This is a genomic window from Klebsiella sp. DY2415, from assembly GCF_026314315.1.
In the GTDB taxonomy this organism is placed as follows: Bacteria; Pseudomonadota; Gammaproteobacteria; order Enterobacterales; family Enterobacteriaceae; genus Klebsiella; species Klebsiella ornithinolytica.
Genome location: NZ_CP111115.1, coordinates 288,358 through 344,524, shown reverse-complemented (window position 1 = coordinate 344,524; position 56,167 = coordinate 288,358). Strand labels below are relative to the sequence as shown.

Genomic DNA, 56,167 nt, shown 5'->3' with positions numbered 1-56,167 from the left:
CAACGGCCGAAGCCGCGATGGTGCTGCTGCTGTTTATGGTTGGCGAGCGCCTTGAAGGCTGGGCGGCCAGCCGTGCCCGCCAGGGGGTAAGCGCGCTGATGGCGTTAAAACCCGATACCGCCACTCGCCTGCGTGACGGCGTGCGGGAAACCGTCGCCCAGCGCGATCTCCGCCCTGGAGACGTAATTGAAGTCGCAGCAGGTGGTCGCCTGCCCGCCGATGGTCAGCTGCGCACGCCGTTCGCCAGCTTCGATGAAAGTGCCTTAACCGGTGAGTCGGTGCCGATCGAGCGCCGCTCCGGAGAACGCGTGGCGGCAGGCGCCACCAGCGTCGACCGCCTGGTGCAACTGACGGTGATTTCTGAGCCGGGCGACAGCGCCATTGACCGCATTCTGAAGCTGATTGAAGAAGCGGAGGAACGTCGGGCGCCGATTGAACGCTTTATCGATCGTTTCAGCCGGATTTACACACCGGCCATTATGGTCGTCGCCCTGCTGGTCGCCATCGTACCGCCGCTGTTCTTTGCCGCCGCCTGGCTACCGTGGATCTACAAAGGTCTGACGCTGCTGCTGATCGGCTGTCCTTGTGCGCTGGTCATTTCCACTCCGGCGGCCATTACTTCCGGGCTGGCGGTGGCGTCGCGTCGCGGTGCCCTGATTAAAGGCGGCGCAGCGCTTGAGCAACTGGGTCGCATACGTCAGGTGGCTTTTGATAAGACCGGGACGCTAACCGTCGGCCAACCGCGCGTCACCGCCGCCATCGCCCTGAATGACGTGGATGAAAATGACCTGCTGGCGCTGGCGGCGGCAGTGGAACAAGGCTCCAGCCACCCGCTGGCGCAGGCCATCGTGCGCGAAGCCCAGCAGCGCCAGCTGACGATTCCGTCTGCCCGCGGTCAGCGCGCACTGGCGGGTTCGGGCATTGAAGCCGAAGTCGACGGTCATCAGATACTGATTTGCGCGGCAGGCAACGACGCCGCCGCAGAGCATGAGGCGCAGATTCAGCAGCTGGAGAGCGCGGGTCAGACGGTTGTGCTGGTACTGCGCGAACAGTCTCTGCTCGGCATTCTGGCGCTGCAGGATACGCTGCGAGACGACGCCCGTCAGGCGGTCGACGATCTGCATCGTCTGGGGGTGCAGGGCGTAATTCTGACCGGTGATAACCCGCGGGCGGCTGCCGCCATTGCCGGGGAACTGGGGCTGGAATTCCGTGCCGGGCTGCTGCCGGCCGATAAAGTGGAGGCGGTCACGGCGCTCAATGCCGCTGCGCCGCTGGCGATGGTCGGTGACGGGATTAATGACGCGCCGGCAATGAAGGCCGCCACCATTGGTATCGCCATGGGCAGCGGAACCGACGTGGCGCTGGAAACCGCCGATGCCGCCCTGACGCATAACCGCTTAACCGGTCTGGCACAGATGATTTCCCTGGCCCGCGCCACCCACGCCAATATTCGGCAGAACATTGCGATTGCGCTTGGCTTAAAGGGAATTTTTCTTATCACTACGCTGCTCGGACTGACCGGGCTGTGGCTGGCGGTGCTGGCCGATACGGGGGCTACGGTGCTGGTGACCGCTAACGCCCTGCGACTGTTACGTAAGAAGTAAGCGGAAAGACCCCGGTGGCGCGTTGCTTACCGGGGCGACGGGAGCGTGCGATATTTGGATTTGGTAGCTCCACTTCCGGGAAGACGGCCTGCAGCAATCGCACCGTTTACCCCCGGTGGCGCGCTGCTTACCGGGGCTACGGAAGCGTGCGGTTTTTGGACTTTATAGCCCCGCCTCCGGGAAGACGGCCTGCGGCAATCGCACCGTTTACCCCCGGTGGCGCGCTGCTTACCGGGGCTACGGGAGCGTGCGGTCTTTGGATTTTGTAGCCCGGACAGGGGCATTGCCCCGCCTCCGGGAGAGGCACGCAAACCCGTGCTTAATGGCTTTTACGAATCAGATAGCGATAGGGCAGCGCCGCGGTTTCTTGCGCCAGCAGCTCATGCTCCATAAAGCGGCAAAAACCCGGAATATCACGGGTTGTCGCCGGATCGTCGGCGATAATCAGCAGCGTTTCGCCCACCGGCATAGTACGTACGGTCTTACGCACCATCATTACCGGCTCCGGGCAACGCAGGCCCTGAGCATCCAGAGTGTGGTCAGGGCTGGAGAAAAGTTCGGTCATTTTCATCTCACATCAACAAAACGGCCCTAGTTTACCCCCACTTTTCCGCTACGCAAGTCAGGTTAACGTTTGCGCGAAAAACAACCATTGCAATACCCGCTCAACGCAGTATCATTCTGCCGCTTCAAACTGGTACTCGTGGGTTGGCAAAACACGGCACGAGTATTGATTTATTGGGTTCCCTCACCCCAATCACTAAAAAGGTCACAATATGAGTCCATTTACAACGTCACAGCGTCAAAAAGCGCTGGTCTGGCTTTCTCTTTTTCATTTGCTGGTTATCACCTCCAGCAACTATCTGGTGCAGCTCCCGATCTCCATTTTTGGTTTTCATACCACCTGGGGCGCGTTCAGCTTTCCGTTTATCTTCCTCGCCACCGATCTGACGGTGCGGATTTTCGGCGCGCCGCTGGCACGACGCATTATCCTGGCGGTGATGGTCCCGGCGCTGCTGATCTCCTATGGCATCTCGTCCCTGTTTTATATGGGCGAATGGCAAGGCTTTGCCGCGCTGACCCACTTTAACCTGTTCGTCGCCCGTATCGCCGCCGCCAGTTTCATGGCCTACGCGCTGGGCCAGATCCTCGATGTCCACGTCTTTAACCGCCTGCGTCAAAACCGCCGCTGGTGGCTGGCGCCGACCGCCTCGACCCTGTTCGGCAACGTCAGCGATACCCTGGCCTTTTTCTTCATCGCTTTCTGGCGTAGTCCGGACCCGTTTATGGCGGCGAACTGGGGAGAAATCGCGATTGTCGACTACAGCTTCAAGGTACTGATTAGCATTGTTTTCTTCCTGCCGATGTATGGCATGTTGTTGAATATGCTGCTGAAAAAACTGGCAGATAAATCTGATTTATCCGCATTGCAGCCAGGTTAAGAGTACTCGCAGGTTGATGTGATAAGATAAGCGAATGAGCCGTTAATGGCCGTTTATCGAAAGGAAGATGTCAATGCGCAATTTGGTTAAATATGTCGGTATTGGCCTGCTGGTTATGGGGCTTGCGGCCTGTGATAACAGCGACACAAAAACGCCGACTGCCGGGGCTGCTGCGGAAAGCAATGCCAGCGGACAAAATATCAGCCTGCTGGATGGCAAGCTGAGTTTTTCCCTGCCAGCAGGAATGACCGATCAGAGCGGCAAGCTGGGTACCCAGGCCAATAACATGCACGTCTATTCTGACGCCACCGGACAGAAAGCGGTGATCGTGATTGTTGGTGACAGCACCAATGAAGAATTGAGCGTGCTGGCTCAACGCCTGGAAGATCAGCAGCGCAGCCGCGATCCACAGCTGCAGGTTGTCACCAATAAATCGATTGATATCAAAGGCCACACGCTGCAGCAGCTGGACAGCATCATCTCCGCCAAAGGCCAGACCGCCTGGTCTTCCGTCATTCTCGGCAAGGTTGACGATAAGCTGCTGACCCTGCAGATCACGCTGCCGGCAGACAATCAGCAGCAGGCGCAAAGCGCAGCTGAAAACATCATCAATACCCTCGTCATCCAGTAACTACTGGCCTGACGTAGCGGCCTCCGGTGACACCGCCGGGGGCCGTTTTTTTAACCGCCAGCTCAGCAACAGCGCCACCGCCACCAGCCCCGCCGCCGCCAGATAAATGGTGGAAATCCCGGCCCATGCCATCAGCAGCCCGGCCAGCGGCCCGGTAATGCCTAAAGACAGATCCATAAATACCGTATAGGTCGCCAGCGCCGAGCCCTGATTCTGCTGCGGCACCGCCTTCACCGCCACCACCCCCAGCGCAGGGAAGACCAGTGAAAAACCGGCGCCAGCAAAGAAGGTCCCGACTTTGGCGATCGTTGAAGTCTCAGCCAACCCCACCAGCAGAAGTCCGACAATCTCAACGCTAAAGCACAGCATCGCGACGTTCAGCCCCCCCAGACGATTAATGCCATTGGGGAACAGCAGACGCGTGCCAACAAACGCGCAGCTAAATAGCGTCAGCGCAAACGCCGCGCCGTCCCAGCCTTTGGCGTCGTAAAACAGGGTAATAAACGTCGCGATCGTGCCAAACCCGGCGGAAGCCAATGCCAGCGCCATCCCATACGGCCAGACCCGGCCCAGCACGGCGCGAAACGTCATCGCTTTGCCCTTCGTCGCTCTGACCGCCGCCCTCGGCAGCGCGCACAGAATAGCGACCAGCGCCACGGCCATAATCGCCCACGCCAGCCCCGGCAGCCCGACAAGGGAGTAACAGAGCACGCCGAGCGGCGCCCCCATCGCCATCGCCCCGTAAGTCACGATTCCGTTCCACGAAATCACCCGCCCGATATGCAGCGAGCCCACCACCCCCACTCCCCATAGCGTTGAACCAGTACCGGCAAAGCTTTGCCCGATACCGAGAATCACCCGGCCGAGGCACAGCAGAGTCAGGCTAAGGATCGGCCAGCCGCTGCCGACGGCCGCCAGCAGATAGCTCAAACCGCTGAGAAAACAGCCGCACAGCCCGAAGATCACGATCTTTTTCGGCCCAAGGAGATCGGCGTAGCGTCCGGCATGAGGGCGGCTGAGGAGAGTGGCAAAATATTGCAGGCTAATGACCAGGCCGGCCCAGAACGCGCTAAATCCCATCACATCATGGACATAGCCCGGCAGAACGGCCAACGGCAGGCCAATTGTCAGGTAGCTGGCAAAATTAAACATCACCACGGAGACAATCCGCAGATTAAGGCGCACTCCATTGAGCGCCGGTTCGTCAACGGGTTCGGGCATTGGGTCCACCTGACTTTTACAACAATGTTTCACTATTACCACGTCGTCTGCTCAAAAGCAGCCCGCGGCGCAGAAATTCGCGCTCGACGGGCCGCACGGTCAATCTCAGCATCGAGTACAGCGTCTGCCAGCAAGTGCTGCCAGAGGATAACTGACGGTCATTTTCGCTCCGCCACGGGATGAATGTTTTTGTCGCTAGCCGGAACAGGCCGGCAAAAGAGCCCCATTCGTCAGGAGCAAATGTGAATAGCCGAAGGCGGCGTCGGGTGAGGAGCAAGACTCGCCCGGGAACACCGATAGCCCGGTCAGCGGAGTGAACGGACGTCGCCAACACACATGCCACTGGCAATCTACGACATATTTATTTAAATACCGTCAGCGATATACCTGAATATCCCCCGCGAATTAACGGTCTGGCGAATAATAATGTCAAGGGTATAAGCTTCGGGAATTCCCGCCATGCCGTTAAAATTCAACCTCATCAAACCATTCATTATCACTCATAACTGCTGGTGGCCTCGCTCGCTATCCTTTATGATGAAAACCGTCTCATCTTAAGACAACACGGAAATCCATACCGGATATTTATCCGGAACTATATGGCGACTGACATTCATTTTTAACGTCAGCCATTTCATTGTATTACCGGTAATTTGACAGGGAGTGTTCATGAAAAAGTATGTGCAGTGGTTCGCCGCTATTGCGGTTGCAGGCGCGTTGGCCGGCTGTGCGCGCACCGCGCCGGTGGAGCAAATCCAGACCGCCGTGAGCGCCGGTCATACAGAGGATCAGGTGAAACAGGCCATTCTGCGGGCCGGCGTGCAGCGCCAGTGGATCATGTCGCAAACCGCGCCTGGCGCGATCGCCGCGCGTCAGCAGGCGCGCGACCATGTCGTTGAGGTCCGTATTAATTACTCCGCCAGCGGTTATTCTATTCACTACGTCAGCAGCAGCAATATGATGGCCTCCGGTGGGAAAATCCATAAAAACTATAACCGCTGGGTCCACAATCTGGATAAAGATATTCAGGTAAATTTAGCCGCTGGTTCGAGCCTGTGATTGTCCACGTCATCTCAGCCCATCATTGATTCAGGAGTCAGCGCGCAAATGCTGACTCCTGAAGAGGAACAGGATCAGAGACTATTCTGATGCGAAACCGGTTTCGGCATTATCCTATGTATTCGTTTGCCACCCGGTAGAATATGTGGCGGAAATGTCAGAGTCAGGTCACAGACCTGTTGATGGAATAACAGAATATCTCTCTCAGGCGCGAATAGTTACCATAATAAATTGCGCTGGCATGTGAAAATATCGAAAATACGCCCTGACTTCGCCGCATAAATTGCCATACGGTGAATACGCTTGCCGATATGCCCTCAGTCTCATTCTGAGGCCGGATATCCGGTCGGCCAAAAGCGGAACGGTAAACAATCCAGGCCGGTAATACATCGTTGGTCCAGGCGTTAGCCATACTGTATACGCGTGCCACAACAAAAATAAAAAGTGCCGTTAAAAATGGCACTAAGATCACCGATTTATCGCGGATACGCGTTGATGAAATTTGCACTAAACATAGTTGACTGGCAGGGCAGAGCCCCGGGAATGAGCGAAGCGACACAGTGGCAGCAATGGTCACGGCATCCGCACGCCTTCGATCCCTCAGCCCCGCAGGCAAAATTAACCGAATTACCGATGATGACCGCCAGACGTCTTAGCTCCGGCAGTAAACTCGCCGTTGAGTGCGGGCTGGCAATGCTGCGCCGTCATCAAATCGACGCCATACTGTACACCAGTCGCCACGGCGAACTTGAACGCAATTATCGTATTCTCCACGCCCTGGCGACGCAGCAGGCCATCTCCCCGACCGACTTTGCCCTCTCCGTCCATAATTCGGCGGTGGGCAATCTGACGATTGCCGCACAGCGGCCGATCGTTTCCTCCTCTCTGTCGGCCGGGCGGGATACCTTCCAGCAAGGGCTATGCGAAGTCATGTGCCTGCTGCAGGCAGGTTATCAGCGGGTATTAATGGTGGATTTCGACGGCTACCTGCCCGAGTTTTATCATCCGCAGCTATCGCCAGAAATGCCGACCTGGCCCTATGCGCTGGCGCTGGTGATTGAAGCCGGGACGGCGCTGCGCTGTGTCACCCGTCGCGGCGAAACGTCCGCAGAGACCGCGCTACCGCAAAGCCTGTTATTTTTACAACACTATTTGCAGGACAGCCCCGCCTTTACCCTGCCCGGCGAGCGCGTGCAGTGGCAATGGAGCCGCGCATGAACCCTATCCTGGCACGACTGAACCGGGTCTGGCGGGGAGCCATGACCGGCGTCTGTTTCGCCTTGTTCGGTCTTGGTGGACTGCTGCTGTCCCTCATCTGGTTCAACCTGCTGCTGATCGTTATCAGGAACAAACCCCGTCGCCGTCGCCTGGCGCGGCGCAGCATTGCCGCCAGTTTCCGCCTCTTTTTGGCGGTGGTCAGAGCCGTCGGCGTGCTGGATTACCGCATTGAAGGCGGTGATATTCTACGCCAGGAGCGAGGCTGTCTGGTGGTGGCCAACCATCCCAGCCTGATCGACTACGTGATGCTGGCTTCGATCATGCCGGAAACCGACTGCATGGTAAAAAGCAGCCTGCTGAAGAACCCGTTCGTCAGCGGCGTGATTCGCGCAGCGGATTATCTGCTTAATGACCAGGCGGATTCGCTGCTGCCCGCCAGTCTGAGCCGCCTTCAGCAGGGGGATACCATTTTGATTTTCCCCGAAGGCACGCGGACGCGCCCCGGTGAACAGATGACGTTACAGCGCGGCGCGGCCAATATTGCCGTGCGCTGCGCCAGCGATTTACGGGTCGTGACAATCCGCTGCAGCGAGCACATGCTTGGCAAGCAGTGCAAATGGTACGATGCGCCGCCCACCAAACCTCTGTTTACGATTGAGGTGCGGGAGCGGATACGTATCAACCAGTTTTTCGATGCCAGCTCACAGACGCCATCGCTGGCGGCACGGCAGCTAAATCGGCATCTTTTGCTTCAATTACAATCAGGTACTACGCCTACTTCAGGAATTAATGATGCAAGCGCTCTATCTTGAAATTAAAAATCTCATAATTACTACGTTGAATCTGGAAGAACTGTCGGCTGACGACATTGACACCGATGCGGCACTCTTTGGCGATGGCCTGGGTCTGGATTCCATCGACGCCCTGGAGCTGGGGCTGGCGGTAAAAAACCGCTACGGCGTGGTGCTCTCCGCCGAAAGCGACGAGATGCGCCAGCATTTCTTCTCCGTTGCCACCCTGGCCGCGTTTATCGACGCTCAACGTACCTGAGGCTCGCCCCATGACTGAATCACATGATATTTATGCCGACGTCTCGGCACTGCTGGTTAAGCTGTTCGAGATCGATCCTGAAGACATCAAACCGGAAGCGCGGCTGTACGAAGACCTGGAGCTGGATAGCATCGACGCGGTCGATATGATCGTCCACCTGCAGAAGAAAACCAGCAAGAAAATCAAAGCAGAAGAATTTAAAGCCGTGCGTACCGTGCAGGATGTGGTTGATGCCCTCGAACGCCTGTCCCGGGAAGCCTGATCCGCATGTCGGGGGCACTTCCACGCAAGGGTATTCTGCTGCTGACAAGCCTGCTCCTGCTGGCCTGGCCTGGCGTCATCTGGCTGGGCCTCGCGCATAACAGCCTGCGCTGGCTGCTCCCTTTAATGGCGCTGCTGCTCTATTTACGCCTGCGCCAGACCCGGCGGCAGGCGGGTCCGCTGCGCATCGTCACCCAGGTGGTCGCGCTGGCGGGGATCGCCCTCTGCGTGGCCAGCACACTGCTGAAAACGCACCAGCTGCTGCTGTTTTACCCGCTGGTGGTCAACGCCGTGATGCTGGCTGCGTTCGGCGGTTCGCTGTGGACAACCATGCCGCTGGTGGAACGCCTGGCCCGCATACGAGAGCCTCACCTCCCCGCCGCCGCCGTGCGCTATACCCGTCGGGTCACGCAGATCTGGTGCCTGTTTTTTATCGTCAATGGCAGTATCGCCCTCTTGACGGCGCTGTACGGTGATATGGCGCTCTGGACCGCGTGGAACGGCATGATCGCCTATCTGCTGATCGGCGCCCTGATGGCCGGAGAGTGGCTGGTACGCCGTCGGGTGATGAAGCGAGAATCCTTATGATGCCGCCTCTTTCTGTGGTCCGCTGGCTGAGTGCCCCGCGTTCGGCCGACACCCTCGTGGCCTGGCGGGGAGACCAGTTCTGGACATTGGGTCATCTGCGCAATGACGTTGCGCGCTGCGTGGAGCGGCTGCAGCAGCACCAGGGTCAACGCTGGGCGCTCTGTTTTGACGACAGCTATCTGTTTCTGGTCGCGCTGCTGGCCACGCTGCATGCCCACAAAACGCCGGTGATCCCGGGGCACAGCCGCCTCTCTCAGCTGGAAGAGCAACGCGCGCTGTTCGATGGCGTGCTCAGTGAAAAGCCCCTTGGCTGGAGCGGCCCGACATGGGTCATCAGCCGTTCCCGACGCTCTCCCACGCAGACGGTCACCTTTCACCCGCTGGCTGATGACGCCGCCATTGAGCTGTTCACCTCAGGTTCGACGGGGCAACCGAAGCGAATTATCAAATCGCTGGCCGTTCTCGACCGCGAGGCTGAACTGCTGGCCACGCACTTTGCCGACCGGCTGGCCGGCTGTCGTATTGTCGCGTCGGTAGCACCCCAGCATCTTTACGGCTTGACCTTTCGCATTTTCCTGCCCATGGCGCTCGGCCTGCCGCTAGACGCGGCAATGCTGAATTATGCCGAGCAACTCAGCGCGCTGGATCCCCGGCATCGCTATGCGTTTATCAGCAGTCCGGCCTTTTTGAAGCGCCTTGACCCCAGACTGAATCCGCCGCCGGTGGCGATCCTGTTCTCTGCCGGCGGAGTACTGCCCTGGGAGCAGGTGACCGGGGCGAGCGACTGGCTTAAATGCAGGCCGGATGAGATTTACGGCAGTACCGAAACCGGCATCCTTGCCTGGCGCTGCCGCGAGCAGGAGCAAGACGACTGGCGGCCTTTCCCCGGGGTCAGCTTTCTCCCCGAAGGCGAAGCGTTTCGCGTATTTTCGCCGCTGATTGCCCATCAAGATGGCCTGCTACTCGACGATACCCTGCAATTCACCGATGACGGACAGTTTCGTCTGGCCGGACGCCGGGGACGGGTGGTTAAAATTGAAGAAAAGCGGATTTCACTCAGCGAAATTGAACAGCGCCTGCTGGAACTGGAGGGAATTCAGGACGCGGTGGCTTTACCCGTCAGCCGCGGTGGCCGCCAGGCCATCGGTGTCCTGCTGGTGCTCAATGACCATACCCGTCAGAAGTGGCAATCCGCCAATAAACCCCTTGAGCAGGCGTGGCGACGAGCGCTTCGGCCAAGGCTTGAGTCGGTCGCCATTCCCCGCTACTGGCGCATTATCGAAGAGATCCCGGTGAACAGCATGAACAAGCGCGTATATGCGCAATTACAGGAGTTATTTCATGAAACCCCATGAAATTGAAGGGAATCAGGCGCATCAGCAGCAGGTTGAGATTGTCTTGTACCTCGATCCTGGCCTTTTCTGGTTTAGCGGCCATTTTGCCGTACAGCCGCTGCTGCCCGGCGTTGCCCAGCTGGACTGGGTCATGCATTACGCCACCACGCTGCTGGCGCCAGGCTGGCGGTTCCACAGCATTCAGAACGTCAAATTCCAGGCGCCGCTCCTGCCGGATGCGACCGTCACGCTCACCCTGCACTGGCAGGAAGCGCGCCAGATACTCACCTTCAACTATCAGCGCCACGATGGCGAAGCGCGGCATACCGCCAGCAGCGGGAAAATCCGTCTATGTCAGTAACCTTCGCGCCCTGTGTGGTGATCCCTTGCTACAACCACGGCGCGATGATGCCCCGGGTACTGGCCCGTTTACGGCCCTGCAATCTGCCGTGCATTGTGGTCGACGATGGCAGCGACGCGCCGACGCGCCAGGTGCTGGAACAACTGGCGGCGCAGGATCCCGGGTTGACGCTGATTCGCCTGACGGAAAATGCCGGCAAAGGCGCGGCGGTGATCCGCGGTCTGCAGGCCGCAGCCGCGGCGGGTTTCAGCCACGCCGTGCAGGTGGATGCCGACGGGCAGCACGCCATTGAGGATATTCCACAGCTGCTGACCCTCGCGCAAGCACACCCGACCGCGCTGATCTCCGGGCGTCCCGTTTACGACAACACGATCCCCCGCTCACGCCTCTATGGCCGCTGGATTACCCACATCTGGGTGTGGATAGAAACACTCTCGCTCCAGTTGAAAGACAGCATGTGCGGCTTTCGCGTCTACCCGATTGCGCCAACGCTACAGCTGGCACAGCGCGTGGCGCTGGGTAAACGGATGGATTTCGATACCGAAGTTATGGTGCGTCTCTACTGGCAGGGTAATGACAGCCATTTTGTTGCGACCCGCGTGACCTATCCCGCGGACGGGCTGTCTCATTTTGATGCGCTTAAGGACAACTGTCGCATCTCGTGGATGCACACTCGCCTGTTCCTCGGCATGCTGCCGCGTATCCCTTCCCTGCTGTTTCGCCGTCGGACAATCCACTGGGCGCAGCAGCAGGAGGTCAAAGGGCTGTGGGGAATGCGTCTGATGCTGCTGGTCTGGCGACTGCTGGGGCGTAGGGCGTTTTCGTGGCTGCTCTACCCGGTGGTGGCCGTCTATTGGCTGATCGCGCACCGCGCCCGTCAGGCCTCGCAAAACTGGCTGTCGCGCGTGCGCGTGCAGCTTACCGCCCGTCAGCAGCCGCTGCCCGCGCACCTCAACAGCTATCGCCATTTTCTGCGCTTTGGCGAGGCGATGCTCGACAAAATCGCCGGCTGGCGCGGCGAATTACGCTTCGGACGCGATGTGGTTTTCGCTCCCGGAGCGGAAGAAGCGCTCAGCAACAGGACTCCCGGCGGCAAGCTATTGCTGGCCTCCCATCTCGGCGATGTCGAGGCCTGCCGGGCGCTGGCGCAATTGCAGGGCGGTCAGGTCATTAACGCACTGGTGTTTAGCGATAACGCCCGCCGCTTTAAACAGATCATGGAGGAGATGGCGCCGCAGGCCGGGATCAACCTGATGCCGGTGACCGATATCGGCCCGGAGACCGCGATGCTGCTCAAAGAGAAGCTGGAGCGGAACGAATGGGTGGCTATCGTCGGCGACCGCATCGCCGTGACGCCCCAGCGCGGCGGCGAATGGCGCGTCTGCTGGAGTGAGTTCATGGGACAACCCGCGCCTTTCCCGCAGGGGCCGTTTATTCTGGCGTCGATCCTGCGCTGTCCGGTGCAGCTGATTTTTGCGCTGCGCCAGCAGGGCAAACTGCATATTCATTGCGAACCCTTCGCCGACCCGCTGACGCTGCCTCGCGCAGAACGCCAGGCGGCGTTACAGCATGCCATTGACCGCTATGCACAGCGCCTTGAGCACTACGCGCTGCAGTCGCCGCTGGACTGGTTCAATTTTTTCGATTTCTGGCAGCTGCCGGATGCCAAAGAGAAGGAGTAAAGGGTGCTTAACGATCCCCGTTTTACTGCCGAGGTAGAGCTGACCGTACCGTTTCACGACGTCGATATGATGGGCGTGGTGTGGCATGGCAACTACTTTCGCTACTTTGAGATTGCCCGCGAGGCGCTGCTCAATCAGTTCAACTATGGCTACCGCCAGATGAAAGAATCCGGCTATCTGTGGCCGGTGGTGGATACCCGGGTGAAATATCGCGACGTGCTGACCTTTGAACAACGTTTTCGCGTGCGCGCCCGGATAGAAGAGTACGAAAACCGGCTGCGCATCGGCTATGAAATTTTCGCCGCCGACAGCGGAAAACGCACCACCACCGGCTATACCATCCAGGTCGCCGTGGAGGAGAAAAGCCGTGAGATGAGCTTCGTCAGCCCGGACATCCTGTTTGAGCGCATGGGGGTGAAGCCATGAGATGGTGGCCCCTGCTGGCGCTGCTGATTAGCCCGTTGCTCAGCGCCCTGACGCTTGACGATCTGCAGCAGCGCTTTACCGAACAGCCGGTGATCCGCGCCCACTTCGATCAAACCCGTACCATTAAGGATCTGCCGCAGCCGCTGCGATCCCAGGGCCAGATGCTGATCGCCCGCGACCAGGGGCTGCTGTGGGATCAGACCGCCCCGTTCCCGATGCAGCTCCTGCTGGATGATAAACGGATGGTACAGGCGATCGGCGGCCAGCCGCCGCAGACGATCACCGCCGAGAACAACCCGCAGATGTTCCAGTTCAACCATTTGCTGCGCGCGCTGTTTCAGGCCGACCGTCAGGTGCTGGAGCAGAACTTCCGCGTCGAGTTTGCCGATACCGGCGAAGGGCGATGGACCCTGCGCCTGACGCCGAAAACCACACCGCTGGATAAAATCTTCGCCACCATCGACCTGGCGGGCCAGCGCAACCTGGAAAATATTCAACTCAATGATAAACAAGGCGATCGTACCGATATCGTCCTCTCTCAACATCAACTGACGCCCGCGCAACTGACCGATGACGAACGACAACGATTTGCTGCACCGTAACCGCCGGAGCATCGCGCTGCTGTGGGGCTGCGTCTGCCTGCTGATGCTGGGCGTTCTGCTGACGCTACTGCCGCAATCGCGGGTCAACAGCAGCGTACTGGCGATGTTGCCGAAGCAGACCCTTGGCGCTATTCCCCCGGCCCTGAACGATGGCTTTATGCAGCGGCTGGACCGGCAGATAGTCTGGCTGGTGAGCCCCGGCAAGCAGGCCGGTCCTCAGGCGGCAGGCGAATGGCTCACTCTCCTTCAGCAATCGCACGCTCTCGCGGACGTGAAAGGCCCAATGGATGCCGCCAGCCAGCAGGCGTGGGGAGCCTTTTTCTGGCAGCACCGCAACGGGCTTATCGATGATGCCACCCGCGCTCGCCTGCAAAACGGCGGCGCAGCGCAGGCGCAGTGGGTCCTCTCCCAGCTCTACTCCGCCTTTTCCGGCGTCAGCGGCAAAGAGCTGCAAAACGATCCGCTGATGCTGATGCGCGGCTCGCAGCTGGCGATGGCGCAAAACGGCCAGCGTTTGCAGCTCAAAGACGGCTGGCTGGTGGCCCAGGATAAGCAGGGAAATGACTGGTATCTGATCCACGGCGAGCTGGCAGGTTCCTCATTCGATATGCAGCAGACGCACCGCGTCGTGACGACCCTCGCGGAGCTGGAAGAGCAATTAAAAGCGCGCTACCCGCAGGCACAGGTGCTCACCCGCGGGACGGTGTTTTACAGCGACTACGCCAGCCAGCAGGCGAAGCAGGATATCTCCACCCTCGGCATCGCCACGCTGCTTGGGGTGATCCTGCTTATCGTCGTGACCTTCCGTTCGCTTCGGCCGCTGCTGCTGTGCGTGATTTCCGTCGGCATTGGCGGGCTGGCGGGCACCGTCGCCACGCTGCTGCTGTTTGGCGAACTGCATCTGATGACGCTGGTGATGAGCATGAGCATTATCGGTATCTCCGCCGACTATACGCTGTACTATCTCACGGAACGTATGGTCCACGGGCATGATGCCACGCCGTGGCAAAGCCTTGCCAAAGTCCGCCGCACGTTGCTGCTGGCGCTGCTGACGGCCGTGGTGGCCTATCTCATCATGATGCTCGCCCCCTTCCCCGGTATTCGCCAGATGTCGGTGTTCGCCGCCGTCGGACTGAGCGCCTCCTGCCTGACGGTGATTTTCTGGCATCCGCTGCTGTCCCGCGGTCTGCCGGTTCGCCCGGTGCCGGCGATGGGGCTCATGCTTCGCTGGCTGGCGGCATGGCGACGCAACAAAAAACTGTATATTGGCCTGCCGCTGACGCTGGCGCTCTTCTCGCTGGCCGGTATCGCCACCCTGCGGGTCGATGACGATATTTCACAGCTCCAGGCGCTGCCGCAGCATCTTCTGGCCGAAGAAAAAGCGATCGTCGCCCTGACCGGCCAGAGCGTTGATCAGAAATGGTTCGTGGTCTACGGTGCGACGCCGCAGCAGACGCTGGAGCGGCTGGAGGCCTTTGCACCTGCCCTTGCCGAGGCGAAACGTCAGGGGATGCTCAGCGGTTATCGCACGCTTCCGCTCAATTCGCTGGCCCGTCAACGCCAGGATCTGGCGCTGCTCAACGCGGCAGCACCGGCGGTCACCGCCGCGCTGCAAAACGCCGGGCTCAAAACGGTCGATGCGGATCTGTCGGCCATGCCGGTCACGGTCGATGACTGGCTTGCCAGCCCGGCCAGCGAAGGCTGGCGCCTGCTGTGGCTGACGCTGCCAGCGGGCGAGAGCGGCGTGCTGGTTCCGGTTGACGGCGTGAAAACAAGCGCGGCGCTACGGGCCCTGAGTGAAAAGCAGCCCGGCGTCGCGTGGGTAGACAGAAAAAGTGCCTTTGACGAACTGTTTACTCTCTATCGCCATATTTTGACGGGCCTGCTGGTCGTTGCGCTGGCGGTCATCGCCTGTGGCGCCATATTGCGTCTCGGCTGGCGCAAAGGGTCGATCGGCCTGGTGCCCTCCGTGCTGTCGTTAGGCTGCGGGCTGGCAGCCCTCGCCTTCAGCGGCCACCCGGTGAACCTGTTTTCACTGCTGGCGCTGGTGCTGGTGCTGGGGATTGGTATCAACTACACCCTGTTTTTCAGCAACCCGCGCGGAACGCCGCTGACGTCGCTGCTGGCCATCATCCTCGCCATGATGACCACCCTGTTGACCCTCGGCATGCTGGTCTTCAGCGCCACCCAGGCCATCAGCAGTTTTGGCATTGTGCTGGTCAGCGGTATTTTCACCGCTTTCCTGCTCTCCCCGCTGGCGATGCCCGGTAAAAAAGAGAAAAAAAGACGATGATCAAACACAGACTCTGGTGCGCCGCGGCGCTGGCCGCCACCTTCATCCTCGCCGGGTGCAGTCACTCGTCCAGCCCCGGGCAAGGGCGACCGCAGGCATGGCTGGAGCCGGGAACCCGCGTGACGTTACCGGCGCCAGGCATCACCCCGCCGCTGAATGCCCAGCAGCTGCTTACCGGGCGTTTTCACGGCCAGACTCAGTCGCTGCTGGTGATGCTCAACGCGGATGAGCAAAAAGTCACTCTCGCCGGTCTCTCATCGATGGGGATCCGCCTGTTTCTTGTGACCTATGATGAAAAGGGGCTGCACACCGAGCAGTCTATCGCCGCTCCGCAGCTGCCGCCGGCAAGTCAGGTGCTGGCCGATGTGATGCTCAGCCACTGGCCTGTCGCCGCCTGGCAACCGCAGCTGCCGGAGGGCTGGACCCTGATCGACACCGGCGACCGCCGCGAGCTACGCAACGCCCGCGGGCAGCTGGTGACGGCGATCGCCTACCTCAACCGGCAGGGTAAGCGCGAGCCGATCGGCATTGAGCAGCGGGCCTTTAAATACCACATCACCATTCAATATCTGGGTGACTGAGATGATCTACATTTCTGCTGTCGGCATGATCAATGCGCTGGGTGACAACTGCGATGAAATCGCCGCGAATCTGACACGCGGCATTGCCCCCGGTATGCGCCCGCGTGCGGGCTGGCTAGAGGGACAGCCCGCAGCGGTACTCGGCGGCGTGGATGCCGTCCTGCCTGCCATTGCCGATGATTTTGCGGCCCACCGATCGCGTAATAACCAGCTGCTGCTGGCGGCGCTAACCCAGATCCGTCCCCAGGTCGACGAGGCCATCGCGCGCTTCGGAAGCGACCGCGTCGCGGTGGTGCTCGGCACCAGCACCTCCGGCCTCGACGAGGGCGATATTCACGTGGCTGCCACGCTGAACGGCGGGACCAGCGCCGGCTGGCAATATCCGCAGCAGGAGCTGGGCGATCCGTCGCGCTTTCTGAGCCACTGGCTGGCGCTGGACGGCCCGGCGTTCACCCTCTCCACCGCCTGCTCCTCCAGCGCCAGGGCCATTATCAGCGGGCGACGGCTGATTGAAGCCGACCTCGCCGACGTGGCTATTGTCGGCGGCGCCGATACGCTGAGCCGGATGCCGGTGAACGGTTTTCATAGTCTGGAGTCCCTTTCGGTGACGCGATGCCAGCCCTTTGCCCGCGACCGCTGCGGGATCACCATCGGTGAAGGGGCGGCGCTGATGCTGCTGACGCGCGAGCCGCAGCCGATCGCGCTGCTGGGCGTCGGCGAATCAAGCGATGCGCACCATATTTCGGCCCCGCATCCGCAGGGCGAAGGCGCCATCCGCGCCATTACCCAGGCGCTTGACGATGCCGGCATCACCGCCGGGGCGGTGGGCTATATCAACCTGCACGGCACCGCCACGCCGCTTAACGATCGGGTGGAGTCGCAGGTCATGCAGCAGCTGTTTGGCGACACCGTGCCGTGCAGCTCAACCAAACACCTCACCGGACATACTCTCGGCGCCGCCGGGATCACCGAAGCGGCAATCGGTATGCTGATTTTGCAGCGTCATTTGCCACTGCCGGCGCAGGATTTCAGCCTCTCGCCGCGCGACCCGGCGCTGGCGGAGTGCGGTATCATCGCGACGTCGCAGCCTCTGGAACGCCCGCTGATTTTGTCCAACTCATTTGCTTTTGGCGGCAACAACGCCAGCATTTTACTCGGGAGACTTTCATGAGCCATTACCTGGCGCCCGGCGCCTATCTGCCGCACGATGCCCCGATGCTGCTGCTCGAAGAGGTGCTGGAGGTGTCCGAGGAAACGGCCACCTGCCGCGTGACCGTCGCCTCCGGGGGCGTACTGACGCCGTTTCTTGATGCCAACGGCGATCTGCCGGGCTGGTTTGCGCTGGAGCTGATGGCGCAGACCATTGGCGTCTGGTCCGGCTGGCATCGTCATCAGAAAAACCTGGGCAACATCGCCCTCGGTATGGTGCTGGGAGCCAGAGAACTGGTGTGCGCCGCCGGCGTTCTGCCCGCCGGGCAAACGCTGACCATCGCGGTCAGCTTATTAATGCAGGATGAACGTTTCGGTAGCTTCGACTGCACGATCTGCTGCGGGAATGACACGCTGGCAACGGGCCGCATCAACACCTTCCAGCCCACCCAGGAAGAGTTAACGACGCTTTTTAATCAGGGAGAGAAACCATGAGTCGTTCCGTATTAGTGACCGGTGCCAGCAAGGGTATCGGGCGTGCCATCGCCTGCCAGCTGGCGGCCGATGGCTTTATTGTCGGCGTCCATTATCATCGTGACGCAGAGGGTGCGCAGCAGACGCTGAAGAGCATCCGCGCCGCCGGGGGAGCGGGCCGGACATTGAGTTTTGATGTCGCCAACCGTGAGCAGTGCCGCGAGGTGCTGGAGCAGGATATCGCGACTCATGGGCCGTGGTACGGTGTGGTGAGCAATGCCGGCATTACCCGGGATGGCGCCTTCCCGGCGCTCAGCGACAGCGACTGGGATGCGGTGATCCACACCAATCTCGACAGTTTTTATAACGTCATTCAGCCATGCATCATGCCGATGATCGGCGCCCGCCAGGGCGGACGGATTATCACGCTCTCTTCGGTGTCAGGCGTCATGGGCAACCGCGGGCAGGTTAACTACAGTGCCGCCAAAGCGGGCATTATCGGCGCGACCAAAGCGCTGGCCATTGAGCTGGCAAAACGCAAGATCACCGTCAACTGCATTGCCCCAGGGCTGATTGATACCGGGATGATCGCCATGGAAGAGGCCGCCCTCAAAGAGGCGATGTCGCTCGTTCCGATGAAACGCATGGGTCAGGCCGAAGAAGTCGCCGGACTCGCCAGCTATTTGATGTCGGATATTGCAGGCTATGTGACGCGTCAGGTGATTTCCATCAATGGAGGTATGCTATGACTCGTCGCGTCGTCATTACCGGTATGGGCGGCGTCACCGCCTTCGGCGAAAGCTGGCAGGCGGTATCCGCCAGGCTACAGGCCTACGAGAACGCCGTGCGCACAATGCCCGAGTGGCAAATCTATGATGGTCTGCATACGCTACTCGGCGCCCCCATCGACGATTTCACCCTGCCGGAGCACTATACGCGCAAGCGCATTCGCGCCATGGGCCGCGTCTCGCTGATGTCCACCCGCGCCAGCGAGCTGGCGCTGGAGCAGGCCGGACTGACTGGCGAGGCGGTTCTCACCAATGGCGAAACCGGTATTGCCTACGGCTCCTCTACCGGTAGCACCGGTCCGGTCAGCGAATTCGCGACCATGCTGACGGAAAAGCATACCAATAACATCACCGGCACGACCTACGTCCAGATGATGCCGCACACAACCGCAGTGAACACCGGCCTGTTCTTCGGCCTGCGCGGGCGGGTCATTCCCACCTCCAGCGCCTGCACCTCCGGCAGCCAGGCGATTGGCTATGCCTGGGAGGCGATTCGTCACGGCTATCAGACCATCATGGTGGCCGGCGGCGCTGAAGAGCTGTGTCCGTCGGAAGCGGCTATTTTCGATACGTTGTTCGCGACCAGCCAGCGCAACGATGAGCCGAAAACCACACCATCGCCGTTCGATGAAGCCCGTGACGGTCTGGTGATTGGCGAAGGCGCCGGCACCTTTGTGCTGGAAGAGCTGGAACATGCCAAAGCCCGGGGAGCGACGATTTACGGTGAAATCATCGGTTTCGCCACCAACTGCGACGCGGCGCATATTACCCAGCCGCAGCGGGAAACCATGCAAATTTGCATGGAGCAATCGCTCAGAATGGCCGGTTTAAGCGCCCAGGATATTGGCTATATTTCGGCGCACGGCACGGCGACCGATCGCGGTGATATTGCCGAGAGCCAGGCCAGCGCCGCCGTGTTTGGCGACCGCGTTCCGATCTCTTCGCTAAAAAGCTATTTTGGCCATACCCTGGGCGCCTGCGGGGCGCTGGAAGCCTGGATGAGCCTGCAAATGATGCGGGAGGGCTGGTTTGCCCCTACGCTCAACCTGCGCCGGCCGGACCCGCAGTGCGGCGAGCTGGATTACATTATGGGCGAGAGCCGCCGGATTGATTGCGAATTTATCCAGAGTAATAACTTCGCCTTCGGCGGGATCAATACGTCCATCATTATTCAGCGCTGGCCCTGATATGTATCGACTTTTCCTGGGAAAAATCTCGACGTTAAGCACCCGGCCTCTGCCGCATAAGCTCGCGGCTCAGGCGCCGCAGGGCAGTCGTCGCGCAAGCTGGCTGGCGGGCCGGGTCCTGTTGGCGCAGGCGGTGTCGCCGCTGCCTGAGATTATTTACGCTGAACACGGTAAACCGGGGTTCTCCGGCGAGACGGGACTCTGGTTTAACCTCAGCCACAGCGGCGATGATATCGCCCTGCTGCTCAGCGATGAAGGCGAGGTCGGCTGCGATATCGAAGTGATTCGCCCTCGCCCGAACTGGCGCAGGCTGGCTAACGCCATTTTCAGTCCTGGGGAGCATGCGGAAGTAGAAGCGGAGCATCCGGAGCGGCAGCTCGACGCCTTCTGGCGTATCTGGACGCGCAAAGAAGCGATGGTTAAGCAGCGCGGCGGCAGCGCCTGGCAGATTGCCAGCGTCGACAGCACGCGCGGCGCGGCGTTCCCGGTCAGTCAGATCCAGCTTGCCAATCTGAGTCTGGCGGTCTGCACACCAACGCCGTTTGCGTTGAAGGCCGACAGGATCCGCTGACTCAGGTTTTGCGCTTCGCCGGCCAGAAGATTGTCAGCACGCCGGCGATGATAATCAGCACCCCCAGCAGGGAGCGCCAGTGGAAAGGTTCATGCCAGCCGGGCAGCCAGATAGCGGCGGCCCAGACCAGAATATAGCTCAGACTGAGTAGCGCGTAGGCTTTGGCCAGCGGCAGCTGATGCAGCGCAAAGTACCAGCAGACCATCGACAGCAGGTAGCCGCTCAGTCCCAGCCCCAGGCCGATAGTTCCGGCACGCAGATGGAAAAGATGATTGAGAAACGCGAACAGGTCACTCAGCGGCGGCAGCTCAACCATCGCCCCGCGCAGCAGAAGCTGTGCGGCGCTGACCAGCCCGACGCTGAATAACGCCCAGATTAAGCCCATCAGACGCTACTCCCGAGCACCACGATGCCGACCACAATCAGCCCGACGCCGACCCAGTGCCGCCGGGCTACCGGCTCTCGCCAGATCCCCCAGGCCGCTAACGTCACCCAGACAAAATTGAGGCTCAGCATGGGATAGGCCACGCTCACCGGAATGGATTGCAGCACGCTCAGCCACAGCAGCATACCGCCGCCGAGCGCCAGCAGCGCAAGGCCCAGCCAGCCGAGAATATGGCGACCGCGCCGCCGTGATTTAGACGGGCGCGTCGCCTGCTTCTGGCACAGCTGCCCGGCGCAGCTTAACAGGCTCGCCAGCGCCAGGCAGATCCAGGTACTCATTGCGGCAGATACTGGAGAAACACAACCCGCTCCAACACGTAGGTGTTGTCAGGTTTCGGTAGAGGTAAATCGGCCATGTTTTCTCCTTTGTCCATCAGCAGCACCAGCGATACCGGTCCTTCCTGGCGATGCGCTGCCAGCCAGCTGGCAAACTCACTCTGGCTCACAAAGCCATTCTTCGCATCCGGCCAGTCTAAACCGTACTTCAGTTCGCCCTGCTTGTCATACATGATGATATCGTTACGCTTGAGTTCCCACGCCAGACCGGCGGCAATGCCGACGTTGTTGCTCAGCACATAGCGGCTTGGCGCCAGCGATTCACCAATGATATCGACCATGAACTGCGGCTGCTTACTATCAATCACCCGGTCAGGAATGGCAAAGCCAATCAGCAGCGCCAGCCCCAGGGGACAGCAGGCGGCTAATGTCCAGCGACGGCCGTTATCTTTCATCGCCAGCCAGCCCATCAGCGCCCAGACGGCAAACGCAATCGCCGCCAGCAGACATTTATACAGCTCAATCTGCGTCCAGACCGGTTTATGCATCACGCCCCACGGCGACACCACCAGCACGGCAATCAGACCCACCAGGCCAAAGACCAGGTTGATGAGGCCGTTAATACGCAGCGCCTTCGCTCCCGCCTTCGCCGCATCCAGCCCATAGCGAGCCATCAGAATCGACAGCGGCCCGAAGCACGGCAGAATGTAGGTCGGCAGTTTCCCTTTGGCGATACTGAAAAACAGGAACGGCATCGCCACCCAGCCAAGCAGATACAGCGCGCCGCGCACGTCATCGCGCTCGCTCCAGCCGCGCTTCAGCGCCCCGGGCAGCAGCGCCAGCCACGGCAGACTTCCGGCGAACAGGAACGGGATGTAATACCAGAACGGCGCCTTGTGTTGGGCATCTTTCTCGGCAAAGCGTTGAATATGCTCCACCCAGAAGAAATAGCGCCAGAAGTCCGGTTCGCGTTTGGCGATAGCCAGGCCCCAGGGCAGCACCGTCAGGATACAGACCCCCACCGCCAGCCAGCCGTAGGTCAGCACTTCACGCCAGCGCTTCTGGGCAATCACCCACGGCAGAACCCCGACAACCGGCACCGCCAGCGCCAGGAAGCCTTTGGTCATCACCCCCATTCCACAGGCCGCCCCCAGCAGCGCGTAGCCGATGATTTTACCGTTTCGGGTCTGCGCCTGAGCGGCGCCCCAGAAACTGCACATCGCCAGCGCCATCCACAGGGTGATCATCGGGTCCAGCACCGCATAGGTGCCAATACCGTAGACCAGCAGTGCGGTCAGGAAGATCACGGCGGACAGAATCGCCACCCGTTTGTCCTGCCAGATGCGCCATGCCAGCCACGCAATCAGCAGCGCGGTGACGCTAATGGAGAAGACCGAGCCAAAGCGCACGGCAAAGTTATTGTGGCCAAACAACCACTGCCCGATGCTGTTAATCCAGTATCCGGCAATCGGTTTTTCAAAATAGCGCAGCCCGAGAAAATGCGGCACCACCCAGTCACCGGACGCCAGCATCTCGCGGCTGATCTCCGCATAGCGCGTTTCATCAGGCTGCCAGAGCAGTCGGAAATTCAACGGAAGTAGATAATACAGCGCAAATAACACCACTAAAGAGACGCTATAACGAATGCTTTTCATACGTCCTGACTCAATAATTGTTCACGCCCAAGCCAGCCTTCCCGGCCGGCCAATTCACCGCGAACCACTTTACCCAGCGGCAGCTCGCTAAAATCTGCGGGCAGCAGTTGGCTCAGCGGGCAAAACTGGATTTCTTCCTGTGCGGCCATCGTCAGCAGTTCATCAAACTGCTGCGCGAAGGCAATGCCTTCCACTTCAGCATGAATGGTGTAGACCGGCGTACCGCTATCCCGGTGAATACAATCCAGCAGATAGCGATTGAAGCCCCCGGCATCGACGCGACTGCCGACCACTTCATCCCAGGTAGGCAGCGTAACGGGGATCTGCACCGTACCTGTCACCTTATCGCCCAGCAACGGCAGGAAGGGGCGCGAGCCCCGGCAGTCGCTGTTGTAGAGGAAATTGAAGGACTCTTTGGCTTTAATCACCCGCTGATCCGCGCGCCAGCCCGCCACGGCGGAACAGGTGGCCGACCGGCCGATGATCCGCTCCAGCTCGAGCAGGCCGCGTTCGACCTCCAGCGCCAGCCGTTCCTGTGGCCAGACGCCGCTCCATGCCTGCCAGCTGTAATGATCCCAGGCATGCAGACCCACTTCATGCGCCTGCGCCGTCGCACGGATAACCTCTTCATTACCCGCGCCAATCCGTCGCCCAGGCCATGCGGTGCCGGCCAGCAAAATATCCCAGCCGTACAGCGAAGCGGCGTTTGAGCGCAGCATCTTCCACAGAAACTTCGGTTTTATCAGGCGCCATAAATGGCGCCCCATATTGTCCGGCCCAACGCTGAAGAAGAAGCTTGCCTGAACCCCGTGCTGGCCCAACAGGCTCAGCAGACGCGGTACCCCGTCCCGGGTACCGCGAAAGGTATCGACATCTATGCGTAAGCCGACCTGTTTCATGATGTCTTGTCGTCCACCAGCTCAACCGTACGCAGGAAGAAGTCGAGCGTATGCTCCACGGTTTCTTCCATCGGAACCGTCGGCGTCCAGTTCAGACAGCGCTTCGCGTTACGAATGCTCGGCTTACGATGCTCCACGTCCTGATAGCCTTTACCGTAGTAATCGCTGCTCTCGACATCGCGGAAACCGGCGAACGGCGGGAAGTTATTGCGCAGCGGATGACGCTCGAAGCACGCCAGCAGCATCTCCGCCAGCTCTTTAATACTGGCTTCGTTTTCCGGGTTACCGATGTTGATAATCTGCCCGTCGCAGCGGCCGTCTTTGTTCTCGATAATGCGGAACAACGCTTCAATACCATCGCTAATATCGGTGAAGCAGCGTTTTTGTTTACCGCCTTCGATAAGCTTGATCGGCGAACCTTCAACCAGGTTCAGGATCAGCTGAGTAATCGCACGAGAGCTGCCGATACGTGCGGCATTCAGGTTATCCAGACGCGGTCCCATCCAGTTAAACGGACGGAACAGGGTGAAGCGCAGGCCGGACTTGTCGCCATAGGCCCAGATAACGCGGTCGAGCAGCTGCTTCGATACCGAGTAAATCCAGCGCTGTTTGTTGATCGGGCCCACCACCAGGTTTGAGGTGTCTTCGTCGAAGTTTTTGTCGGTGCACATGCCGTACACTTCGGAGGTCGACGGGAAGATAATGCGCTTATCGTATTTCACGCAGTCGCGGATGATCTTCAGGTTCTCTTCGAAGTCCAGCTCGAACACGCGCAGCGGGTTGCGGGTATATTCGATTGGCGTCGCGATGGCCACCAGCGGCAGTACCACGTCGCATTTCTTAATGTGGTATTCGATCCACTCGGAGTGAATGCTGATATCGCCTTCAACGAAGTGGAAGCGCGGGTTGCCCAGGAAACGACCGATCGCGTCCGACCCGATATCCAGACCATAGATTTCATAGTTGTCGTCGGCGAGCAGACGCTCGGTCAGGTGGTTACCGATAAAACCGTTCACGCCAAGGATCAGCACGCGGGTACGGCGTTTAATCGCCACAACCGGCTTGCTGCTCAGTACCGCACCGGATACCAGCCCCAGCGCCTGCGCCAGCTGCGTACCCTGCATGTAAACGCCGCGCTCGGTTTGACCGGTTACGATCTCCAGCGCGCCATCCTGGCAAGCGATCACCAGCGGAGAGGTCGACATCACCGTTCCAGGCTTCGCCGCGGCCAGGTCCTGGCGCACGCGGGATTTCCAGACGATAAATTTATTCGCACCAACATAGCCAAACGCGCCCGGCCACGGATCGGAAACGGCGCGGACCAGGTTATGCAGCGTTAGCGCAGGTTTGTCCCAGTCGAGACGGCCATCTTCCGGCGTACGGCGACCAACGTAGGTGGCCTGGCTTTCATCCTGCGCACGATCCTGGATTTTATCTTCACGAATCGCCGGCAGGGCCTGGTTCAGCAGCTCTGACGCCGCGGCGCACAGCTTGCGATGCAGGGTCAGCGCGACATCATCCGCGCCGATAGCAACCGTCTGCTGCGCCACGATAGCGCCGGCATCCGCACGGCTGACCATGCGATGCAGAGTCACGCCGGTTTCCGTTTCACCGTTAACCAGCACCCAGTTCAGCGGCGCGCGGCCGCGATATTGCGGCAGCAGAGAACCGTGCAGGTTAAAGCCGCCTTTTGGTGCAAGGCTGAGGATATCGTCGCCCAGCATGTTGCGATAGTAGAAAGAGAACAGGACGTCCGGCTTCATGTCGCGAATGCGTTCAATCCACAGCGGGTGGTTAACATCTTCAGGTGCCCACACCGGGATACCTTGTTCAGCAGCAATACGCGCAACCGAGCCAAAGAAATGGTTTTCGCCAGGGTTATCCGGATGGGTGAAAATAGCGGCGATTTCATACCCGGAATCCAGCAGAGACTGAATGCCAGCACAACCCATATCGTGATAAGCGAAGACTACAGCTTTCATGAACGATCTTCCTCTTGAGACGCCGTTTCCGGCTGACGAACAACACGTTGAATAAAGTAGCGGGGACGGGCGCGGACATCGTTATAGATGCGTCCGATATACTCCCCGAGCAGCCCCATGCCGACAAACTGGGCACCGATGAACATGAACAGTACGGCAAACAGCATGAACACCCCTTCCGCCGCCCACTGCGGGCCAAATACCAGCCGCAGGAACACCAGCAGGAAGGCGAAAGCGAAGCCCAGCAGGGCAATCACGCTGCCGAAGACGCTCAGCAGACGCAGCGGCGTGGTGGTCAAACAGGTCACCAGGTCGTACATCAGATTAATCAGGCGCATAAAGCTGTATTTGGAATCGCCAAATTCACGCTCCGCGTGCATCACCGGGATTTCGACCGCCCGGCGCGCGAAGGTATTTGCCAGAATCGGGATAAACGTACTGCGTTCATGGCAATTGAGCATCGCGTCGATAATGTGGCGGCGATAGGCGCGCAGCATGCAGCCGTAGTCCCCCATCGCTTTACCGGTGGTGCGCTGAATCAGGCGGTTGATCATCTTCGACGCGCTTTTACGGAAGAAGGTGTCCTGGCGGTTCTGCCGAACGGTACCGACCACGTCGTAACCTTCGTCCGCCTTCGCCACCAGGCGCGGGATCTCTTCCGGTGGGTTTTGCAAGTCGGCATCAAGGGTAATAATCAGATCGCCGGTCACATGGCTGAATCCCGCCATAATGGCCGAGTGCTGGCCATAGTTGCGGTTAAGCAACACCGCGACCACATGGCTGCCTTCGGCTTCAGCAGCCTCGGTCAGCATGCGGGCAGAATCATCGCTACTGCCATCGTCGACCAGCAGAATCTCATACTGGCGGCCCAGCGTCGCGCAGGCGGCATCCGTACGGCGAATCAGCTCAGGCAGGCTCTCCTGTTCGTTATAAACCGGAATAACGACCGAGACTTTTTTCACGGGTGGGTAAGTAAACATATCAACATCCTGACAGCTGGTGCAGCGCGGAAATGACCCGAGTGACGTCATCGTCGGTCATATCCGGGAACAAAGGGAGTGAACAGATACGCGCGCTGTTCCATTCCGTATTCGGTAAGGAAAGCGTCGGGAAACGCTCGCGGTAATATTTTTGCGTGTGGGCCGCACGGAAGTGCAGGCCGGTGCCGATGCCCATGGCTTTCAGTTTTTCCATCAACGCATCGCGGCTGATTCCGCAGGTCGCTTCATCCACGCGAATAATAAACAGGTGCCAGGCGTGCTGGTGTTCCCATTCCGGTATCGCCAGCGGCTTAAACGGCGTATCCGCCAGCTCGCGCAGATAGCGTTGGGCAATCTCGCTACGACGCTGGTTGGCATGGGCCAGTTTATCCAGCTGTACCAGCGCCAGCGCGGCGTTGATATCGGCCAGATTGTATTTGAAGCCCGGCGAAATCACCTCCGCCTGCGGCGCCCGACCATGCGTCTGACGGTCATAGGCATCGACGCCAAGACCGTGGAATTTCAGGCTACGAATGCGCGATGCCAGCGCATCGTCATCGGTCACGATCAGTCCGCCTTCGGCGCAGGTCATATTTTTAATGGCGTGAAATGAGAAGATCGCGCAGCCGCGACCGCCCACATGTTTGCCCTTGTAATACGTTCCCGCCGCGTGCGCGGCATCTTCAATCACCGGGATACCGTGACGTTCTGCCACGGCGCGAATCGCGTCGATATCCGCAGGCGCGCCCGCGTAGTGCACGGGAATAATCGCTTTGGTGTTGGGGGTAATCGCCGCTTCAACCGCCTCGGCGGTAATCATCAGATTGTCGCGATCGACATCGATCATCACCGGTGTCGCGCCCAGCAGACAGATCATGTTCAGCGTGGAAACCCAGGTCTGGGATGGCGTGATGACTTCATCGCCCGGGCCAATGCCCAACGCCATCAGCGTGACGTGCATGCCACCGGTCGCCGAACTCACCGCCACGGCGTGACGGTTGCCGGTCAGCGTGCAGAATGCCTCTTCCAACGCCTGGTTTTTCGGTCCGGTAGTAATCCAGCCCGATTGCAAAACTTCACGCAGCGCAGCCAGCTCTGCGTCGCCCATCGACGGGCGCGAAAACGGCAAAAATTCGCTCATCATTTTCCTGTTCTGTATATGACCCTTTCAGGGTTGCGGGTCGATAGAAAAAATATCCTGCGCCAGCGGACTTAAACAAAATGAAAATGGAATCTCTTCAATGCCACTTTTCATTCCAGGGTATTTGACGTTATTAAATTTAGACGGGGTTGCTTAGGATAATATTAAGAAATTAATATAATTTGCCGAATAGACAATAATCAATTGTTTTTAAATGGAATTTACAAATGACAACGCGGGGGAAGAGTGGGAAACCGGCTCCCGTTTATGGGCAAAACAGGAGCACGATGTAGTAAAGTAAACAGACATTAAACAGTTAAACAATAAATAGAATTTTATTCTGCAATCTGAATTTCAAAAACACATCTTAGCTCACAAAATCATTTCCGGTAGATGACAAATTTGCAGGAAAGTCAGCCGGTAATTGATTAGCCGGGCAATTAATGACGCTGTTATTATCCGCGCCGCAATCACGTATAAAGGTGATGGTGGCGAACTCGTCAATCACTTCCGTCGGGTAAGCCGGTCCGGCTTCACGGTAAGAAACCATCAGCGGGATATGATCGTTCTGGAAGCAGACGGTTTTTTCCGGATTATTCATCACCCAGCGCGGGAAGAAGATGGTGCCGTGAAACAGTTTGTCGCCGAGGTTTACGATCAGACTCACATCAGTGCCGGTCGGTTCGGTCCAGGAAATTTTGTAGATGCTTTCGCCGACGCGAACGATGTAAGCCTGCTGATCTTTCACCCAACGATTCGCGACGATACCGCTGTGAATGCGGTAATCCAGGGTGTGGGCGTTTTTCACGTAAATTTCGTAATTCCAGCCGTTATCGTAGGTATAAACCAGATGTTTGCCGATAAAACCGCTCAGGTCATGTTGGTCAAATGTGCTCATAATCTGTTCTCCTCTATGTGTTGAGAACAAGCATACTGCTTTAAAAAATGGATGAATAACGCTATGTTTTGATGAAATTCATTCACTTTTTCGATAAATCATGCACAAAACGACGCTGGAACAGTGGGCCTTGCTGGAAAAAGTCATCGAGCTGGGTAGCTTCGCAAAAGCAGCAGAAGAGACTCATCGCAGCCAGTCCTCGGTGAGCTATAACCTCGCCCTGCTGCAGGAAAGACTGGGTGTCGCGCTGCTGCACCCCTCTGGCCGCCGCGCGGTACTCACTCCGGCCGGGGAGCTGCTGCTAAGCCAGGTAAAACCGCTCCTGCAGGCATTTTCATACGTTGAAACCCGCGCGGCGACCCTGCACAACGGCGCACGAACCCGTCTGGACCTGGTTGTGGACAGTATTTTCCCTCGCGAACGGCTGTTCGCCATTCTACGCCAGTTTCAGCAACGCCATCCGCAGACTCAGGTGAGGCTGACCGAAGTCCTCGAAAACATGAAAGATGAGCAGGAGGCCCGCAGCGAAGCCGACGTGATGGTACTCACCCGCCGCCAGGATATTACCGGACGCGGCGAATGGCTGATGAACATTGATTTTGTTGCCGTTGCCCACCGGGACCATCCGCTTGCCAGACTGAGCGGCCCCCTCGACGACAGTGCGCTGGCCTCCTGGCCGCTGGTGCGTATCGCCGATCGCAGCGACGACCCGCAGACAGGGCGCGATGCGTGGACATTTTCCACCATTGATGCCGCTATCGATGCGGTGCTCTATCAGGTTGGCTTCGGCTGGCTCCCGGAAGAGCGCATCCGCTCCCGGTTGGATCAGGGTCTGTTGAAAATATTGCCGCTCAGCCACGGCGCCCGACGCGCCACGCCGCTGCACCTGATCGTCAAACGCGATCTGGCGCCCATTGATGAGCAGCTCGCCACGCTGCTGGCGCTGTTCCGGGCGCCCTGAATCGCCCGCTTGCGCGAGCCTTCGGGCCACGAATCCTTTACGTTGTCTCGACCTGGCTGACCGGCAGACAACCTGACGGACGAAGTGGGTATATGAAATTCTTATACTTTCCGTCCTGAGATTGATCCAGGTTAGGCCTGAAGTATGATGAATTATTAAAATCATCATACTTTCCTTCCTGTTGAGATAAAGACCTTGTCTATTTTCCGCACCACGCTGCTGGCGCTTCTCGCCTGCGCACCTCTGCTGACCGCCGCCGCTTCATACGACATCACCACCGCCTGGCCGGTGAACGTGGGTCCGCTGAATCCGCATCTGTATACCCCCAACCAAATGTTTGCCCAAAGCATGGTCTACGAGCCGCTGGTCAAATACCAGCAGGATGGTTCGGTCAAGCCGTGGCTGGCGAGCAGCTGGAGCCACTCTGCGGACGGGAAAGTGTGGCTCTTTACCCTGCGTAACGATGTGCAGTTTTCTAACGGCGAGCCGTTCAATGCGCAGGCCGCGGTCGCCAACTTCCAGGCGGTGCTGGCTAACCGGCAGCGCCATGCCTGGCTGGAGCTGACCAACCAGATTACCGACGTACGGGCGCTCAGCGATACGCAGCTGCAGATTACGCTCAAAAGCGCCTACTACCCTTTCTTGCAGGAGCTGGCGCTGCCGCGCCCGTTCCGTTTTATCGCCCCTTCGCAATTTGTTGAAGGGGGAACACAGCACGGTATCAAAGCGCCGATCGGCACCGGCCCCTGGGTGCTGAAAACCTCGCAGCTCAACCAGTATGATGTGCTGGTACGTAACGACCGCTACTGGGGTGACAAACCGGCGATCCGCCAGGTGACCGTGAAAGTGATTCCGGACCCGATGACCCGCGCCGTCGCTTTTGAAACCGGCGATATCGATCTGCTTTACGGCAACGAAGGCCTGCTGCCGCTGGATACCTTCGCTCGTTTCAGCCATAACCCGGCCTGGCGTACCCAGCTCTCTCAGCCTGTCGAAACGGTGATGCTGGCCCTGAACTCCGCCAGAGCTCCCACGAACGAACTGGCGGTGCGTGAAGCGCTGAATTACGCGGTGAACAAAAAATCGCTGATCGACAATGCGCTGTACGGTACGCAGCAGGTGGCCGACACGCTTTTCGCCCCTTCCGTGCCGTACGCCAATATTGGCCTGAAACCGCGCCACTACGACCCACAGCAGGCCAACGCCATGCTGGAAAAGGCCGGTTGGGTCAGGCCCGCGGGCAAAGCGATTCGCGAGAAGAATGGCCAGCCGCTGCACATCGAACTGTCGTTTATCGGTACCGATGCCCTGAGTAAGTCGATGGCGGAGATAATCCAGGCGGATATGCGCCAGGTCGGGGTGGATGTGGCGCTGGTTGGCGAAGAGGAGAGCAGCATTTACGCCCGCCAGCGCGACGGCCGCTTTGGCATGATTTTTAACCGTACCTGGGGCGCGCCGTACGACCCGCACGCTTTTATGAGCTCAATGCGCGTCCCCTCGCATGCCGATTACCAGGCGCAGCAAGGGCTAGCGGACAAGCAGCTGATTGATAAAGAGATTGGCCAGGTTCTGACCACCAGCGACGATGCGCAACGTCAGGCGCTGTATCGCGATATTCTCACCCGTCTGCACAACGACGCGGTCTATCTGCCCGTCAGCTATATCTCAATGATGGTGGTGGCGAAACCCGAGCTGGGAGCGATTCCTTACGCAGCGGTTACCGCTGAAATTCCGTTCGAACAGATCCAGCCGGTGAATCCCTGATGCAACGTTATCTGCTGCGACGCATACTGCTGATGGTTCCGATGATTTTTGCCGCCTCGGTGATTATCTTCCTGATGCTTCGCCTCGGCACCGGTGACCCGGCGCTCGACTATCTGCGGCTTTCAAACCTGCCGCCCACGCCGGATATGGTGGCCTCTACGCGGACGATGCTCGGATTGGATCAGCCGCTCGTCGTCCAGTACGGCCGCTGGCTCTGGCGGGCGCTACATCTCGATTTTGGCGTATCATTTGCCACCCAGCGTCCGGTGCTTGACGATGTGCTGCGCTTCCTGCCCGCAACGCTGCAGCTGGCTGGCGCGGCGCTGGTGCTGATCCTGCTGACCTCCGTACCGCTGGGTATCTGGGCCGCGCGTCACCGCGAGCATTTGCCGGATTTCATCGTGCGGCTCATCGCCTTTCTTGGCGTGTCGATGCCTAACTTCTGGCTCGCCTTTTTGCTGGTGCTGTTCTTCTCGGTCTATTTACAGTGGCTGCCAGCTCTGGGCTACGGCAGCTGGCAGCATATCGTCCTGCCGGCCGTGTCGATTGCGTTTATGTCGCTGGCGATTAACGCCCGCCTCCTGCGCGCCAGCATGCTGGAAGTCGCCGGACAGCGCCATGTCACCTGGGCTCGCCTGCGCGGCCTGAATGCCAGGCAAATCGAACGTCGTCACATTCTGCGCAACGCCTCGCTACCGATGATTACCGCCGTAGGAATGCACATTGGCGAACTGATCGGCGGGACGATGATCATCGAAAATATCTTTGCCTGGCCGGGCGTCGGGCGCTATGCCGTTTCGGCCATTTTTAACCGTGATTATCCTGTGATTCAATGCTTTACGCTTATCATGGTGGTGGTATTCGCCCTGTGCAATCTGGCGGTCGATCTGGTCAATGCCGCGCTGGACCCGCGTATTCGTCGTCATGAAGGAGCGCACTCATGAGCTTTTTCTTCTCAGCGCGCGGTTCGGTGCGCGCGGCGCTGGTCATTATCGTTCTGCTGATGCTGGTGGCGCTCACCAGCCAGTGGTGGCTACCGTACGATCCGCAGGCCATTGATTTACCTTCCCGTCTGCTGCCACCTGACGGCCAGCACTGGCTGGGGACCGACCATCTTGGCCGCGATATTTTCTCCCGTCTGCTGGCGGCGACCCGGGTGTCACTGGGGGCGGTGATGGCCTGTTTACTGCTGGTTCTGGCGCTGGGGCTTCTCGTTGGCGGCTGTGCCGGACTCATGGGCGGGCGCGTCGATCAGCTCACCATGCGGGTGGCCGATATGTTTATGACCTTTCCTACCTCTATTCTGTCGTTTTTTATGGTCGGCGTGCTGGGGACCGGGTTGACCAACGTGATTATCGCTATCGCCCTGTCTCACTGGGCCTGGTACGCGCGCATGGTTCGTAGCCTGGTGGTATCCCTGCGCCAGCGCGAGTTTATTCTCGCCGCGCGGCTGAGCGGCGCAAATCGCTGGCGGCTTTTCCTCGATCACCTGGCCGGCGCGGTGGTGCCCTCGCTGCTGGTTCTCGCCACCCTCGATATCGGTCATATGATGCTGCACGTCGCCGGGATGTCGTTCCTCGGTCTTGGCGTCAGCGCCCCCACGGCGGAATGGGGGGTAATGATTAACGATGCGCGGCAGTTTATCTGGACCCAGCCGCTACAGATGCTGTGGCCCGGCCTGGCGCTGTTTATCAGCGTGATGGCCTTTAACCTGGTGGGCGACGCGCTGCGCGATCGTCTCGATCCTCACCTAATCGCGGAGCACAGCCACTGATGCCGCAAAAGATCCAGTTAGAACAATTGACGCTGTGCGCCGGCCGCCCGCTGGTGACGGCGCTGTCGCTGACCCTGCGTCGCGGGCAGGTGCTGGCCCTGCTGGGTAGCAGCGGTTGCGGAAAATCGCTGACCTGCGCCGCAGCGCTTGGCGTTCTGCCTCCCGGTGTCCGGCAAACCGCCGGGCGTCTGCTGCTGGACGGCATTCCGGTGCACGGCGAACAGCTGCGGGGCGGTACCGTCGCCACGATTATGCAGAATCCGCGCAGCGCCTTTAATCCGCTGTATACGATGGCAACTCACGCGCGGGAAACCTGCCGCGCCACCGGCCAGCCCGCGGATGATGCGGCGCTTATTGCCGCCATGACCGCCGTCGGTCTGGAAAACCCGTCTCAGCTCCTGAAACGCTATCCCTTCGAGATGAGCGGCGGGATGTTGCAGCGAATGATGATCGCCCTCGCCCTGCTGAGTAAAGCCCCCTTTATCTTCGCCGATGAACCTACCACCGACCTCGATGCCGTGGCGCAGGGGCGCATTCTGGATCTGCTGGAAGAGATTGTCTCCAACCGCGGCCAGGGCCTGCTGCTGGTCACTCACGACATGGGCGTGGTGGCGCGGCTGGCGCATGAGGTCGCGGTGATGGACCACGGGCGCATCGTCGAGCGTTGCGACGTCAACACCCTGTTTAGCGCTCCCCGACATCCGGTCAGTCAACGGCTGCTGGCGGCACACCTGGCGCTGTACGGAATGGAGTTTGCAGGATGAACCTACTGAACGTGACCGACGTCAGCCACGATTACCCGCACCATCCGGGCGTGCTGCGCGACGTCAGCCTGAGTATCCAGGCGGGTGAAACGGTGGCGCTGCTCGGACGCAGCGGCTGCGGTAAAAGCACCCTGGCGAGGATGCTGGTCGGCCTTGAAACAGCGGATCACGGCGAGATAACCTGGCGCGGAACGCCGATTCAGACGTTAAAAGGCGACGCGCAGCGGGCATTTCGTCGCGATATCCAGCTGGTTTTCCAGGATGCACAAAGCGCGGTGAACCCGCGCAAAACGGTGAATGAGATCATCAGCGAGCCGCTGCGCCATCTGTTCCGCTTCGCGCGCGATGAGCGCCAGGCGCGGGTCGAAACGATGATGCAGGCGGTGGACCTTTCTCCACACCTGCTCGACAAACGCCCGCACCAGCTCAGCGGCGGGCAGCTGCAGCGGGTCTGCCTGGCCCGGGCGCTGGTTGTTCGTCCCCCCTTACTGATCCTCGATGAGGCCGTTTCGAATCTTGATCTCGTTTTACAGGCGGAGATCGTTGCGCTGCTGAAGCGTCTGCAGGTACAGTTTTCTACCGCCTGCCTGTTTATCACCCACGATCTGCGGCTGGTCGAGCGCTTTTGTCAGCGGGTGATGGTGATGGAGAGCGGGCAGATTCTGGAAACCACGGCGGTCAACACACCGCTGCGTCTTCAGTCAATGGCGGGCCGGACACTCCAGCGTGCGGTCCTTCCCGCTTTTCCACCTTCCCTTGCCATAGAGAAACGACCATGCAGCGCGTAACCCTGACTCTTGATGACGATCTTCTGGCGACCCTGGACGCGCTGAGCGCCCAGCGCGGGTACCACAACCGTTCGGAGGCGGTGCGCGATATCTTGCGCAATTCGTTGATGCATGAGCATGCGCAACAGCCCGAACAGCGCGGTTACGCGGTGCTTTCCTATGTCTATGAACATGAAAAACGCGAGCTGGCAAGCCGACTGATCGCCACGCAGCATCACCATCACGATCTGTCCGTTGCGACGCTGCACGTGCATATCAGCCATGATGACTGTCTGGAGATTGCCGTCCTTAAAGGTGAAATGGGCGAGGTGCGGCATTTTGCCGATGAGGTGATTGCCCAGCGCGGCGTACGTCACGGGCATCTGCACTGCTTAACCGCGCAAGACGAGGGTTCGCACGACTGACCCGCCGATAATGGCGGCAATGCCATTCGACGCATCGCCCGGAAAACCGACCAATTTTACGTGGTTTATCAACCGTTGATAAACCACGTAAATTATACGCTTTCACAACTTGTCTACCTTCCTATAATGGCCGCTCATTTAACGATCTCGTTATGGCGAGGCTCCTGCACAAATACAAGTTACCGCCCTGCTGGTATCGAGAGAGACCACTCAGGGAAATACAGGCATCCATCGAATCAAGGTGTTGCCAAGGTAACTTCTGACGGCGTTCATGCCGGACAGATACGTTGTGCAGTGCTAAAACCAGGACGTAGGGATCTGCCTGTGCTCATCCTGTCTTGTTCGCCCCTATGAGTGATTTTTTATAGGGAATTACACCATGTCTTCAATGCAACACTGCGCCGCGCACCTGGCCACTTCCGCCTTCGACGGCGATGCGATCGCCCAGTACATGCGTACCGATTTTATCACTCTGCCCGAGCACCTCAGCGTCTATGAAGCGCGGGAGCTCTTTGTCTCGCAACTCACCAGCGATGATATTCCGGGCCAGGTCTTTGTGGTGGCCGGAAAGAAGCTGCGCGGCAGTTTATCCATTAAAAAGCTGCTTCAGGAGAGCGATACGGCGCAATCCATTCGCTATCTGATGGACAGCTGCCTGTTCCGCGTGAAACCCGATGATGAGCGTCAGGAGGTGGTCGCCGAACTGAGCGAACGCGGACTCGACCTGGTGCCGGTGGTTGAAAAAGGTGAGCTGGTTGGCTGCCTGATGGAGAAAGAGATTGCCCATCTGCTGGAGGACGACGTCACCGAAGATGTGCATCGCCAGGGCGCAACGCTCCCGCTGGAGAAGCCCTATCTGGAGATCAGCCCGTGGACGCTGTGGAAGAAACGTTCGGTGTGGTTATTGCTGCTGTTCGTGGCAGAAGCCTACACCAGCAGCGTCATTCAACATTTTGAAGAGGCGCTGGAATCCGCCATTGCGCTGGCCTTCTTTATTCCGTTGCTGATCGGCACCGGCGGTAACAGCGGTACGCAGATCACCTCCACGCTGGTCCGTTCCATGGCGCTCGGGGAAGTACGCCTGCGCGATATGGGCCGGGTGATTCGTAAAGAGATGACGACGTCGCTGCTGATTGCCCTCACTCTCGGTCTGGCGGGCTGCCTGCGCGCCTGGATGATGGGCATCGGCATGGAGATCACTCTGATTGTCAGCCTGACGCTGGTCTGCATTACGCTGTGGAGCGCGGTGGTCTCGTCAGTGATCCCTCTGACGCTTAAACGCGTGGGCATCGACCCGGCGGTCGTTTCCGCGCCGTTTATCGCCACGCTGATTGATGGCACCGGGCTGATTATCTACTTCAAAATCGCCCAGCACTTTCTTGGTCTGAACTGATAAACCGAGGGCAGCTTCCCGTAGCAGAGAAGCTGCCCCTGTCTTACGCTTCTACCAGCGCCTGGGCGCAGGCCCAGGCAGAAGACCATGCCCACTGGAAGTTGTACCCTCCCAGCCAGCCGGTCACATCCATCACTTCACCGATAAAATAGAGCCCCGGCGCCTTGCGTGCTTCCATGGTCCGCGACGACAGTTCGTGCGTATCTACGCCGCCGAGGGTCACCTCCGCCGTACGGTAGCCTTCGGTGCCGTTGGGCTGCACGCGCCAGGCGGTCAGCGTCTCCACCAGCATTTCCTGCTCGCGCACGTTGAGCTGTTTTAGCGTGACGTCCGGAATTTGCCCCAGCTGCTGCAGGCACTCCACCAGCCGCTTCGGCAGCTGCATAGCGAGGGTGTTTTTCAGGCTTTGATTCGGATGTTCGCTCCGCTGCTCGTTAAGGAAATCATCAAGATGGCAATCAGGCAGCAGGTTGATGGTGACAAACTCGCCCGGCTGCCAGTAGCTGGAAATCTGCAGTACCGCCGGCCCGGAGAGCCCGCGGTGGGTAAACAGCAGATTCTCGCGGAACACCGTGCCGTCCTGTGCGGTAATGGTTGATGGCACCGAAACGCCCGAGAGCACCTGCAGCTGCTCAAGCAGCGGTTTATGCAGAGTAAAGGGCACCAGCCCCGCACGGGTCGGCAGCACCTTGAGACCAAACTGCTCGGCAAGTTTATAGCCGAACGGCGATGCCCCCAGTCCGGGCATCGACAGGCCGCCGGAGGCGACCACCAGTTTTTTCGCCGCCACCTCGTCGCCATTAAGTTGCAGTCTGTAGCCTTCATCGTCGCGTTCTACGCTGATAATTTCGCTACGCAGGCGAATTTGCACGCCGCCCTTGTCACATTCCGCCAGCAGCAGGTTGACGATTTGCTCTGCGGAATCATCACAAAACAGCTGGCCGAGGGTCTTCTCATGCCAGGCAATACCGTGTTTGCCCACCAGTTCGATAAAATCCCACTGGGTATAACGCGCCAGCGCAGATTTGCAAAAATGCGGGTTCAGGCTGAGATAAGCGGCCGGCTCAATATACATATTGGTAAAGTTGCAGCGACCGCCGCCGGACATCAGGATTTTACGGCCTGGCTTTTTGCCATTATCCAGCAACAGCACGCGCAGCCCCGCCTGGCCCGCCTGCGCTGCACAAAACATTCCCGCCGCTCCGGCGCCAATTACAATGGCATCAAACCTTTCCACACAACTTTCCTCATATCCCGATTGTCGGGAATTGTAAATTTTTCACGCTGGTCGCACCAGCACGAAAATCGATGTATTCATGTACATCATTGAAAGATATAGGATTACTCTCAAGCAGGTAAAATCCAGACAGGAAGAAAATCAAAAAAAGTCTATATTTCACTTTGCCCGCGCCGCTAAAGTCACTGATAATGCGCCGCGTTCATGTCCTCAAAATGGCGTAACGTCCTATGCTACATTTATTTGCCGGTCTGGATTTACATACCGGGCTATTACTATTGCTTGCTTTAGCTTTCGTGCTGTTTTACGAAGCGATTAACGGTTTTCATGATACCGCAAACGCTGTTGCTACTGTGATTTACACACGCGCAATGCGGTCACAACTTGCGGTTGCGATGGCGGCCCTCTTCAACTTCTTCGGCGTTCTGTTGGGTGGTCTCAGCGTCGCTTATGCCATCGTGCATATGCTGCCGACCGACCTGCTGCTTAACATGGGTTCCGCACATGGCCTCGCCATGGTGTTCTCTATGCTGCTGGCAGCGATTATCTGGAACCTCGGTACCTGGTATTTTGGCCTTCCGGCCTCCAGCTCGCACACGCTGATCGGCGCTATCATCGGTATTGGTTTAACCAATGCGCTGATGACCGGCACGTCCGTGGTCGACGCGTTGAATATCCCGAAAGTCATCGGTATTTTTGGCTCACTTATCATCTCACCGATTGTTGGTCTGGTGGTCGCTGGCGGCCTGATTTTCATTTTGCGTCGTTACTGGAGCGGTACCAAAAAACGCGCCCGTATTCACCTGACGCCTGCAGAACGTGAAAAGAAAGACGGTAAGAAAAAGCCGCCGTTCTGGACCCGTATTGCCCTGATTCTGTCCGCCATTGGCGTATCGTTCTCGCACGGTGCTAACGACGGCCAGAAAGGCATTGGTCTGGTCATGCTGGTGCTGATCGGCGTGGCGCCGGCTGGTTTCGTGGTTAACATGAATGCCTCCGGCTATGAAATAACCCGGACCCGCGATGCGGTGAACAACGTGGAAACCTTCTTCGAACAGCGCCCTGAGCTGTTGAAAAAGGCCACCGGCGTTGACCAGCTGATTCCGTCTCCGGAGGCCGGGACGGCCGCCAGCGGCGGTGAGTTCCATTGTCATCCGGCGAATACCATCAACGCGCTGAATCGCGTGAAGACGGCGCTGACCGGTATTGAAAGCTACGACTCGCTCTCCATTGATCAGCGTAGTCAGCTGCGTCGCATCATGCTGTGCATTTCCGACACCACCGATAAAGTCGCGAAGTTACCGGAAGTGAATGCTGACGATCAGCGCCTGCTGAAGAAACTGAAAACCGATATGCTGAGCACCATCGAGTACGCGCCAATCTGGATCATTATGGCCGTGGCGCTGGCGCTGGGTATCGGCACGATGATCGGCTGGCGTCGCGTGGCGACCACTATCGGTGAAAAGATCGGTAAGAAAGGTATGACCTACGCACAAGGTATGTCTGCCCAGATGACCGCGGCGGTTTCGATTGGTCTGGCGAGTTACACCGGTATGCCGGTTTCCACCACCCACGTGCTCTCCTCCTCCGTAGCGGGGACGATGCTCGTCGATGGCGGCGGCCTGCAGAGAAAGACCGTCACCAGTATTCTGATGGCGTGGGTGCTTACTCTCCCGGCGGCGATTCTGCTGTCCGGCGGGCTGTACTGGATAGCGCTGAAGATTATCTAAGAAGCTGAAAGCGACAAAAAAGCGGGTCAGGAAACTGACCCGCTTTTTTTATGTCCGTTGTTTTACTTAATCTTTTTCTGGCATGAGGAAAATCTGAACATTTTTTGTTCAAAAAACATGGAGGAAAAAAAATATCATCCCGGCCAGGATAAAATACCTCACAGCGGAGAATGTATGGCTTCTGTCCCCATCCCAGGACCTGGTTCAATCGTTATAGCGGGCAATATGCGTGAAGCACGCCGTCAAGGAGTGTCACGTAATATGGCTACCCCATCAACGTACTACTGGTTTTATCAAAAAGTCAGAAATGGCGGCCCGTGGGATGATAAAAAATTCGACCCATATTTCGCCGCGTTCGGTAATTTCAATTTTGGGGCTACCGGCACCGCCGCAGGTATTCCTGCAAACATCCTTCTTATGGGCGCAGGTTGGGCGCAGGATCGTGCGGGAACCTCAAAACCCGAATGGGGGAAATGGTATGAAAAACCTCCCTATGGAGATGACCCTACGGATCAGCGCAATATCAGAGAAGGGATAGATTATGCCATTCAGAACGGCTATTAGATGGATCCATCGGCTTGTTACGCTGGCACTTCTGGCCCTGATCGTCGGATTTGTGTGGCTCAACCACCATCCCGATCCGCGAAAGAGCGATGAGCTCCAGCGTGTTTATAAATTGTCTGACGGCGTTTGGCTCTATATGACCGTTAACAACCGAGGTGGCGCAACGGTGCCTACAATCTATCGTTACTATCTGTCGCATGAGATAGCAGGGGACAATACAGAAATTATCCAGCAGCTTACGCAGAAGAGCCCGGTGATTGAGGGGACAGGGAGTCTTACGAGTGCCGGCATAGATAAAAACGGGGAAGTGAACCTCTCTTACAGCGGGAAGGTTATCTCACTCCAGGACAATATCTCAGACCTCAGATTCTCAGTTAAGCCCTGACCCCGATGCAAAGAAGGCGAGACTCGCCTCGCCTTTCTTATGCTCAGTGCCAAATCATCAATGCGATCAGACTCACCACCACCAGACCACACAGGGCGCTGGTCAGAATAAACTGCCGCCGTACCCGCTCGCAGCGACGAATAAACTCATCATCGTGATGATCGCGATAACGTTGGGCATAAATGTACCAGACCAGGCGCACCTGTTTGCCCGGCTGCCCATGCGAAGTAAAAAAACCTCCGCCATCAACATATTGATAAAGCAAGGGATCGCAACCACGTAGCACAACCAATAATGCACGCAATGATGAGAAGTAGCGTGCCATATTCACCACACAAACGATACACAGGGCCCAAAACAGCGCAATAGTGCTGATCATACGTCCTCCCCGGCGACCCGCCCTCGGAGACATCTCCGGAGCTAGCGCTTCCCAATACCCAACCCAACATACAATATGAGAGTGCGATTCCGATCACGTTTATTTATCCGATCGGCTCATTAAATAGTGTAGGAGATCAGTCAATTTTTTTACCACAAGGTTAATCGTTATCAATACGTAAGATGAATATATTTGTTTAACTTTTGGTGAACCAGGTGCATTGACGGAGCGCGAGGGGCGCTATAAGGTAGAAATATCTTCTACAATTAAGTCCTTAAAGGGCTGAACCCCCGCGGATTAGCACGCAGGACGCGGGCGAAGCGGCAGCACCAGCTGTCTGGTCCAATGGTCATCGACAACTTATGGAAGGAGTAACACTATGGCTTACAAACATATTCTTATTGCAGTAGACCTCTCCCCGGAAAGCAAGGTTCTGGTAGAGAAAGCCGTTTCTATGGCGCGTCCTTATAATGCCAAAGTCTCTCTGATTCACGTGGATGTTAATTACTCTGACCTGTACACCGGTCTGATCGATGTCAACCTGGGCGACATGCAGAAACGGATTTCCGAAGAGACGCACCACGCGCTGAGCGAGCTGTCTACCAATGCGGGCTATCCGATTACCGAAACCCTGAGCGGCAGCGGCGATCTCGGCCAGGTGCTGGTTGATGCAATTAAAAAATACGATATGGACCTGGTGGTCTGCGGTCACCATCAGGATTTCTGGAGCAAGCTGATGTCTTCCGCACGTCAGCTCATCAACACCGTTCACGTCGATATGCTGATTGTGCCGCTGCGCGATGAAGAAGACGAATAACCGTTCGCGCGGTTAACCATCAGAATGCCAGCGCCCGCCTTTGCGGGCGTTGTCGTTTTTTACGAAGGGCCTATTTGCCTGCGTCCATTGGCCGATGCAAATATAACTAACCCGCCTTTACCGCCAGGATATCAAACCGAATATTTATTAACGATTAGTGTGATCAACCAATTATTAGAAAAATAATCTATATAATAATCTACTCCCAAAGCCAATAGCCGCATCATTGCGCTTCATCATACTTTTTCAGCGCGTTCTGGCATACGCGTTCATACTTTTTTGGGATTGCACTACAAGGCGAAGGAATATGAAAACTACTGCACCTACGGGGCTGTTGCAGCAACCTCGTCCGTTCTTCATGATTTTTTTTGTGGAATTATGGGAGCGATTTGGTTATTACGGCGTCCAGGGGATCCTGGCGGTCTTTTTTGTTAAACAACTTGGATTTTCTCAGGAACAAGCGTTTATTACCTTTGGCGCCTTTGCCGCGCTGGTTTATGGGCTGATCTCCATCGGCGGCTATGTTGGCGACCACCTGCTCGGCACCAAACGCACGCTGGTTCTTGGGGCCGTGGTGCTGGCGCTGGGCTACTTCATGACCGGGCTGTCGCTACTTAAACCCGACCTGATTTTTATCGCCCTCGGGACGATTGCCGTCGGTAACGGGCTATTTAAAGCCAATCCCGCCAGCCTGCTGTCAAAGTGCTATCCACCCAAAGATGCCCGTCTCGACGGCGCATTCACCCTGTTTTATATGTCGATTAATATCGGCTCGCTGCTGTCGCTCTCTCTGGCGCCGGTGATCGCGGAAAAATTTGGCTATGCCGTAACCTATAACCTGTGCGGCGTAGGGCTGATTATCGCCCTGCTGGTCTATTTCGCCTGCCGTGGAATGGTGAAAGATATCGGTTCAGAGCCGGATCATCGGCCGCTTGTTGTGCGCAACCTGCTGTACGTGCTGGTCGGCACGGTGGCAATGGTGTTCCTTTGCGCCTGGCTGATGCATAACGTCAAAATCGCTAACCTGGTGCTGATTGTCCTCTCTGTCATCGTGATTATTTTCTTCTTCCGCGAAGCCTTCAGACTGGATAAAACCGGGCGCAACAAAATGTTTGTCGCCTTTATCCTGATGCTGGAAGCGGTGCTGTTCTACATTCTGTACGCGCAGATGCCGACATCGCTAAACTTCTTCGCCATCAATAACGTTCACCACGAGATCCTCGGCATGACCATTAACCCGGTCAGCTTCCAGGCCCTGAACCCGTTCTGGGTGGTGGTGGCCAGTCCGGTGCTGGCGGCGATTTATACCCGCCTTGGCAACAAAGGCAAAGACCTCACCATGCCGATGAAATTTACCCTCGGCATGTTTTTATGTTCGCTGGGCTTCCTGACCGCCGCCGCCGCGGGAATCTGGTTTGCCGATGCTCAGGGGCTGACGTCGCCGTGGTTTATCGTGCTGGTTTATCTGTTCCAGAGTCTGGGAGAGCTGCTGATCAGCGCGCTGGGGCTGGCAATGGTCGCCGCGCTGGTGCCGCAGCATCTGATGGGCTTTATTCTGGGCATGTGGTTTCTGACTCAGGCAGCCGCCTTCCTGATGGGGGGATACGTCGCCACCTTCACCGCCGTACCGGACAATATCACCGACCCGCTGCAAACCCTGCCGGTTTATACCGGCGTGTTTAGCAAGATTGGTCTGGTGACGCTGGGTGTGACCCTGGTGATGGCGATGCTGGTACCGTGGCTCAACCGGATGATTAATACGCCGTCGAGCGACAAATAATAACCTGCTTAACCTCAGCGGCGGGTGTCGCTGAGGTTACCCTTTCCGCGCGGCAATCCAGTCCCGCACTTCTATGACAAACTCGTCCGGCGCTTTGCGATACATCTTACGCGCCAGGTCCAGAATAGTATGTTGCCCTAGCGCCTCTTCCATCCGCTGCTGCGCCATATCCATCACCGATCGCACGCCGCAGATCCCTTCGCAGGCCCATTCCGGCGGCTGTGCGTCAAACACCGCCAGCCGCTGGCGAATTTCACGACATTCAAAGATACGCTTATCACCATCGATGGCGTTGACCACATCCAGGACCGTTATCTGTTCGGCGGGTTTTGCCAGCTGAAACCCGCCGCCCTTACCCTCAATGCTGCGCACCAGACCGGCTTTAGACAGGCGGGTGAAGATTTTGGCCAGATAGTCGTAGGGCACGCTTTGCAGATCGGCAATTTCCCGCACGCTCATCTCGCGGGCATCACCTTTGCTATCCACCATACACATCAGGCTATGGATGCCGTATTCAACTCCGGAACTGTAAAATGCCATGCTCTAATCTCAGCCAAAAAGAATCTGAGTTATTGTAGCTTTTTCGCCCAAACCGTGCCAGAAGGATAAAATAACAAGTTAAGATGAAAAATTTAAACTTGTTTTTTATCAATACGATGAATGCAAATAAAGGGATAAAACCCAGACCGCAGCACAAATCACATTACAAACCAATACTACGACAAATAAAATCCGAGTAAAGATATCGTCGTTAACAATGAGTGAAACCATCATGCGTAAACAAATTCTGGTTGTCGGTGCCGGCTTTTCGGGAATGTGGGCTGCGCTTAGCGCCGCCCGCCTGGCCGATCAATATCAACATCAGGCCGTGGATATCACCGTCATTGCGCCGCAGCCAGAGCTGCGCGTGCGTCCCCGCTTCTATGAGAAAGCGGTACCAACGCTGGTTGCGCCGCTGCAACCTTTGTTTGATGCTACCGGCGTGCACTTCCTGCGCGGCACCGTTTCACAGCTCCTTCCGGCCAGCAAAGCCGTCGTCTGGACGGATACCAACGGTGAAACACAGCAGAAGCGCTACGACCGGTTAATCCTGGCCAGCGGCAGCCATGTGAACCGTTCGTTAGTGGCCGGCGCCGATGCTTATGCCTTCGATCTCGACCAGCTGGAGAGCGCCAGCGTTCTGGAACAGCACCTGCAATCACTGGCTCACGAAGCCGATAGCGAGCCACGCAATACCGTTGTTGTCTGCGGCGGTGGCTTCACCGGCATTGAGATGGCCATGGAGTTACCCGGCAGGCTGCGCGAGATTCTGGGTGAGAATGCTAAGACCAGAGTAGTCGTAGTTGAACGCGGTCCGCTGCCGGGATCGCGTTACAGCGAAGCGCTACGCGACGTTATCGTCCAGGCCTCCGCAGAGCTCGGTGTTGAATGGCGGGTCAATGCTGAAGTTGAGCGGATTGATGCCGATGGCGTCATGCTTAAAGACGGGCAGAAGATCGCATCCCGCACCGTTATCTGGACAGTTGGCGTGCAGGCAAACGGCCTGACGGCACAAATTGAAGCGCCTCGCGATCGCCTGGGTCGTCTGCATGTGAACACGGCGCTTCAGGTGGTCGGCTATGACGATATCTATGCCACCGGCGACGTGGCCTACGCGGCGACCGATGACAAGGGAAACCATGCGTTAATGACCTGTCAGCACGCTATTTTGCTGGGTAAATTTGCCGGTAACAACGCAGCGGCAAGCCTGCTGGATGTCGCGCCGTTGCCGTATCGCCAGGAAAACTACGTCACCTGCCTCGATCTCGGCGCCTGGGGTGCAGTCTATACCGAAGGGTGGGATCAGCAGGTGAAGCTGACCCGGGAGGAAGCGAAAAAGCTGAAGGTGTCGATCGTCAGCGAGCTTATCTATCCGCCGAAGGCTGAGAAAGCGGTAGCCTTTGAGATTGCTGACCCGCTGGCGCCGTTTGTCTGAACCCAGGAAACGCCCCGGTTGCGCTGCGCTTACCGGAGCGATGAACGATCGCCCGGATATAGGCAGGTATGCCGCCATCCGGGGGAACGATGGTGACTGAAGCGTTACTCGGGCGTCCCGGCGTAAATATCGAAGCGGTGGCCTTTGGTGACCACCGCGTTCGGCGTGGCGACATCCGCCAGCGGCGGGGCGTAATCCGGACGTTTCACCACCACCCGTTTGGTCGCCAGCTGACGCGCTGGCTCCAGCAGTCCGTCAGCATCCAGATCCGGCCCCACCAGCGACTGAAATACGCGCATCTCTTTCTTCACCAGCGCGCTTTTCTGCTTATGCGGGAACATCGGGTCAAGATAGACCACCTGCGGGCGTGGCGTAATGTCCGTCAGCGCCGTCAGGCTGGAGGCGTGAATCAGCTGTAAACGCTCCCGAAGCCACGGGCCGATTTCCGGGTCAGCGTAGCCACGAGCCAGCCCGTCATCAAGCAGGGCCGCCACTACCGGGTTACGTTCCAGCATGCGCACCCGGCAGCCCACCGAGGCCAGCACGAAGGCATCGCGACCCAGTCCTGCCGTCGCATCCACCACATCCGGCAAATAGTCGCCTTTAACGCCCACCGCTTTCGCCACCGCCTCGCCGCGACCGCCGCCAAATTTACGTCGGTGGGCCATCGCCCCGCCGACGAAATCAACGAAGATCCCGCCGAGCTTTGGCTCATCGCGTTTACGCAGCTCCAGATGTTCGCGGGTCATAACCAGCGCCATCAGGTTGTCATCATCCTGCGTCAGGCCCCAGCGAGCGGCAAGAACAGATAAGGCGCCGTCTCCGGCGCCCGTTTCATCAATTAAGCAGATTTTCACGTCCACTTTACCCTAAAGAATGCGCGTTGCATCAAGACAACAAAAGAACGAATCCCTGGCCACGCACAGAGTATGCGGCCAGGGCGAGTGAGTGCCGTTGCCAAAGAGGCAGCCTGAGGAATGACGGGGAAATTAGCCCTTAATCCCGTAATGCTCCAGCATCGCGTCGAGCTGCGGTTCGCGTCCACGGAAGCGTTTGAACAGCACCATCGGCTCTTCGGAACCGCCGCGGCTCAGGATGTTATCGAGGAACGACTGGCCGGTTTCACGGTTGAAAATCCCCTCTTCTTCAAAGCGCGAGAAAGCATCCGCCGCCAGGACATCGGCCCACAGATAGCTGTAATAGCCTGCCGCATAGCCCCCGGCAAAAATATGGCTGAAGGCATGTGGGAAACGACCCCAGGACGGCCCTGGCACCACGGCGACCTGCTTTTTGATTTCCGCCAGCGTTTCGAGGATTTTCGCCCCTTGCTCCGGTTGGTACTCCGCATGCAGACGGAAGTCGAACAGGCCGAACTCCAGCTGACGCAGAATGAACAGCGCGGCCTGATAGTTTTTCGCCGCCAGCATTTTTTCCAGCAGCGCCTGCGGCAGCGGTTCACCGGTTTCATAGTGGCCGGAGATAAATGCCAGCGCTTCCGGCTCCCAGCACCAGTTTTCCATAAACTGGCTCGGCAGCTCGACCGCATCCCACGGCACCCCGCTGATGCCGGAGACGCCGGCGGTATCGATACGGGTCAGCATATGGTGCAGACCGTGACCAAACTCGTGGAACAGCGTGATCACTTCATCGTGAGTAAACAGCGCCGGTTTGCCGTTCACCGGGCGGTTAAAGTTGCAGGTCAGGTAGGCCACCGGCTTTTGCAACGAGCCGTCGAGTTTGCGCATCTGCCCGACGCAGTCATCCATCCACGCCCCGCCGCGTTTGTGCTCGCGAGCATACAGATCGAGATAGAAGCTGCCGCGCAGTTCGTTGTTCTCATCATACAGCTCGAAGAAACGCACTTCCGGGTGCCAGACATCCACATCGGTACGCTCTTTGGCGCTAATCCCGTAAATGCGGTTCACCACTTCAAACAGGCCGTTAACGGCTTTGTTTTCCGGGAAATAGGGGCGCAGCTGCTCATCGCTGATGCTGTAGAGATGCTGCTTCTGTTTTTCACTGTAGTACGCGATATCCCACGGCTGCAGCTCGTCGACGCCGAACTCCGCTTTTGCGAAGGCGCGCAGCTGAGCCAGCTCTTTCTCGCCCTGCGGACGAGCGCGTTTCGCCAGGTCGGTCAGGAAGTCGAGCACCTGCTGCGGGTTCTCCGCCATTTTGGTCGACAGCGATTTGGAGGCATAGCTGTCAAAGCCCAGCAGCTGGGCCAGCTCGTGGCGCAGCGCGAGAATTTCTGCCATCACCGGGCTGTTGTCCCATTTGCCGGCATTCGGCCCCTGGTCCGACGCGCGGGTGGAGTAGGCGCGATACAGCTCTTCACGCAGCCCCTGATTGTCGCAGTAGGTCATCACCGGCAGATAGCTCGGAATATCCAGCGTCAGCAGATAGCCTTCCTGCTCTTTCGCCTGGGCCTGAGCCTGGGCTGCCGCCAGCGCGCTTTCCGGCATCCCGGACAGCTCAGCGACGTCAGTGACCAGCTTGCTCCAGCCCATGGTGGCGTCGAGCACGTTGTTGCTGTACTGGTTGCCGAGCTCAGACAGGCGTGCGGCAATCTCGCCGTAGCGTTTCTGCTGCTCTTTCGCCAGGCCAATCCCCGACAGTTCAAAATCGCGCAGCGCGTTATCCACCGCTTTTTTCTGCGCGGTGTTCAGCGTGGCGTAATGGTCACCGTCGCGCAGATCGCGATAGGCTTGATACAACCCTTCATGTTGACCGACCCAGGTGCTGTATTCCGACAACAGCGGCAGCGTTTGTTCATAGGCTTCGCGCAGCTCGGGGCTGTTCTTGACCGAGTTCAGATGACTGACCGGCGAGAAGATGCGTCCCAGCACATCATCCACTTCAGCCAGCGGCTGGCAGAGCGTTTCCCAGCTGTACGGCGCGCCTTGCGCGACCACGCTTTCTACCGCGGCCCGACAGTCGTCCAGCGCTTTGGTAACCGCAGGGACGACGTGTTCCGGCTTGATCGCAGAAAAAGGCGGCAATGAAAAAGGCGTCAATAATGGATTGGTCATATGCGCAGTCCTGTTGAAAAGGGTGAATGAAGCGCGCGTTCCGGCGCTTTAGCATGAGATCTAGAATGGGGGATCGTGACGGGAATTTCAATGTCACACCGTGCCAGACGCCGGGTATTGCTGCAATAAGTGGGCGTTATTGGCGCAGGCAGTTTGACCCCGCACAGCGCGGAGAAACCGGAGCTTACGCCTGGTACATGAGGATTTGATTCGCTTCGCTCACCCTTCGGGTCACCCTGAGGGGCGTTCAAAGATATATCGTTATGAGCACCGCCCGGCTTCAAACTGACAAGCACAAGAGTGCTGATAAGACAGATCCTCAGTGGTTGCCTGACTGGCGCCGGTTTTCCCCGGCTATGTGGGCCGGGGATATGGTCATCCGACAAACCGGACGGGGTGGATTAATGTGCTTTCAGCGCCATCTGATATGCCGCCGGCAGATTCACCCGCTGCCAGAACTGCTGGTCGGCGGTCTCGCCCGACAGCGGATAGCCCGCCGGAAGCGCGGTTTTCACCATCAGCGCCCGGCGCTGGGCGGCGGACAGATGAGGTAGCGCGGTCTCCAGCAGAACCTCTGCCCCTTCCGGCACCGTCAGCGCTGATTTTGCCCCCTTCTGCTGCGGCAGGTTGTAGGTCATGGTGAACGCGTAAAATGCGTTCATCGCCGGATCGCGGTACGGGTCGTCTTTTCCGGCCGGCTTCGCGCACTCGGCCAGTGAAGTCGCGCACTCTTTTTCCAGCGCCGTTCGCAGCTGATCGCGCGCTTCATTGAACAGCGCACGATACTTCGCGTCGTTGAGGTAATGCGCGACGTTACGCTGCGCCACCATCCGCGACCCCATCACATCCAGCGGGTAATGGACGCCAAGCACAATGCGGGAATAGCCGTAGCGCGCGCCGCGAGTCACCAGCGCATCAAAGCGCTCCGGGATCATTTCAGCCATCAGCAGCGCATCGGTGTAACCGGTGTTGGTGTGTCCGCTGGGGAAGGAACCTCCGTCAGCGGTGTAAGGCTGGTTGTCCTTTATCACCACATCGTCCGGCACCAGATGAATGGTATTGCCCTGAATCAGGAACGGTCGCGGGTTGTTATAATGCTTTTTCGCCGCCCCCGTACTGACTTCACTGGCCTTAATCAGCGCCGCGGCTTTACCCAGCTCGCCTTTGTCGTAGGCCGTGAGGAAGGCTTTGCCGAGCCGCGGGCCCAGCGCATCGCTGAGGAAATAGAGATAGCTAATCCCTTCCGCATCCGCCAGCGCCTGATGGCGGGTAGCCTGCGTTGCATCGCGGTTGATCGCGGTCACCGTCGCCAGGTTATCCTTCACCACCGAATCCGGGAGCTTGCTGAAGGCGGCCAGCAGCGCGATACCCGCCTGCTGATTCGCTTTCTCCTCAAAATCGTAGCCGCTGGCCTTCAGCCAGGCCTTATCCGCCTGGGTTTTACTCTGTTTTGCGTGCGCGAGCTGGCCGCGGCTGAGCGTGGCGGCATCGCCCTTCAGCGCAGCGCGCAGCTGCGTCAGCGCCTGACCTTCGAGACCGTCAAACGCCGGGCTGGCCGCCGCTGGCGTCACGCTACCGGCGATCGCCGCCGCCTGGTTCAGCGGAACCTCTTTCGCCAGAGCCGGCAGCGCCAGGATTAACGCTGAGGTCAGGAGTGTGATTTGCAATTTCATTATTTTTCCTTTTATTCAAACAATTACCTTGCCTTCACGCGACGCTAGCGCTGATATTTGACGTTTTTATGACGCGGTCATGTTTTGCAACGCTTTTGACCTCATTGAAACAGCGCGGTGCTACAGCGGTAATCTGTACGGATCTGCGGTAAACTATCGGTCATCTTGTTTAATTCCCGGAATCTCTGCATCCATGCTCAGTTATCGCCACAGCTTTCACGCAGGCAACCACGCCGACGTCCTTAAACACACCGTTCAGAGTTTGATCATTGAATCGCTGAAAGAGAAAGAAAAACCGTTTCTCTATCTGGACACTCACGCCGGCGCGGGCCGCTATCAGCTGAGCGGCGAGCACGCCGAACGTACGGGTGAATACCTGGAAGGCATTTCCCGTATCTGGCAGCAGGACGACCTGCCGGCCGAGATGGAAGCCTACATTTCCGTCATCCAGCATTTCAACCGTAGCGGCCAACTGCGCTACTACCCGGGTTCTCCGCTGATCGCTCGCCAGCTGCTGCGCGAGCAGGACAGCCTGCACATGACCGAACTGCACCCGAGCGATTTTCCGCTGCTGCGTTCGGAATTTCAAAAAGATGCCCGTGCCCGCGTGGAAAAAGCCGATGGCTACCTGCAGCTGAAAGCGAAGCTGCCGCCGGTATCCCGTCGCGGCCTGATTCTTATCGATCCGCCGTACGAGATTAAAAGCGACTACCAGGCGGTCGTGGCCGGTATCCACGAAGGTTACAAACGCTTTGCCACCGGCACCTATGCGCTGTGGTATCCGGTGGTACTGCGCGCGCAGATTAAGCGCATGATCAGAGATCTGGAAGCGACCGGCATTCGCAAAATCATGCAGATTGAACTTGCCGTGCGTCCGGACAGCGATCAGCGCGGCATGACCGCTTCCGGGATGATCGTCATTAACCCACCGTGGAAGCTGGAACAGCAGATGAACAACGTCCTGCCGTGGCTGCATAAGAAGCTCTCGCCGACCGGCATCGGACATGCCACCGTCGGCTGGATCGTACCGGAGTAATCACAGCCATCGGTGGAACCTTTTACGCCTCGCGCTACAATCGCGGTCATTCAACGATTAAGGGCCTACCAGGATAGGTCTTCTAAGGATACAGGCTATGAGCAAACATTATGATTACATCGCTATCGGCGGCGGCAGCGGCGGCATCGCCTCCATCAACCGTGCGGCAATGTATGGCCAGAAGTGCGCGCTGATTGAAGCTAAAGATCTGGGCGGCACCTGCGTCAACGTCGGCTGCGTACCGAAGAAAATCATGTGGCATGCGGCGCAGATTCGCGAAGCGATTCATCTGTATGGCCCGGACTACGGTTTCGATACCACGATTAATCACTTCGACTGGGACAAACTGGTAGCCAGCCGCAGCGCATATATCGACCGTATCCACACCTCCTATGACAACGTGTTAGGCAAAAATAAGGTGGATGTCATCAAAGGCTTCGCCCGTTTTGTGGATGCCAAAACCGTGGAAGTGAATGGCGAAACGATCACCGCCGATCATATCCTGATCGCCACCGGCGGCCGTCCGAGCCATCCGTCTATTCCGGGCGTTGAGTATGGCATCGACTCTAACGGCTTCTTCGAGCTGCCGGCCCTGCCGAAGCGCGTCGCGGTGGTGGGCGCAGGCTATATTGCCGTTGAGCTGGCTGGCGTCATTAACGGCCTCGGCGCCGAAACGCACCTGTTCGTGCGTAAACATGCGCCGCTGCGCAGCTTCGATCCGCTGATCGTTGATACCCTGGTCGAAGTGATGAACACCGAAGGGCCGCAGCTGCACACTCACGCCATTCCGCAAGCGGTAGTGAAAAACGCGGACGGCAGCCTGACGCTTCAGCTGGAAGATGGCCGGAGTCAGACCGTGGATTGCCTGATCTGGGCCATTGGTCGTGAGCCGGAGACCGATAATTTCAACCTCGCAGCCGCTGGCGTAAAAACCAACGACAAAGGCTATATCGTGGTGGATAAATTCCAGAACACCAACGTGCCGGGGATCTATGCCGTGGGTGATAACACCGGGGCGGTGGAGCTGACGCCGGTCGCGGTAGCCGCGGGCCGTCGCCTGTCCGAACGCCTGTTCAACAACAAGCCGGAAGAGCATCTGGATTACAGCAATATCCCAACCGTGGTCTTCAGCCATCCGCCGATCGGCACCGTCGGTTTAACCGAGCCGCAGGCGCGAGAGCAGTATGGCGATGACGCCGTGAAGGTCTATAAATCGTCCTTTACCGCGATGTATACCGCCGTGACTTCGCACCGCCAGCCGTGTCGCATGAAGCTGGTATGCGTCGGCCCGGAAGAGAAGATTGTCGGCATTCACGGTATCGGCTTCGGCATGGATGAAATGCTGCAGGGATTTGCAGTGGCGCTGAAAATGGGCGCAACCAAGAAGGACTTCGACAATACCGTGGCGATTCACCCGACCGCCGCGGAAGAGTTCGTGACCATGCGTTAATCTCTTCAGCCCCGTGTTCTCACGGGGCTTTTTTTATGCGCTCATCGCCTGCCGTATAGGACGATTTTGCGACCTGATTTTGCAAAATCGCCTGCCCGATGTAGTTACTCCAGTTAAAGCTGTTTTGCAGCACCACCACCGCATTCTGATTAGCCTTATCAAAACCGATATAGCTGGAATAGCCGCCGATATAGCCCACCTGATAGGTGATTCTTTGCCCGCCGAGCGTATCGGTCACCCAGGCGATATTGGCCGCCTCTTTTTCCCGTGGATAGTAATCAACGCTGACGTCGGCAAAAGCCTTATCCAGCGCGGCATGATGGGTCGGAGAAAAATGAGCGCGGGCATATTCAATCAGGTCGCGGGCGTTACTGTACAGACTTGCCGCGCCCACCATGTTGTTGCTGAACTGCCAGTCAGGAGTCAGCGCGCCGCGAGGTTTAAACCTGGGCTGATCGCCCGCATGGCCGAGCGCCCGCCGGGAAAAACCGCGCAGCGTTTGCGGCCGATAGCTGGTACTTTGCATCGCCAGCGGCTGAAAAATCTTTCGCCACGCCAGACTTTCTATCGACTCCCCGGTCTGATAGGTGAGGAGGTAACCCAGAATCGCGTAGCCAAGATTGGAGTATTTCGGCTCGCGGGTGAGCGGCGCGTCAAAGGTGCTCAGGTAGCCCAGCACGTTGTCGCTATCGAGCTCGTGATAGAAGTTTTCACCATCGCTCAGATAGACCAGCAAATGTTCAAGCGACAGCAGGTTCATCGGCTGACGCGGCAGACCCGACGTGTGCGTCACCAGTTGCAGCAGCGTGATTTTCTTTGCATCGTCGCTAAGCGGTGTCCCCGGCGGAAGCAGCGTGAGTAGCGTGTCGTCCCAGTGCAGCCGCCCTTCGTTGACCAGTAACGCGATCGCTTCAGCGGTGGTTCCTTTGCTCAGGGAACCCAGCGCAAAGAGCGTATCCGGGGTGATGGGGTAGCGGTTTTTGGCATCGGTCACACCGTAGCAGTGAAACTCCGCCGGGCCATTACGCTGGATGATCGCCACCACCACGCCGCTGACCTGTTTCTGCTGCATATAACGGCCGACAAGGGTATCGATGGGCAACGCACGGCCATTTTGCCCGACCAGCGCGGTTGCCTCAGAGGGGGCGCTCATTTGCGAGAGCGTTCCGGAGCATCCTACAAGCAGCAGTGACGCCAATAGCACAGGGCTCAACTGCCTGTTCAAACCATACCTTCCTGCCGTACTGAAACCAACGAGGGGAATTAAAGACGCCGGGATCGTAGCGACTGTCAACGATCATTGCAAAGCGAACAGGCTGAAATGATCGGCGCAATGATGCCAGCCTGGCCGTCTTTTCCTGTGTCCTCAGGCGGTACCATTATTGCCATGGCGCATAAACGCCGGTCGCTGATTAAGCGTCATATACCAGCGCTCTACCGCCGGCAGCTCCGGATGGGCAAAAGGCGTCATTTTCCAGCGGTGTACCGACAGACCCAGTACGATGTCCGCCAGCGTAAACTGAGGGCCGGCGATCCATGCGCCGGTGCGCTGCAGCTGTGATTCCACGATCTGCACGCAGCGGGTCCAGGCCGCAATGCTCTCCTTTATCGCCACCGGATCCTGAAAACGCGGGTCTTTACGCACCAGCCCCATAAAGGCATAGCGCCAGGCATTGTTAAACTCCGTGGCCTGCCAGTCCATCCAGCGCTCGACATCCGCTGCGCCCTGAGGCGTAACCGGTAGCAAATCCTCACGCCCGGTTTTGCGCGTCAAATAGCGACAGATGCTGTTTGACTCCCACAGCACAAAATCATCATCAAGCAGCACCGGCACCAGGCCGTTTGGGTTCAGGGCGCGAAATTCGGCGGTATCGACCGGCTGGAAACCGCTGCCGTAATCCTCCTGCTGATAAGTCAGACCGACTTCATCGCAGGTCCATAGCACTTTACGAACGTTAATTGATGAGCGTTTGCCCAGTATTTTTAGCATCGTGACATCCTTAAGCGAAGGAACGTGACTTCCACCCTACTCTATCCGGCGACAAAGAGGCAGCCTGCCGGATAATGTGTATAGTTGATTTCAGCCTTTTTTGCCGACACAGGGAACCCGCCATGCTGACTCCGTTTACTGTTTTCACTCCGGGCAATATTCGTTTTGGCCGAGGTCTTGCCGGGAGCGCTGCCCCCTGGCTGGCCCAGCGTACCGCGAAGGTGCTGCTGGTCCACGGCGCCAGCCCGCAGCGGGCCGGTTTTTTACTCGCCGGGCTGCACGCCCATCATCTTGACGTGACTACGCTATCCGTTGCCCATGAGCCCTGCCTGGAAGATATCGAACAGGGAGTGCATCTGGCGCGGGAACACGGCATCGGGGCGGTGGTCAGCCTCGGCGGCGGCGCGGTTATCGACGCTGGAAAAGCGATTGCCGCGCTGGTGCCGGCCTCGGCTCCGGTGATGGAATATCTGGAAGTCGTGGGCAACGGGCGGCTATTAGAAGGGCCTCCGCTGCCGTTTGTCGCTATCCCGACTACCGCCGGTACCGGCGCTGAGGTCACGAAAAATGCGGTGATTAACGTCACGCAGCAGCAGCGAAAAGTCAGCCTGCGCGACGATCGTATGCTGCCGGACCTGGCCATCGTCGACCCGGCGCTGACCGATAACGCCCCGCGCGCGGTAACGCTCGGCTCCGGCCTTGACGCGATTACCCAGCTCATTGAGCCCTGGCTTTGTACCCGCGCCAATCCTTTTAGCGATGCACTTTGCCTGGCTGCTATTCCGCGCGGAATCAAAGCGCTCCGCACGTTGATGGAAAAAGAGTGCCCGGACAGCCGCGATGAGATGGCCTGTGTTAGCCTGTGCGGCGGACTGGCGCTGGCCAATGCCGGTCTTGGCGTCATTCATGGACTTGCCGGCCCGCTGGGGGGACTGAGCAATGCTTCCCACGGCGCACTCTGCGGCAGCCTGCTGCCTTACGGCCTGGCGCTCAATGAGTCGCAGATCAGCAACAGGGCTATCCGCGGGCGCTTTGACCAGGTCCGCCAGTGGCTGGCCGACGGGCTGGACGTCGAGCCGGAGACCGCCTGGGATAGCCTGCGCGAATGGAGCCGCGGCGCCGGACTGGGGAATCTACGCGAACTGGGCGTACCGCACGAGGCCCTGGAGTCTGCGGCGCTGGCAGCCAGCAGCTCCTCATCAATGAAAGCGAATCCGGTGCAGCTGGATAGCGAGCAGTTGCTGGAGATGCTGGAAGCGGCGTGGGAGTGAGGTCAGGTCTTATCCGGCATAATTAGATTTTGTTGCAAATCGATTGCTCCGAATTTCCGTTTTCAACTCGTGGAAATTTAATTTAAAAAATCAATAAATTAACAACATCCCTGCGTCAGTACATCGCTAAAAATCGTGACCTGACGCACAGTTTTCTTCCGGACACCGAAGCGAATGACTAAGCTTAATAGTCAGGCCGGGAG

56 protein-coding genes and 1 riboswitch (1 of these 57 cut by a window edge) are annotated in these 56,167 nt (G+C 58.3%); of the genes, 38 read left to right on the top strand and 18 right to left on the bottom strand.

Translation table 11 applies throughout. The features are described from left to right. On the top strand, positions 1-1,604 hold the 3' portion of the coding sequence (gene zntA / locus OQV00_RS01575; RefSeq protein ID WP_134936042.1) for a Zn(II)/Cd(II)/Pb(II) translocating P-type ATPase ZntA. Its footprint begins 595 nt before the window's first position; the window shows 1,604 of its 2,199 coding nt (coding positions 596-2,199); the start codon falls outside the window, past its left edge; its stop codon occupies positions 1,602-1,604. Positions 1,605-1,923: 319 nt separating this feature from the next. Here the strand turns inward: zntA and tusA are convergent, their stop codons facing one another. Further along, positions 1,924-2,169, bottom strand: coding sequence for a sulfurtransferase TusA (gene tusA / locus OQV00_RS01570; RefSeq protein ID WP_004868581.1), 246 nt, complete (start codon positions 2,167-2,169; stop codon positions 1,924-1,926). Positions 2,170-2,380: 211 nt separating this feature from the next. Between tusA and OQV00_RS01565 the strand changes: the two genes are divergently transcribed. Continuing rightward, positions 2,381-3,046: a 7-cyano-7-deazaguanine/7-aminomethyl-7-deazaguanine transporter gene (locus OQV00_RS01565; RefSeq protein ID WP_004868583.1), complete on the top strand. Its 666-nt coding sequence runs from the start codon at positions 2,381-2,383 to the stop codon at positions 3,044-3,046. Between the two features lie 73 nt (positions 3,047-3,119). Next, entirely contained in the window at positions 3,120-3,677 is a 558-nt protein-coding gene (locus tag OQV00_RS01560) for a DcrB family lipoprotein (RefSeq protein ID WP_004868586.1), read from the top strand. On the opposite strand, the gene OQV00_RS01555 is transcribed toward OQV00_RS01560, so the two are convergent. Continuing rightward, positions 3,678-4,898 (bottom strand): MFS transporter, encoded by a 1,221-nt coding sequence (locus OQV00_RS01555; RefSeq protein WP_134936040.1) that lies wholly within the window; start codon positions 4,896-4,898, stop codon positions 3,678-3,680. It lies immediately after the preceding gene. Positions 4,899-5,567: 669 nt separating this feature from the next. On the opposite strand from OQV00_RS01555, the gene OQV00_RS01550 reads away from it, so the two are divergent. From OQV00_RS01550 to acpT, 18 genes are all read left to right on the top strand, one after another. After that, positions 5,568-5,957, top strand: coding sequence for a hypothetical protein (locus tag OQV00_RS01550; protein WP_004868592.1), 390 nt, complete (start codon positions 5,568-5,570; stop codon positions 5,955-5,957). Positions 5,958-6,452: 495 nt separating this feature from the next. Beyond that, positions 6,453-7,175 (top strand): beta-ketoacyl synthase chain length factor, encoded by a 723-nt coding sequence (locus OQV00_RS01545; protein WP_069476379.1) that lies wholly within the window; start codon positions 6,453-6,455, stop codon positions 7,173-7,175. Further along, a complete protein-coding gene (locus tag OQV00_RS01540) occupies positions 7,172-7,987 on the top strand; it encodes a lysophospholipid acyltransferase family protein (RefSeq protein WP_004868595.1) in 816 nt (271 codons plus the stop codon). Before OQV00_RS01545 ends, OQV00_RS01540 begins: the two co-directional genes overlap by 4 nt. After that, positions 7,968-8,225, top strand: coding sequence for a phosphopantetheine-binding protein (locus tag OQV00_RS01535; protein ID WP_004868598.1), 258 nt, complete (start codon positions 7,968-7,970; stop codon positions 8,223-8,225). Before OQV00_RS01540 ends, OQV00_RS01535 begins: the two co-directional genes overlap by 20 nt. A 10-nt stretch (positions 8,226-8,235) precedes the next feature. After that, on the top strand, positions 8,236-8,487 hold the full coding sequence (locus OQV00_RS01530; RefSeq protein WP_004868599.1) for an acyl carrier protein: 252 nt from the start codon (positions 8,236-8,238) through the stop codon (positions 8,485-8,487). Positions 8,488-8,492: 5 nt separating this feature from the next. Then, positions 8,493-9,074, top strand: coding sequence for a COG4648 family protein (locus OQV00_RS01525; protein ID WP_004868602.1), 582 nt, complete (start codon positions 8,493-8,495; stop codon positions 9,072-9,074). Continuing rightward, positions 9,071-10,429 (top strand): AMP-binding protein, encoded by a 1,359-nt coding sequence (locus OQV00_RS01520; protein ID WP_266279741.1) that lies wholly within the window; start codon positions 9,071-9,073, stop codon positions 10,427-10,429. Before OQV00_RS01525 ends, OQV00_RS01520 begins: the two co-directional genes overlap by 4 nt. Then, positions 10,416-10,769 (top strand): ApeI family dehydratase, encoded by a 354-nt coding sequence (locus OQV00_RS01515; RefSeq protein WP_069476378.1) that lies wholly within the window; start codon positions 10,416-10,418, stop codon positions 10,767-10,769. Before OQV00_RS01520 ends, OQV00_RS01515 begins: the two co-directional genes overlap by 14 nt. Beyond that, a complete protein-coding gene (locus tag OQV00_RS01510; protein ID WP_015585583.1) occupies positions 10,760-12,451 on the top strand; it encodes a glycosyltransferase family 2 protein in 1,692 nt (563 codons plus the stop codon). The genes OQV00_RS01515 and OQV00_RS01510 overlap by 10 nt, the downstream gene beginning before the upstream one ends. Before the next feature lie 3 nt (positions 12,452-12,454). Beyond that, on the top strand, positions 12,455-12,877 hold the full coding sequence (locus tag OQV00_RS01505; protein WP_004868610.1) for an acyl-CoA thioesterase: 423 nt from the start codon (positions 12,455-12,457) through the stop codon (positions 12,875-12,877). Beyond that, positions 12,874-13,479 (top strand): outer membrane lipoprotein carrier protein LolA, encoded by a 606-nt coding sequence (locus OQV00_RS01500; protein WP_032718349.1) that lies wholly within the window; start codon positions 12,874-12,876, stop codon positions 13,477-13,479. The genes OQV00_RS01505 and OQV00_RS01500 overlap by 4 nt, the downstream gene beginning before the upstream one ends. Next, the gene (locus OQV00_RS01495; RefSeq protein ID WP_004868613.1) at positions 13,448-15,772 is read left to right on the top strand and encodes an MMPL family transporter; all 2,325 of its coding nucleotides are present in this window, start codon (positions 13,448-13,450) and stop codon (positions 15,770-15,772) included. Before OQV00_RS01500 ends, OQV00_RS01495 begins: the two co-directional genes overlap by 32 nt. Continuing rightward, positions 15,769-16,353 carry a DUF3261 domain-containing protein gene (locus tag OQV00_RS01490; protein WP_015585581.1) on the top strand — a complete coding sequence of 195 codons (585 nt, stop codon included), beginning with the start codon at positions 15,769-15,771 and terminating at the stop codon, positions 16,351-16,353. The genes OQV00_RS01495 and OQV00_RS01490 overlap by 4 nt, the downstream gene beginning before the upstream one ends. A 1-nt stretch (position 16,354) precedes the next feature. Next, entirely contained in the window at positions 16,355-17,524 is a 1,170-nt protein-coding gene (locus OQV00_RS01485) for a beta-ketoacyl-[acyl-carrier-protein] synthase family protein (protein WP_127673267.1), read from the top strand. After that, entirely contained in the window at positions 17,521-17,997 is a 477-nt protein-coding gene (locus tag OQV00_RS01480) for a hotdog family protein (protein ID WP_048022864.1), read from the top strand. Before OQV00_RS01485 ends, OQV00_RS01480 begins: the two co-directional genes overlap by 4 nt. Next, positions 17,994-18,725 carry a 3-ketoacyl-ACP reductase FabG2 gene (locus OQV00_RS01475; protein WP_213894203.1) on the top strand — a complete coding sequence of 244 codons (732 nt, stop codon included), beginning with the start codon at positions 17,994-17,996 and terminating at the stop codon, positions 18,723-18,725. Before OQV00_RS01480 ends, OQV00_RS01475 begins: the two co-directional genes overlap by 4 nt. Then, complete coding sequence (locus OQV00_RS01470; protein ID WP_015585577.1) at positions 18,722-19,951, top strand: beta-ketoacyl-ACP synthase; 1,230 nt, start codon at positions 18,722-18,724, stop codon at positions 19,949-19,951. The genes OQV00_RS01475 and OQV00_RS01470 overlap by 4 nt, the downstream gene beginning before the upstream one ends. Position 19,952: 1 nt before the next feature. Then, on the top strand, positions 19,953-20,522 hold the full coding sequence (gene acpT / locus OQV00_RS01465; RefSeq protein ID WP_048022859.1) for a 4'-phosphopantetheinyl transferase AcpT: 570 nt from the start codon (positions 19,953-19,955) through the stop codon (positions 20,520-20,522). Between the two features lies 1 nt (position 20,523). Here the strand turns inward: acpT and arnF are convergent, their stop codons facing one another. The 8 genes from arnF to OQV00_RS01425 form a co-directional block, all read right to left on the bottom strand. After that, on the bottom strand, positions 20,524-20,907 hold the full coding sequence (gene arnF, locus OQV00_RS01460; protein WP_004868628.1) for a 4-amino-4-deoxy-L-arabinose-phosphoundecaprenol flippase subunit ArnF: 384 nt from the start codon (positions 20,905-20,907) through the stop codon (positions 20,524-20,526). Further along, complete coding sequence (arnE, locus tag OQV00_RS01455) at positions 20,907-21,245, bottom strand: 4-amino-4-deoxy-L-arabinose-phosphoundecaprenol flippase subunit ArnE (RefSeq protein WP_004868642.1); 339 nt, start codon at positions 21,243-21,245, stop codon at positions 20,907-20,909. The genes arnF and arnE overlap by 1 nt, the downstream gene beginning before the upstream one ends. Continuing rightward, on the bottom strand, positions 21,242-22,897 hold the full coding sequence (arnT, locus tag OQV00_RS01450) for a lipid IV(A) 4-amino-4-deoxy-L-arabinosyltransferase (protein WP_004868643.1): 1,656 nt from the start codon (positions 22,895-22,897) through the stop codon (positions 21,242-21,244). Before arnT ends, arnE begins: the two co-directional genes overlap by 4 nt. Then, positions 22,894-23,796 carry a 4-deoxy-4-formamido-L-arabinose-phosphoundecaprenol deformylase gene (gene arnD / locus OQV00_RS01445; RefSeq protein WP_266279734.1) on the bottom strand — a complete coding sequence of 301 codons (903 nt, stop codon included), beginning with the start codon at positions 23,794-23,796 and terminating at the stop codon, positions 22,894-22,896. The genes arnT and arnD overlap by 4 nt, the downstream gene beginning before the upstream one ends. Beyond that, entirely contained in the window at positions 23,793-25,778 is a 1,986-nt protein-coding gene (arnA, locus tag OQV00_RS01440; RefSeq protein WP_015585575.1) for a bifunctional UDP-4-amino-4-deoxy-L-arabinose formyltransferase/UDP-glucuronic acid oxidase ArnA, read from the bottom strand. The genes arnD and arnA overlap by 4 nt, the downstream gene beginning before the upstream one ends. Further along, on the bottom strand, positions 25,775-26,758 hold the full coding sequence (gene arnC, locus OQV00_RS01435) for an undecaprenyl-phosphate 4-deoxy-4-formamido-L-arabinose transferase (RefSeq protein ID WP_004868646.1): 984 nt from the start codon (positions 26,756-26,758) through the stop codon (positions 25,775-25,777). The genes arnA and arnC overlap by 4 nt, the downstream gene beginning before the upstream one ends. Position 26,759: 1 nt before the next feature. After that, complete coding sequence (arnB, locus tag OQV00_RS01430; protein ID WP_004868647.1) at positions 26,760-27,899, bottom strand: UDP-4-amino-4-deoxy-L-arabinose aminotransferase; 1,140 nt, start codon at positions 27,897-27,899, stop codon at positions 26,760-26,762. Between the two features lie 367 nt (positions 27,900-28,266). Continuing rightward, positions 28,267-28,800 carry a phenolic acid decarboxylase gene (locus OQV00_RS01425; protein WP_160873409.1) on the bottom strand — a complete coding sequence of 178 codons (534 nt, stop codon included), beginning with the start codon at positions 28,798-28,800 and terminating at the stop codon, positions 28,267-28,269. A 97-nt stretch (positions 28,801-28,897) separates the two neighbouring features. On the opposite strand from OQV00_RS01425, the gene OQV00_RS01420 reads away from it, so the two are divergent. From OQV00_RS01420 to OQV00_RS01385, 8 genes are all read left to right on the top strand, one after another. Continuing rightward, positions 28,898-29,758 (top strand): LysR family transcriptional regulator, encoded by an 861-nt coding sequence (locus tag OQV00_RS01420; protein ID WP_004868649.1) that lies wholly within the window; start codon positions 28,898-28,900, stop codon positions 29,756-29,758. Between the two features lie 195 nt (positions 29,759-29,953). Next, the gene (nikA, locus tag OQV00_RS01415) at positions 29,954-31,522 is read left to right on the top strand and encodes a nickel ABC transporter substrate-binding protein (RefSeq protein WP_004868650.1); all 1,569 of its coding nucleotides are present in this window, start codon (positions 29,954-29,956) and stop codon (positions 31,520-31,522) included. After that, on the top strand, positions 31,522-32,466 hold the full coding sequence (nikB, locus tag OQV00_RS01410) for a nickel ABC transporter permease subunit NikB (RefSeq protein WP_004868652.1): 945 nt from the start codon (positions 31,522-31,524) through the stop codon (positions 32,464-32,466). The genes nikA and nikB overlap by 1 nt, the downstream gene beginning before the upstream one ends. Continuing rightward, complete coding sequence (gene nikC / locus OQV00_RS01405; RefSeq protein WP_015585573.1) at positions 32,463-33,296, top strand: nickel ABC transporter permease subunit NikC; 834 nt, start codon at positions 32,463-32,465, stop codon at positions 33,294-33,296. Before nikB ends, nikC begins: the two co-directional genes overlap by 4 nt. After that, complete coding sequence (gene nikD, locus OQV00_RS01400; RefSeq protein WP_266279730.1) at positions 33,296-34,060, top strand: nickel import ATP-binding protein NikD; 765 nt, start codon at positions 33,296-33,298, stop codon at positions 34,058-34,060. Before nikC ends, nikD begins: the two co-directional genes overlap by 1 nt. Continuing rightward, on the top strand, positions 34,057-34,848 hold the full coding sequence (nikE, locus tag OQV00_RS01395) for a nickel import ATP-binding protein NikE (protein WP_266279728.1): 792 nt from the start codon (positions 34,057-34,059) through the stop codon (positions 34,846-34,848). The genes nikD and nikE overlap by 4 nt, the downstream gene beginning before the upstream one ends. Further along, entirely contained in the window at positions 34,836-35,252 is a 417-nt protein-coding gene (gene nikR, locus OQV00_RS01390) for a nickel-responsive transcriptional regulator NikR (protein ID WP_004868659.1), read from the top strand. Before nikE ends, nikR begins: the two co-directional genes overlap by 13 nt. Before the next feature lie 139 nt (positions 35,253-35,391). Further along, a riboswitch (M-box (ykoK) riboswitch) is annotated at positions 35,392-35,575 on the top strand. A gap of 56 nt (positions 35,576-35,631) precedes the next feature. Next, entirely contained in the window at positions 35,632-36,645 is a 1,014-nt protein-coding gene (locus OQV00_RS01385) for a magnesium transporter (RefSeq protein ID WP_004868661.1), read from the top strand. A 43-nt stretch (positions 36,646-36,688) separates the two neighbouring features. Here OQV00_RS01385 and OQV00_RS01380 read toward each other — a convergent pair whose 3' ends face one another. Continuing rightward, complete coding sequence (locus OQV00_RS01380) at positions 36,689-37,882, bottom strand: BaiN/RdsA family NAD(P)/FAD-dependent oxidoreductase (RefSeq protein ID WP_104895401.1); 1,194 nt, start codon at positions 37,880-37,882, stop codon at positions 36,689-36,691. A gap of 230 nt (positions 37,883-38,112) precedes the next feature. On the opposite strand from OQV00_RS01380, the gene pitA reads away from it, so the two are divergent. From pitA to OQV00_RS01365, 3 genes are all read left to right on the top strand, one after another. Next, positions 38,113-39,612, top strand: coding sequence for an inorganic phosphate transporter PitA (gene pitA, locus OQV00_RS01375; protein WP_004868665.1), 1,500 nt, complete (start codon positions 38,113-38,115; stop codon positions 39,610-39,612). Positions 39,613-39,873: 261 nt separating this feature from the next. Beyond that, on the top strand, positions 39,874-40,176 hold the full coding sequence (locus tag OQV00_RS01370; protein WP_080888776.1) for a polymorphic toxin type 44 domain-containing protein: 303 nt from the start codon (positions 39,874-39,876) through the stop codon (positions 40,174-40,176). Beyond that, entirely contained in the window at positions 40,154-40,561 is a 408-nt protein-coding gene (locus OQV00_RS01365; protein WP_015585569.1) for a hypothetical protein, read from the top strand. Before OQV00_RS01370 ends, OQV00_RS01365 begins: the two co-directional genes overlap by 23 nt. 43 nt (positions 40,562-40,604) lie before the next feature. Here the strand turns inward: OQV00_RS01365 and uspB are convergent, their stop codons facing one another. Then, on the bottom strand, positions 40,605-40,940 hold the full coding sequence (gene uspB, locus OQV00_RS01360; protein ID WP_004868671.1) for a universal stress protein UspB: 336 nt from the start codon (positions 40,938-40,940) through the stop codon (positions 40,605-40,607). Between the two features lie 379 nt (positions 40,941-41,319). Here uspB and uspA point away from each other — a divergent pair, with 379 nt between their 5' ends. Together uspA and dtpB are read left to right on the top strand one after the other, a co-directional pair. Next, a complete protein-coding gene (uspA, locus tag OQV00_RS01355; RefSeq protein ID WP_004126268.1) occupies positions 41,320-41,757 on the top strand; it encodes a universal stress protein UspA in 438 nt (145 codons plus the stop codon). 307 nt (positions 41,758-42,064) lie between these two features. Next, the gene (gene dtpB / locus OQV00_RS01350) at positions 42,065-43,537 is read left to right on the top strand and encodes a dipeptide/tripeptide permease DtpB (protein WP_004868674.1); all 1,473 of its coding nucleotides are present in this window, start codon (positions 42,065-42,067) and stop codon (positions 43,535-43,537) included. 36 nt (positions 43,538-43,573) lie between these two features. On the opposite strand, the gene OQV00_RS01345 is transcribed toward dtpB, so the two are convergent. Continuing rightward, entirely contained in the window at positions 43,574-44,077 is a 504-nt protein-coding gene (locus tag OQV00_RS01345) for an RrF2 family transcriptional regulator (protein ID WP_004868676.1), read from the bottom strand. 232 nt (positions 44,078-44,309) lie between these two features. On the opposite strand from OQV00_RS01345, the gene OQV00_RS01340 reads away from it, so the two are divergent. Beyond that, positions 44,310-45,512 carry an NAD(P)/FAD-dependent oxidoreductase gene (locus OQV00_RS01340; protein ID WP_137056231.1) on the top strand — a complete coding sequence of 401 codons (1,203 nt, stop codon included), beginning with the start codon at positions 44,310-44,312 and terminating at the stop codon, positions 45,510-45,512. 104 nt (positions 45,513-45,616) lie between these two features. On the opposite strand, the gene rsmJ is transcribed toward OQV00_RS01340, so the two are convergent. From rsmJ to OQV00_RS01325, 3 genes are all read right to left on the bottom strand, one after another. Then, positions 45,617-46,369, bottom strand: a complete 753-nt coding sequence (gene rsmJ / locus OQV00_RS01335) for a 16S rRNA (guanine(1516)-N(2))-methyltransferase RsmJ (RefSeq protein WP_015585567.1) — start codon at positions 46,367-46,369, stop codon at positions 45,617-45,619. Between the two features lie 132 nt (positions 46,370-46,501). Continuing rightward, entirely contained in the window at positions 46,502-48,544 is a 2,043-nt protein-coding gene (prlC, locus tag OQV00_RS01330) for an oligopeptidase A (protein WP_004868682.1), read from the bottom strand. Between the two features lie 401 nt (positions 48,545-48,945). Next, complete coding sequence (locus OQV00_RS01325; protein ID WP_100663197.1) at positions 48,946-50,217, bottom strand: acid phosphatase; 1,272 nt, start codon at positions 50,215-50,217, stop codon at positions 48,946-48,948. 193 nt (positions 50,218-50,410) lie between these two features. Here OQV00_RS01325 and OQV00_RS01320 point away from each other — a divergent pair, with 193 nt between their 5' ends. Beyond that, a complete protein-coding gene (locus tag OQV00_RS01320) occupies positions 50,411-51,253 on the top strand; it encodes a 23S rRNA (adenine(2030)-N(6))-methyltransferase RlmJ (protein WP_004868687.1) in 843 nt (280 codons plus the stop codon). Between the two features lie 97 nt (positions 51,254-51,350). Next, entirely contained in the window at positions 51,351-52,703 is a 1,353-nt protein-coding gene (gene gorA / locus OQV00_RS01315; protein ID WP_004868688.1) for a glutathione-disulfide reductase, read from the top strand. Between the two features lie 19 nt (positions 52,704-52,722). Here gorA and OQV00_RS01310 read toward each other — a convergent pair whose 3' ends face one another. Together OQV00_RS01310 and OQV00_RS01305 are read right to left on the bottom strand one after the other, a co-directional pair. Next, a complete protein-coding gene (locus OQV00_RS01310; protein ID WP_004868690.1) occupies positions 52,723-53,856 on the bottom strand; it encodes a serine hydrolase domain-containing protein in 1,134 nt (377 codons plus the stop codon). 213 nt (positions 53,857-54,069) lie between these two features. Then, positions 54,070-54,693, bottom strand: coding sequence for a glutathione S-transferase family protein (locus OQV00_RS01305; protein WP_004868692.1), 624 nt, complete (start codon positions 54,691-54,693; stop codon positions 54,070-54,072). Between the two features lie 122 nt (positions 54,694-54,815). On the opposite strand from OQV00_RS01305, the gene OQV00_RS01300 reads away from it, so the two are divergent. Continuing rightward, on the top strand, positions 54,816-55,964 hold the full coding sequence (locus tag OQV00_RS01300) for an iron-containing alcohol dehydrogenase (RefSeq protein ID WP_266279719.1): 1,149 nt from the start codon (positions 54,816-54,818) through the stop codon (positions 55,962-55,964). Positions 55,965-56,167 lie beyond the last annotated feature (203 nt).

Coding starts and splice junctions, on each gene's coding strand:
- OQV00_RS01370 (WP_080888776.1), top strand. CDS start 39,874: ATGGCTACCCCATCAACGTACTACTGGTTTTATCAAAAAGTCAGAAAT.
- OQV00_RS01340 (WP_137056231.1), top strand. CDS start 44,310: ATGCGTAAACAAATTCTGGTTGTCGGTGCCGGCTTTTCGGGAATGTGG.
- arnF (WP_004868628.1), bottom strand. CDS start 20,907: ATGGGCTTAATCTGGGCGTTATTCAGCGTCGGGCTGGTCAGCGCCGCA.
- OQV00_RS01545 (WP_069476379.1), top strand. CDS start 6,453: ATGAAATTTGCACTAAACATAGTTGACTGGCAGGGCAGAGCCCCGGGA.
- OQV00_RS01470 (WP_015585577.1), top strand. CDS start 18,722: ATGACTCGTCGCGTCGTCATTACCGGTATGGGCGGCGTCACCGCCTTC.
- nikD (WP_266279730.1), top strand. CDS start 33,296: ATGCCGCAAAAGATCCAGTTAGAACAATTGACGCTGTGCGCCGGCCGC.
- OQV00_RS01490 (WP_015585581.1), top strand. CDS start 15,769: ATGATCAAACACAGACTCTGGTGCGCCGCGGCGCTGGCCGCCACCTTC.
- nikC (WP_015585573.1), top strand. CDS start 32,463: ATGAGCTTTTTCTTCTCAGCGCGCGGTTCGGTGCGCGCGGCGCTGGTC.
- uspA (WP_004126268.1), top strand. CDS start 41,320: ATGGCTTACAAACATATTCTTATTGCAGTAGACCTCTCCCCGGAAAGC.
- OQV00_RS01565 (WP_004868583.1), top strand. CDS start 2,381: ATGAGTCCATTTACAACGTCACAGCGTCAAAAAGCGCTGGTCTGGCTT.
- OQV00_RS01535 (WP_004868598.1), top strand. CDS start 7,968: ATGCAAGCGCTCTATCTTGAAATTAAAAATCTCATAATTACTACGTTG.
- OQV00_RS01485 (WP_127673267.1), top strand. CDS start 16,355: ATGATCTACATTTCTGCTGTCGGCATGATCAATGCGCTGGGTGACAAC.
- OQV00_RS01560 (WP_004868586.1), top strand. CDS start 3,120: ATGCGCAATTTGGTTAAATATGTCGGTATTGGCCTGCTGGTTATGGGG.
- prlC (WP_004868682.1), bottom strand. CDS start 48,544: ATGACCAATCCATTATTGACGCCTTTTTCATTGCCGCCTTTTTCTGCG.
- OQV00_RS01420 (WP_004868649.1), top strand. CDS start 28,898: ATGCACAAAACGACGCTGGAACAGTGGGCCTTGCTGGAAAAAGTCATC.
- pitA (WP_004868665.1), top strand. CDS start 38,113: ATGCTACATTTATTTGCCGGTCTGGATTTACATACCGGGCTATTACTA.
- OQV00_RS01495 (WP_004868613.1), top strand. CDS start 13,448: ATGACGAACGACAACGATTTGCTGCACCGTAACCGCCGGAGCATCGCG.
- arnB (WP_004868647.1), bottom strand. CDS start 27,899: ATGAGCGAATTTTTGCCGTTTTCGCGCCCGTCGATGGGCGACGCAGAG.
- arnC (WP_004868646.1), bottom strand. CDS start 26,758: ATGTTTACTTACCCACCCGTGAAAAAAGTCTCGGTCGTTATTCCGGTT.
- OQV00_RS01305 (WP_004868692.1), bottom strand. CDS start 54,693: ATGCTAAAAATACTGGGCAAACGCTCATCAATTAACGTTCGTAAAGTG.
- arnE (WP_004868642.1), bottom strand. CDS start 21,245: ATGAGTACCTGGATCTGCCTGGCGCTGGCGAGCCTGTTAAGCTGCGCC.
- OQV00_RS01300 (WP_266279719.1), top strand. CDS start 54,816: ATGCTGACTCCGTTTACTGTTTTCACTCCGGGCAATATTCGTTTTGGC.
- arnD (WP_266279734.1), bottom strand. CDS start 23,796: ATGAAACAGGTCGGCTTACGCATAGATGTCGATACCTTTCGCGGTACC.
- OQV00_RS01385 (WP_004868661.1), top strand. CDS start 35,632: ATGTCTTCAATGCAACACTGCGCCGCGCACCTGGCCACTTCCGCCTTC.
- OQV00_RS01515 (WP_069476378.1), top strand. CDS start 10,416: ATGAAACCCCATGAAATTGAAGGGAATCAGGCGCATCAGCAGCAGGTT.
- OQV00_RS01500 (WP_032718349.1), top strand. CDS start 12,874: ATGAGATGGTGGCCCCTGCTGGCGCTGCTGATTAGCCCGTTGCTCAGC.
- arnT (WP_004868643.1), bottom strand. CDS start 22,897: ATGAAAAGCATTCGTTATAGCGTCTCTTTAGTGGTGTTATTTGCGCTG.
- nikB (WP_004868652.1), top strand. CDS start 31,522: ATGCAACGTTATCTGCTGCGACGCATACTGCTGATGGTTCCGATGATT.
- OQV00_RS01320 (WP_004868687.1), top strand. CDS start 50,411: ATGCTCAGTTATCGCCACAGCTTTCACGCAGGCAACCACGCCGACGTC.
- dtpB (WP_004868674.1), top strand. CDS start 42,065: ATGAAAACTACTGCACCTACGGGGCTGTTGCAGCAACCTCGTCCGTTC.
- arnA (WP_015585575.1), bottom strand. CDS start 25,778: ATGAAAGCTGTAGTCTTCGCTTATCACGATATGGGTTGTGCTGGCATT.
- nikR (WP_004868659.1), top strand. CDS start 34,836: ATGCAGCGCGTAACCCTGACTCTTGATGACGATCTTCTGGCGACCCTG.
- OQV00_RS01525 (WP_004868602.1), top strand. CDS start 8,493: ATGTCGGGGGCACTTCCACGCAAGGGTATTCTGCTGCTGACAAGCCTG.
- OQV00_RS01480 (WP_048022864.1), top strand. CDS start 17,521: ATGAGCCATTACCTGGCGCCCGGCGCCTATCTGCCGCACGATGCCCCG.
- OQV00_RS01540 (WP_004868595.1), top strand. CDS start 7,172: ATGAACCCTATCCTGGCACGACTGAACCGGGTCTGGCGGGGAGCCATG.
- nikE (WP_266279728.1), top strand. CDS start 34,057: ATGAACCTACTGAACGTGACCGACGTCAGCCACGATTACCCGCACCAT.
- OQV00_RS01510 (WP_015585583.1), top strand. CDS start 10,760: ATGTCAGTAACCTTCGCGCCCTGTGTGGTGATCCCTTGCTACAACCAC.
- OQV00_RS01310 (WP_004868690.1), bottom strand. CDS start 53,856: ATGAGCGCCCCCTCTGAGGCAACCGCGCTGGTCGGGCAAAATGGCCGT.
- acpT (WP_048022859.1), top strand. CDS start 19,953: ATGTATCGACTTTTCCTGGGAAAAATCTCGACGTTAAGCACCCGGCCT.
- OQV00_RS01520 (WP_266279741.1), top strand. CDS start 9,071: ATGATGCCGCCTCTTTCTGTGGTCCGCTGGCTGAGTGCCCCGCGTTCG.
- tusA (WP_004868581.1), bottom strand. CDS start 2,169: ATGACCGAACTTTTCTCCAGCCCTGACCACACTCTGGATGCTCAGGGC.
- gorA (WP_004868688.1), top strand. CDS start 51,351: ATGAGCAAACATTATGATTACATCGCTATCGGCGGCGGCAGCGGCGGC.
- OQV00_RS01345 (WP_004868676.1), bottom strand. CDS start 44,077: ATGGCATTTTACAGTTCCGGAGTTGAATACGGCATCCATAGCCTGATG.
- OQV00_RS01555 (WP_134936040.1), bottom strand. CDS start 4,898: ATGCCCGAACCCGTTGACGAACCGGCGCTCAATGGAGTGCGCCTTAAT.
- OQV00_RS01325 (WP_100663197.1), bottom strand. CDS start 50,217: ATGAAATTGCAAATCACACTCCTGACCTCAGCGTTAATCCTGGCGCTG.
- OQV00_RS01550 (WP_004868592.1), top strand. CDS start 5,568: ATGAAAAAGTATGTGCAGTGGTTCGCCGCTATTGCGGTTGCAGGCGCG.
- uspB (WP_004868671.1), bottom strand. CDS start 40,940: ATGATCAGCACTATTGCGCTGTTTTGGGCCCTGTGTATCGTTTGTGTG.
- OQV00_RS01475 (WP_213894203.1), top strand. CDS start 17,994: ATGAGTCGTTCCGTATTAGTGACCGGTGCCAGCAAGGGTATCGGGCGT.
- OQV00_RS01365 (WP_015585569.1), top strand. CDS start 40,154: ATGCCATTCAGAACGGCTATTAGATGGATCCATCGGCTTGTTACGCTG.
- OQV00_RS01530 (WP_004868599.1), top strand. CDS start 8,236: ATGACTGAATCACATGATATTTATGCCGACGTCTCGGCACTGCTGGTT.